Source organism: Mycobacterium sp. E1214 (assembly GCF_001666755.1).
Lineage (GTDB): Bacteria > Actinomycetota > Actinomycetes > Mycobacteriales > Mycobacteriaceae > Mycobacterium.
The window spans coordinates 1-53,116 of sequence record NZ_LZJC01000070.1; the positions used below are offsets into that span (position 1 = coordinate 1).

Annotated in this window: 47 protein-coding genes and 1 other RNA gene; 19 read left to right on the plus strand and 29 right to left on the minus strand. The window is 68.2% G+C overall.

Translation table 11 applies throughout. From position 1 onward, the window contains the following. The 19 genes from A5700_RS07730 to hisN form a co-directional block, all read right to left on the minus strand. A partial coding sequence (locus A5700_RS07730; RefSeq protein ID WP_068070382.1) for an NADH-quinone oxidoreductase subunit G occupies positions 1 to 1,666 on the minus strand: 1,666 nt, incomplete at its 3' end. Beyond that, complete coding sequence (nuoF, locus tag A5700_RS07735) at positions 1,663 to 3,003, minus strand: NADH-quinone oxidoreductase subunit NuoF (protein ID WP_068070383.1); 1,341 nt, start codon at positions 3,001 to 3,003, stop codon at positions 1,663 to 1,665. The genes A5700_RS07730 and nuoF, both read right to left, overlap by 4 nt. Continuing rightward, positions 3,003 to 3,782 (minus strand): NADH-quinone oxidoreductase subunit NuoE, encoded by a 780-nt coding sequence (gene nuoE / locus A5700_RS07740; RefSeq protein WP_068070384.1) that lies wholly within the window; start codon positions 3,780 to 3,782, stop codon positions 3,003 to 3,005. The genes nuoF and nuoE overlap by 1 nt, the downstream gene beginning before the upstream one ends. Next, on the minus strand, positions 3,779 to 5,110 hold the full coding sequence (gene nuoD, locus A5700_RS07745; protein WP_068070385.1) for an NADH dehydrogenase (quinone) subunit D: 1,332 nt from the start codon (positions 5,108 to 5,110) through the stop codon (positions 3,779 to 3,781). Before nuoD ends, nuoE begins: the two co-directional genes overlap by 4 nt. Further along, the gene (locus A5700_RS07750) at positions 5,110 to 5,817 is read right to left on the minus strand and encodes an NADH-quinone oxidoreductase subunit C (RefSeq protein ID WP_068070386.1); all 708 of its coding nucleotides are present in this window, start codon (positions 5,815 to 5,817) and stop codon (positions 5,110 to 5,112) included. The genes nuoD and A5700_RS07750 overlap by 1 nt, the downstream gene beginning before the upstream one ends. After that, positions 5,814 to 6,368 carry an NADH-quinone oxidoreductase subunit B family protein gene (locus tag A5700_RS07755; RefSeq protein ID WP_068070387.1) on the minus strand — a complete coding sequence of 185 codons (555 nt, stop codon included), beginning with the start codon at positions 6,366 to 6,368 and terminating at the stop codon, positions 5,814 to 5,816. Before A5700_RS07755 ends, A5700_RS07750 begins: the two co-directional genes overlap by 4 nt. 8 nt (positions 6,369 to 6,376) lie before the next feature. Next, complete coding sequence (locus tag A5700_RS07760) at positions 6,377 to 6,754, minus strand: NADH-quinone oxidoreductase subunit A (protein WP_068070388.1); 378 nt, start codon at positions 6,752 to 6,754, stop codon at positions 6,377 to 6,379. Positions 6,755 to 7,023: 269 nt separating this feature from the next. Further along, positions 7,024 to 7,437: a response regulator transcription factor gene (locus A5700_RS07765; RefSeq protein WP_068070389.1), complete on the minus strand. Its 414-nt coding sequence runs from the start codon at positions 7,435 to 7,437 to the stop codon at positions 7,024 to 7,026. Between the two features lie 31 nt (positions 7,438 to 7,468). Then, positions 7,469 to 8,005: a YceI family protein gene (locus A5700_RS07770; RefSeq protein ID WP_068070390.1), complete on the minus strand. Its 537-nt coding sequence runs from the start codon at positions 8,003 to 8,005 to the stop codon at positions 7,469 to 7,471. Between the two features lie 192 nt (positions 8,006 to 8,197). Then, positions 8,198 to 8,539 carry a DUF6285 domain-containing protein gene (locus tag A5700_RS07775; protein ID WP_068070391.1) on the minus strand — a complete coding sequence of 114 codons (342 nt, stop codon included), beginning with the start codon at positions 8,537 to 8,539 and terminating at the stop codon, positions 8,198 to 8,200. Continuing rightward, positions 8,536 to 9,543 (minus strand): phosphotransferase family protein, encoded by a 1,008-nt coding sequence (locus A5700_RS07780; RefSeq protein ID WP_068070392.1) that lies wholly within the window; start codon positions 9,541 to 9,543, stop codon positions 8,536 to 8,538. The genes A5700_RS07775 and A5700_RS07780 overlap by 4 nt, the downstream gene beginning before the upstream one ends. Beyond that, positions 9,540 to 10,778, minus strand: a complete 1,239-nt coding sequence (locus tag A5700_RS07785; protein ID WP_068070393.1) for an acyl-CoA dehydrogenase family protein — start codon at positions 10,776 to 10,778, stop codon at positions 9,540 to 9,542. The genes A5700_RS07780 and A5700_RS07785 overlap by 4 nt, the downstream gene beginning before the upstream one ends. A gap of 131 nt (positions 10,779 to 10,909) precedes the next feature. After that, positions 10,910 to 11,803, minus strand: a complete 894-nt coding sequence (locus A5700_RS07790) for a hydroxymethylglutaryl-CoA lyase (RefSeq protein ID WP_068070394.1) — start codon at positions 11,801 to 11,803, stop codon at positions 10,910 to 10,912. Beyond that, complete coding sequence (locus tag A5700_RS07795; RefSeq protein WP_068070395.1) at positions 11,800 to 13,014, minus strand: CaiB/BaiF CoA-transferase family protein; 1,215 nt, start codon at positions 13,012 to 13,014, stop codon at positions 11,800 to 11,802. The genes A5700_RS07790 and A5700_RS07795 overlap by 4 nt, the downstream gene beginning before the upstream one ends. 703 nt (positions 13,015 to 13,717) lie before the next feature. Beyond that, positions 13,718 to 14,689 (minus strand): NADPH:quinone oxidoreductase family protein, encoded by a 972-nt coding sequence (locus A5700_RS07800; RefSeq protein ID WP_068070396.1) that lies wholly within the window; start codon positions 14,687 to 14,689, stop codon positions 13,718 to 13,720. A gap of 47 nt (positions 14,690 to 14,736) precedes the next feature. Next, positions 14,737 to 15,735, minus strand: a complete 999-nt coding sequence (locus A5700_RS07805) for an acryloyl-CoA reductase (protein ID WP_068070397.1) — start codon at positions 15,733 to 15,735, stop codon at positions 14,737 to 14,739. Positions 15,736 to 15,846: 111 nt separating this feature from the next. Further along, complete coding sequence (locus tag A5700_RS07810; protein WP_068070398.1) at positions 15,847 to 17,052, minus strand: acyl-CoA dehydrogenase family protein; 1,206 nt, start codon at positions 17,050 to 17,052, stop codon at positions 15,847 to 15,849. A gap of 32 nt (positions 17,053 to 17,084) precedes the next feature. Then, positions 17,085 to 18,491 carry an acyl-CoA dehydrogenase family protein gene (locus A5700_RS07815; protein WP_068070399.1) on the minus strand — a complete coding sequence of 469 codons (1,407 nt, stop codon included), beginning with the start codon at positions 18,489 to 18,491 and terminating at the stop codon, positions 17,085 to 17,087. Between the two features lie 79 nt (positions 18,492 to 18,570). Further along, complete coding sequence (gene hisN, locus A5700_RS07820; RefSeq protein WP_068070400.1) at positions 18,571 to 19,356, minus strand: histidinol-phosphatase; 786 nt, start codon at positions 19,354 to 19,356, stop codon at positions 18,571 to 18,573. Positions 19,357 to 19,391: 35 nt separating this feature from the next. Here hisN and A5700_RS07825 point away from each other — a divergent pair, with 35 nt between their 5' ends. Further along, positions 19,392 to 19,787 carry a hypothetical protein gene (locus A5700_RS07825; RefSeq protein WP_068070434.1) on the plus strand — a complete coding sequence of 132 codons (396 nt, stop codon included), beginning with the start codon at positions 19,392 to 19,394 and terminating at the stop codon, positions 19,785 to 19,787. Positions 19,788 to 19,886: 99 nt separating this feature from the next. Beyond that, positions 19,887 to 20,681: a universal stress protein gene (locus A5700_RS07830; protein WP_068070401.1), complete on the plus strand. Its 795-nt coding sequence runs from the start codon at positions 19,887 to 19,889 to the stop codon at positions 20,679 to 20,681. 7 nt (positions 20,682 to 20,688) lie between these two features. Here A5700_RS07830 and A5700_RS07835 read toward each other — a convergent pair whose 3' ends face one another. Further along, on the minus strand, positions 20,689 to 22,056 hold the full coding sequence (locus A5700_RS07835) for an FAD-dependent oxidoreductase (protein WP_068070402.1): 1,368 nt from the start codon (positions 22,054 to 22,056) through the stop codon (positions 20,689 to 20,691). 155 nt (positions 22,057 to 22,211) lie between these two features. Between A5700_RS07835 and prfB the strand changes: the two genes are divergently transcribed. From prfB to A5700_RS07895, 12 genes are all read left to right on the plus strand, one after another. Further along, positions 22,212 to 23,324, plus strand: a complete 1,113-nt coding sequence (gene prfB, locus A5700_RS07840) for a peptide chain release factor 2 (protein ID WP_068070403.1) — start codon at positions 22,212 to 22,214, stop codon at positions 23,322 to 23,324. Then, positions 23,314 to 24,321 carry a mechanosensitive ion channel family protein gene (locus tag A5700_RS07845; protein ID WP_068070404.1) on the plus strand — a complete coding sequence of 336 codons (1,008 nt, stop codon included), beginning with the start codon at positions 23,314 to 23,316 and terminating at the stop codon, positions 24,319 to 24,321. The genes prfB and A5700_RS07845 overlap by 11 nt, the downstream gene beginning before the upstream one ends. After that, positions 24,318 to 24,815, plus strand: a complete 498-nt coding sequence (locus tag A5700_RS07850; protein ID WP_068070405.1) for a hypothetical protein — start codon at positions 24,318 to 24,320, stop codon at positions 24,813 to 24,815. The genes A5700_RS07845 and A5700_RS07850 overlap by 4 nt, the downstream gene beginning before the upstream one ends. Positions 24,816 to 24,858: 43 nt before the next feature. After that, positions 24,859 to 25,548 (plus strand): cell division ATP-binding protein FtsE, encoded by a 690-nt coding sequence (ftsE, locus tag A5700_RS07855; RefSeq protein ID WP_068070406.1) that lies wholly within the window; start codon positions 24,859 to 24,861, stop codon positions 25,546 to 25,548. After that, entirely contained in the window at positions 25,549 to 26,442 is an 894-nt protein-coding gene (gene ftsX / locus A5700_RS07860) for a permease-like cell division protein FtsX (protein WP_068070407.1), read from the plus strand. It begins immediately after the preceding gene. A 2-nt stretch (positions 26,443 to 26,444) separates the two neighbouring features. After that, positions 26,445 to 26,954, plus strand: coding sequence for an SsrA-binding protein SmpB (gene smpB, locus A5700_RS07865; protein ID WP_068070408.1), 510 nt, complete (start codon positions 26,445 to 26,447; stop codon positions 26,952 to 26,954). After that, on the plus strand, positions 26,951 to 27,796 hold the full coding sequence (locus A5700_RS07870; RefSeq protein WP_156671129.1) for an EamA family transporter: 846 nt from the start codon (positions 26,951 to 26,953) through the stop codon (positions 27,794 to 27,796). Before smpB ends, A5700_RS07870 begins: the two co-directional genes overlap by 4 nt. 54 nt (positions 27,797 to 27,850) lie before the next feature. Continuing rightward, positions 27,851 to 29,089, plus strand: coding sequence for a 26S protease regulatory subunit (locus A5700_RS07875; RefSeq protein WP_068070410.1), 1,239 nt, complete (start codon positions 27,851 to 27,853; stop codon positions 29,087 to 29,089). A gap of 6 nt (positions 29,090 to 29,095) precedes the next feature. Next, complete coding sequence (locus A5700_RS07880; protein ID WP_068070412.1) at positions 29,096 to 30,133, plus strand: tetratricopeptide repeat protein; 1,038 nt, start codon at positions 29,096 to 29,098, stop codon at positions 30,131 to 30,133. 18 nt (positions 30,134 to 30,151) lie between these two features. Next, positions 30,152 to 30,997, plus strand: coding sequence for a maleylpyruvate isomerase family mycothiol-dependent enzyme (locus A5700_RS07885; RefSeq protein WP_068070415.1), 846 nt, complete (start codon positions 30,152 to 30,154; stop codon positions 30,995 to 30,997). An 89-nt stretch (positions 30,998 to 31,086) separates the two neighbouring features. Further along, positions 31,087 to 31,454: a transfer-messenger RNA gene (gene ssrA / locus A5700_RS07890) on the plus strand. Between the two features lie 209 nt (positions 31,455 to 31,663). Next, positions 31,664 to 38,005, plus strand: coding sequence for a type I polyketide synthase (locus A5700_RS07895; protein ID WP_082960503.1), 6,342 nt, complete (start codon positions 31,664 to 31,666; stop codon positions 38,003 to 38,005). A 357-nt stretch (positions 38,006 to 38,362) separates the two neighbouring features. Here the strand turns inward: A5700_RS07895 and A5700_RS26010 are convergent, their stop codons facing one another. Beyond that, on the minus strand, positions 38,363 to 38,635 hold the full coding sequence (locus A5700_RS26010) for a hypothetical protein (protein ID WP_156671130.1): 273 nt from the start codon (positions 38,633 to 38,635) through the stop codon (positions 38,363 to 38,365). A 35-nt stretch (positions 38,636 to 38,670) separates the two neighbouring features. Here A5700_RS26010 and A5700_RS07905 point away from each other — a divergent pair, with 35 nt between their 5' ends. Further along, on the plus strand, positions 38,671 to 40,164 hold the full coding sequence (locus tag A5700_RS07905) for a serine hydrolase (protein WP_082960504.1): 1,494 nt from the start codon (positions 38,671 to 38,673) through the stop codon (positions 40,162 to 40,164). Between the two features lie 18 nt (positions 40,165 to 40,182). On the opposite strand, the gene A5700_RS07910 is transcribed toward A5700_RS07905, so the two are convergent. Next, a complete protein-coding gene (locus A5700_RS07910) occupies positions 40,183 to 40,830 on the minus strand; it encodes an NUDIX hydrolase N-terminal domain-containing protein (RefSeq protein ID WP_068070422.1) in 648 nt (215 codons plus the stop codon). A 383-nt stretch (positions 40,831 to 41,213) separates the two neighbouring features. Between A5700_RS07910 and A5700_RS07915 the strand changes: the two genes are divergently transcribed. Then, positions 41,214 to 41,957 carry a class I SAM-dependent methyltransferase gene (locus A5700_RS07915; RefSeq protein WP_068070425.1) on the plus strand — a complete coding sequence of 248 codons (744 nt, stop codon included), beginning with the start codon at positions 41,214 to 41,216 and terminating at the stop codon, positions 41,955 to 41,957. Position 41,958: 1 nt separating this feature from the next. Here A5700_RS07915 and A5700_RS07920 read toward each other — a convergent pair whose 3' ends face one another. Both A5700_RS07920 and A5700_RS07925 read right to left on the minus strand, forming a co-directional pair. Then, positions 41,959 to 43,188 (minus strand): glycosyltransferase, encoded by a 1,230-nt coding sequence (locus tag A5700_RS07920; protein ID WP_082960505.1) that lies wholly within the window; start codon positions 43,186 to 43,188, stop codon positions 41,959 to 41,961. Between the two features lie 46 nt (positions 43,189 to 43,234). Further along, complete coding sequence (locus A5700_RS07925; RefSeq protein ID WP_068070426.1) at positions 43,235 to 44,188, minus strand: UDP-glucuronic acid decarboxylase family protein; 954 nt, start codon at positions 44,186 to 44,188, stop codon at positions 43,235 to 43,237. A gap of 208 nt (positions 44,189 to 44,396) precedes the next feature. Here A5700_RS07925 and A5700_RS07935 point away from each other — a divergent pair, with 208 nt between their 5' ends. Then, complete coding sequence (locus A5700_RS07935; RefSeq protein WP_231973803.1) at positions 44,397 to 45,641, plus strand: NAD(P)-dependent alcohol dehydrogenase; 1,245 nt, start codon at positions 44,397 to 44,399, stop codon at positions 45,639 to 45,641. Between the two features lie 41 nt (positions 45,642 to 45,682). Here A5700_RS07935 and A5700_RS26905 read toward each other — a convergent pair whose 3' ends face one another. From A5700_RS26905 to A5700_RS07945, 3 genes are read right to left on the minus strand one after another with little or no spacing between them, the layout of a single operon-like run. After that, entirely contained in the window at positions 45,683 to 46,285 is a 603-nt protein-coding gene (locus tag A5700_RS26905) for a hypothetical protein (protein ID WP_231973804.1), read from the minus strand. Then, complete coding sequence (locus A5700_RS26910) at positions 46,282 to 47,178, minus strand: NAD(P)/FAD-dependent oxidoreductase (protein ID WP_231973805.1); 897 nt, start codon at positions 47,176 to 47,178, stop codon at positions 46,282 to 46,284. Before A5700_RS26910 ends, A5700_RS26905 begins: the two co-directional genes overlap by 4 nt. 49 nt (positions 47,179 to 47,227) lie before the next feature. Further along, positions 47,228 to 49,006, minus strand: a complete 1,779-nt coding sequence (locus tag A5700_RS07945; RefSeq protein WP_068070429.1) for an NAD-binding protein — start codon at positions 49,004 to 49,006, stop codon at positions 47,228 to 47,230. A 397-nt stretch (positions 49,007 to 49,403) separates the two neighbouring features. Here A5700_RS07945 and glnA point away from each other — a divergent pair, with 397 nt between their 5' ends. After that, the gene (glnA, locus tag A5700_RS07950) at positions 49,404 to 50,840 is read left to right on the plus strand and encodes a type I glutamate--ammonia ligase (protein WP_068070430.1); all 1,437 of its coding nucleotides are present in this window, start codon (positions 49,404 to 49,406) and stop codon (positions 50,838 to 50,840) included. A 9-nt stretch (positions 50,841 to 50,849) separates the two neighbouring features. Here glnA and A5700_RS07955 read toward each other — a convergent pair whose 3' ends face one another. Further along, positions 50,850 to 51,407 (minus strand): TetR/AcrR family transcriptional regulator, encoded by a 558-nt coding sequence (locus A5700_RS07955; RefSeq protein ID WP_068070432.1) that lies wholly within the window; start codon positions 51,405 to 51,407, stop codon positions 50,850 to 50,852. 183 nt (positions 51,408 to 51,590) lie between these two features. Between A5700_RS07955 and A5700_RS07960 the strand changes: the two genes are divergently transcribed. Further along, the gene (locus tag A5700_RS07960; RefSeq protein ID WP_369828246.1) at positions 51,591 to 52,469 is read left to right on the plus strand and encodes an alpha/beta hydrolase; all 879 of its coding nucleotides are present in this window, start codon (positions 51,591 to 51,593) and stop codon (positions 52,467 to 52,469) included. Between the two features lie 43 nt (positions 52,470 to 52,512). Here A5700_RS07960 and A5700_RS07965 read toward each other — a convergent pair whose 3' ends face one another. Further along, positions 52,513 to 53,022, minus strand: coding sequence for a DUF2505 domain-containing protein (locus A5700_RS07965; protein WP_068070443.1), 510 nt, complete (start codon positions 53,020 to 53,022; stop codon positions 52,513 to 52,515). Between the last annotated feature and the right edge of the window lie 94 nt (positions 53,023 to 53,116).

The window sequence follows — 53,116 nt, forward strand, 5'->3', positions numbered from 1 at the left end:
CCAGGATTGCCGAGGCGTCACGCCCTGCGGCCGTGGGCAATTCGGACACGTGCCAGGCGCCGGCCACCTGCGCGCGGGCTGCCTCGTCGCCGTGGGGGCGCCCGCCGGGCAGCAGGCCCGGCAGCGCGCCGGCTTCCAGCGCCCCGCGTTCGCCGGCCCGCCGCGGCACCCAGGCCAGCCGCGCGCCGGTGGCGTCGGCCAGCCGCGCCGCGGCGGACAGCGCGCCGGGCGTCGCCGCGAGGCGCTCGCCGACCATGATGACGGCGCCGGGGCCGGCCAGCAGGTCGCCGACCTCGCCGGTGCTCAGCCCGTCCAACGCCGAAGCCTCGGCGCCGGGCGTGGTTTGCAGCAACGTGCCCGACATCTTCGTCAGCCCGCGCGTTGCGAACGGGGCGACCGCGAAGACCCGCAGCCCGCGTTTGCGGGCCGCCTTGCGCAGCCGCAGGAACACGATGGGCGCTTCTTCTTCGGGCTCCAGGCCGACCAGCAGCACGACGGGGGCGGATTCCAGGTCGGCGTAGCTGACCTCGAGCGGCTTGCCCGCCACGCGGGCGGCCAGGAAGTCGGCCTCCTCACCGGAGTGGGGCCGGGCCCGGAAGTCGATGTCGTTGCTGTCCAACACGATACGGGCGAATTTCGAGTAGGCGTAGGCGTCCTCGAGGGTGACCCGGCCACCGACCAACACCCCGGCGCGTCCCCGCGCCGCGTCCAGTCCCCGGGCCGCCGTCGCCATCGCGTGCGACCACGACGCCGGTTGCAGGGAGCCGTCGGCGTCCCGGATCAGCGGGGTGGTGATGACGTCGGGTTCGGTGGCGTAGCGGAAGGCCCACCGGCCCTTGTCGCAGTTCCACTCCTCGTTGACCTCGGGGTCGTCGCCAGCCAAGCGGCGCAACACCTTTCCACGCCGGTGGTCGGTGCGCTCGGCGCAGCCGCCCGCGCAGTGCTCGCAGACGCTCGGGCTGGAGACCAGGTCGAACGGGCGGGCGCGGAACCGGTAGGCCGTTCCGGTCAGGGCCCCGACGGGGCAGATCTGCACGGTGTTGCCCGAGAAGTACGACTCGAACGGCTCGTTGGCGTAGATGCCGACCTGCTGCAGCGCGCCGCGCTCCTGCATGTCGATGAAGGGGTCACCGGCGATCTGCTCGGAGAACCGGGTGCACCGGGCGCACAGGATGCAGCGCTCGCGGTCCAGCAGCACCTGGGCGGAGATGTTGATCGGTTTGGCGAAGGTGCGCTTGACGTCGGTGAAGCGAGAGTCGGCGCGCCCGTTCGACATTGCCTGGTTCTGCAGCGGGCATTCGCCACCCTTGTCGCACATCGGGCAGTCGAGCGGGTGGTTGATCAACAGCAATTCCATGACGCCGTGTTGCGCCTTGTCGGCGGCTTCCGAGGTCAGTTGGGTGCGCACCACCATGTCGTCGGTCGCGACCGTGGTGCACGACGCCATCGGCTTGCGCTGGCCCTCCACCTCGACCAGGCACTGCCGGCAGGCGCCGACGGGGTCCAGCAGCGGGTGGTCGCAGAACCGAGGGATCTGAATGCCCATCAGTTCGGCCGCGCGGATCACCAACGTGCCTTTCGGCACGCTGATCTCGTTACCGTCGATGGTCAGTGTCACCATCTCGGGCGCAGCGACGCGGTTTCCGGTATCGGCCGTCTGGGTCATGATCCCCCTTTGTCCGCCGTCAGCATGGAGTCTCGGGGGTCGAATGGGCAGCCGCCCCCTTCGACGTGGGCGACGTACTCGTCGCGGAAGTGTTTGATCGACGACATCACGGGGCTGGCCGCACCGTCGCCCAAGGCGCAGAACGACTTTCCGAGGATGGTGTCGGAGACGTCCAGCAACTTCTGGATGTCCTCGCCGGTGCCCTTGCCGGTCTCGAGGCGCTCGTAGATCTGGTCCAGCCAGAAGGTGCCCTCCCGGCACGGAGTGCATTTGCCGCAGGATTCGTGCTTGTAGAAATAGGTCCAGCGCCGCACCGCTCGCACCACGCAGGTGGTCTCGTCGAAGATCTCCAACGCCTTGGTGCCCAGCATCGAGCCGACCCCGCCGACGCCCTCGTAATCCAAAGGGACGTCCAGGTGTTCGTCGGTGAGCAGCGGGGTGGAGGAGCCACCCGGGGTCCAGAATTTGAGCCGGTGGCCTTCGCGCACGCCGCCGGCGTAGGCGAGCAACTCGCGCAACGTGATGCCCAGCGGCGCCTCGTACTGGCCCGGGCGGGTGACGTGTCCGGACAGCGAGTACAGCGTGAAGCCGGGCGATTTCTCGCTGCCCATGGACCGGAACCATTCGACGCCGTTGAGAACGATCGAGGGCACGCTGGCGATGGTCTCGACGTTGTTGATCACGGTGGGGCAGCCGTAGAGCCCGGCGACCGCGGGGAACGGGGGACGCAGTCGCGGCTGGCCGCGCCGGCCCTCCAGCGAGTCCAGCAGCGCGGTCTCCTCGCCGCAGATGTAGGCGCCGGCGCCCGCGTGCACCACCAATTCCAGGTCGAAGCCCGAACCGTTGATGTCGCGGCCCAGGTAGCCGGCGGCGTAGGCCTCGGCCACGGCGTTCTGCAGGCGGCGCAGCACGGGCAGCACCTCACCGCGCACGTAGATGAACGCGTGGCTGGCCCGGATCGCGTAGGCGGCGATGATGACGCCCTCGACGAGGACGTGCGGTGTCGCGAGCATCAGCGGAATGTCTTTGCAGGTACCGGGTTCCGACTCGTCGGCGTTGACCACCAGGTAATGCGGCTTGGCGGCCGCGCCGCTGTCGCCCTGCGGGATGAACGACCATTTCGTGCCGGTGGAGAAGCCCGCGCCGCCGCGCCCGCGCAGCCCGGAGTCCTTGACCAGGCCGATGACCGCGTCGGGCTCCATGGCCAGGGCCTTCTTCATCGCCTGGTAGCCGTCGTTGCGCTCGTAGGTCTGCAGCGTCCACGACTGCGGGTCGTCCCAGTACCGGCTGATCACCGGCGTCAGCGGCGTCGACTGGGGTGCGGTCGGGGCGGCCATCACTGTCCTTCCGCGGCGTGGTCCGGCGCGGGCGGTGCCTGCATCCGGAGTTCCTTGGCCACCTTCAGGCCGGCCAAGGTGGCCGGCCCGGCGCCGCCCTGCCCCTGGTCGGGCCGCTCGTCGGGCAGGCCGGCGAGGATGCGCGAGGTTTCCCGGAACGCGCACAGCGGCGCGCCCCGCGTCGGCGCCTCGGGCGTGCCGGCGCGCAGCGAATCCACCAGCCGGCGCGCCGATTCGGGCGTCTGGTTGTCGAAGAATTCCCAGTTGACCATGATCACCGGCGCGAAGTCGCACGCGGCGTTGCATTCGATGTGTTGCAGCGTGACCGAGCCGTCGGGCGTGGTCTCGTCGTTCCCGACGCCCAGGTGTTCCTTGAGGCTGTCGAAGATGGCGTCACCGCCCATGACCGCGCACAGCGTGTTGGTGCACACGCCCACCAGGTAGTCGCCCGTGGGACCGCGGCGGTACATCGTGTAGAAGCTCGCCACCGCCGAGACCTCGGCGCCGGTGAGTCCCAGCTGCTGCGCGCAGAATTCGAGGCCGGCGGGCGTCAGGTAGGAGTCCTCCGACTGCACCAGGTGCAGCAGCGGCAGCAGGGCCGAGCGCTTGTTGGGGTAGCGGCCGATGATCTCCTTGGCGTCGACCTCCAGGCGGGCCTGCACGTCGGACGAGTACGACTGCGGCGCGCCCTCGACGACGAACGCGTTGGGTTCGTCCGGCGGCGGCCCGAGGCGCAGAAAGACGCGCTCGCCGCTGCCGCTGACGTTGGGTTCGCTCATCGGTCCACCCCGCCCATGACCGGGTCGATGCTCGCGACGGCGGTGATCAGGTCCGCGACCATCCCGCCCTCGCACATCGCGGCGACCGACTGCAGATTGGTGAACGACGGGTCGCGGTAGTGCACCCGGTAGGGCCGGGTGCCGCCGTCGCTGACCATGTGCACGCCGAGTTCACCGCGCGGCGACTCCACCGCCGTATACACCTGCCCTGCAGGCACTCTGATGCCCTCGGTGACGAGCTTGAAGTGGTGGATCAACGCCTCCATCGAGCCGCCCATGATCTTCGCGATGTGCTCGGGGGAGTTGCCCATGCCGTCGGGGCCCACCTTGAGGTCGGCCGGCCAGGCGATCTTGCGATTCTCGATCATTGTCGGGCCGGGCTCGAGCTTGTCCAGACACTGCTCCACGATCTTGATCGACTCCCACATCTCCTTGACGCGAATGATGTAGCGCCCGTAAGCATCACACGTGTCGGCCGTGATCACGTCGAATTCGTAATTCTCATAGCCGCAGTAGGGTTCGCTCTTGCGCAGGTCGTGCGGCAAGCCGGTGGCCCGCAGAATCGGTCCGGTGATGCCCAGCGCGACGCAACCGGTGAGGTCCAGGTAACCGACGTCCTGCGTGCGGGCCTTCCAGATGGCGTTCTCGTTGAGCAGGTCGCCCATCTCGCGCAGCACCTGACGCAGCGGTTTGAGGGCGTCGGCGATTTCGGTGTGGGCGTTGGGCGGCAGGTCCTGCGCGACACCGCCGGGCCGGATGTAGGCACTGTTCATGCGGAGGCCGGTGATGGATTCGAACAGGGTCAGCACGATTTCGCGGCCGCGGAAGCCGACGAACATCGGGGTCATGGCGCCCAATTCCATGCCACCGGTGGCCAACGCGACGAGGTGCGAGGAGATCCGGTTGAGCTCCATCATCAGCACCCGGATGACGTTGACGCGTTCGGGGATCTCGTCGGTGATGCCGAGCAGTTTCTCCACGCCCAGGCAGTAGGCGGTTTCGTTGAAAAACGGCGACAGGTAGTCCATGCGGGTCACGAAGGTGACGCCCTGCGTCCAGTACCGGTATTCGAGGTTCTTCTCGATCCCGGTGTGCAGGTAGCCGATTCCGCACCGGGCGTCGGTCACCGTTTCGCCTTCGATCTCCAGGATCAGCCGCAGCACGCCGTGGGTGGACGGATGCTGGGGGCCCATGTTGACCACGATGCGTTCGCCGGGATCGGCCGCGCGGGCCGCCTCGACCACCTGGTCCCAGTCCTGCCCACCGGCGACGATGACCTTTTCGGGGCTGTCCGAGGCGCCGGGCGCCGAATCCGTGACGGTGCTCATCAGTTGTACGCCCTCCGCTCGTCGGGTGGGGGTATCCGGGCACCCTTGTATTCGACGGGGACCCCGCCGAGCGGGTAGTCCTTGCGTTGCGGGTGGCCGTGCCAGTCGTCGGGCATCTCGATGCGGGTGAGCGAGGGATGCCCGTCGAAGATGATGCCGAAGAAGTCGTAGGTCTCGCGCTCGTGCCAGTCGGTGGTCGGGTACACGCTGTACAGCGACGGGATGTGCGGATCCCCGTCCGGCGCCGCCACTTCCAGGCGAACTCGGCGATTGTGTGTGATCGACTGCAGCGGGTAGACGGCGTGCAGTTCCCGGTCCTTCTCGTGCGGGTAGTGCACGCCGCTGACGCCCAGGCACATCTCGAACCGCAGTGGCGGGTGGTCCCGCAGGCGTTGCGCGACCGCCGGCAGTTGTTCGCGGCGCACGTGCAACGTGAGCTCGTTGCGGTAGACCACGACTTTTTCTATCGCATCGGCGAATTCGACACCGCTGCTTTCCAAAGCCTGGGTGAGGTTGTCGACGACCTCGTCGAAGTAGCCGCCGTAGGGCCGCGGGCTGCTGCCCGGCAGCAGTACCTCGCGGACCAGCCGGCCGTACCCCGAGGTGTCACCCGACCCCTTGGCGCCGAACATGCCGCGTCGCACGTCGATCACTTCTTCGTCGTTGCGGCTGACCGCTTCTCCCGGGTCCTGATCCGGCGAGCTCATCGCAGCAGCCCACGCATCTCGATCGTGGGCCGGGCCGACAGCGCCGCCTGCTCCGCCTCGGCGATCGCGGTCTCCCGGTTGACGCCGAGCGGCATCTCCTGAATCTTGTCGTGCAGCTTGAGGATTGCGTAGAGCAACATCTCGGGGCGCGGCGGGCAGCCGGGCAGGTAGATGTCGACGGGCACCACGTGGTCGACGCCTTGGACCACCGCGTAGTTGTTGAACATGCCGCCCGACGACGCGCAGACACCCATGGCCAGCACCCATTTGGGTTCGGCCATCTGGTCGTAGATCTGCCGCAGCACGGGCGCCATCTTTTGGCTGACGCGGCCGGCGACGATCATCAGATCCGCCTGGCGCGGCGTCGCCGAGAACCGCTCCATGCCGAACCGCGCGATGTCGAATCTCGGCCCGGCCGTGGCCATCATCTCGATCGCGCAGCAGGCCAGCCCGAAGGTGGCGGGCCACAGCGAGTTCTTGCGGACGTAACCGGCGACCTTCTCCAGCGTCGACAGGAGGATGCCACCGGGCAGCTGTTCTTCCAGGCCCACGTCTTACCTCAATCCCACGTCAGGCCGCCGCGGCGCCACACGTAGGCGTACGCCACGAACACCGTCAGCATGAACACCACCATTTCGACCAGCGCGAACGTTCCCAACGCGTCGTAACTGACCGCCCAGGGATACAAGAACACGATTTCGATGTCGAAGACGATAAAAAGCATTGCGGTCAGGTAATACTTCACCGGGAACCGCTGGCCGGGGGTCGCTTGGGGGCCGCTGACCGACGTCTCGGTGGGCTCGATCCCGCATTCGTAGGCGGCGAGCTTGGATTTGTTGTAGCGCGACGGGCCGACGAGGCTCGCGATCGCTACCGAGCCGACCGCGAAGGCAAAGGCGATCGCGCCGAGCACCAGGATGGGTATGTAGACGTTCAATTCGCTCCAAGATCCGTCGTGCGGGCCCCCCGGAGGCGGCCAGGCGGTCACCGGGCTGCTGTGACGTACTGGGTCTGAAGCGCGCCACAGTGATCTTCAACATAGCGTTGCAGCGCGCGTCGCGCTTGCTCGGGGTGGGGCCTGCCGTCACCAAGTGGCGCCTGGGACGCCTGAGACGGGCGTGCGGCGAGGAATCGAGGTGGCCGTCGGCGACGGTGGCGAAGAGGGGCGACGGCCGGCTGCCGCGCCCGTTTACCGAGGTCGAAGGGCTAGCGGGTGGGGGTGCGCAGCAAGCCGATGACGGTGCGGCCCAGCACGATGGGGTCCAGCGGGTGCGGGACGGCGGCCTCGGCGCGCGACCAGCTGGCCAGCCACGCGTCGTCGGGCCGGCCGGTGAGGACGACGATCGGCGGGCAGGTCTCGAGTTCGTCCTTGAGCTGCTTGGCGATCCCCATGCCGCCGGTGGGGGTGGCCTCGCCGTCGAGGATCGCCAGGTCGATGCCGCCCTCGTCGAGCCGCCGCACCACCATGGGACCGGTCGCGACCTCGACGTAGGTCAGCTCGGGCAGGTCGGGGTGCAGGTGTTTGCCCAGCGCCCGGATCACCTGCTCGCGGGTCTTGGCGTTGTCGCTGTAAACCAGGACCCGCAGGGCCACGGTCGAGTCGGGGCTGGAGTCGGACACGGTGCAGATGGTACTGGTGTCGTCGCCGTTTTTATCGGGATGCCCGCACAAAGATGGCGTCGGCCGCCACGGTTGCTGTCGGGGCCATCATGCGGAGCCGGTTCCAGCCGAGCCCGACTTGCGCCCGATCGAGTTTGGTTTCGCCGGCGACGCGGATGGCGCCGTCGTCGAGCTCGGAGATGGTGACGGGCACAGCGAGCGAGGCGGTGTTGCCCTTGATCGTGAAGTTTGCCTGCAGGTCGGCGGCTTTGCCTGCGGTCGGGTGCACCGCGGTGACGACGACGGTGATCTCGCCGTAGCGCTCGACGTCGAAGAAGTCCGCCGAGCGCAGGTGCTCGTCGCGGCGGCCGATGCCGGTGTCCAGCGAGGCGGCCCGAATGTCGACGCGGCCGAAAACCGCTCCGGCGTCGGTCAATTGACCGTCACCGCTGAACTCGGTGAACCGGCCCTTCACGCGCATCAGGCCCCACATGTTCCGGATCGCGAACGTGATGGCCGTGCGGTCCGGCACCAAGGTCCACACGCCGGTCAGCTCGGGATCTTTCAGCAGTGACTCCAAGGTTGTCATCGGCTCCCCATCTGTCGCACCCGCGTCGTCGCGCAGAATCTAACCCCTCGGCGGGTGGCGGCGCGACGCCAGCGGGATCGCCGCGCCCGCCGGCCGCGTCGACCAGGCCGCCGCGGCCGGCCCCCATCTCCCTGCGCCCGCATCAAACGCATTGTCCGGCAACGTCGTTCGCGGTGGTGCGCGCCGGGGGGCTTAGCCCGACGACTCGTACCCCGGGTGCGCGACGGCCAGGCGATGTCGCACCACCGTGCGCAGGCACGCGACGACGTCGCCGGCGCGCCCGTCGAGCCGGCCGGCCCGGATGGCGGCGGCGAGCTCATCCTCGTCGGCGAACCCCAGGTCGGCCAGGGCGGCGCGGGCCTCGGCCTCGCCCTCGTCCAGGAGTTCGCGCTCGACGATGCGCAGCGCGTTGGCGGCCACCCGGGCGTGGAAATTGACCTGCCCCGTGGTGGCCTCCCGGACGTCGGTCTCCAGGAATTCGGCGACAGCGGCGACGAGTTCGGCCGCGAGCGGGCGGCCGTAGGCGCCGATCATCGGGGGGCCTCGTCGAGCAGTTCGAGCAGATCCCATTCGGTCTCGCAGACCCGGCGGCCGATGGTCGCGAGCTCGACCGAACGCAGTTCACCGCTGAGATGCCGTTCGGCCTGGAAGCGGCAGATGACGCCCCACCGCAGCGTGGCCAGCACCAGCCACCAGTGAAACGCCACCCGGTCGACGGTAGTCGCGCTGGCCTGTTCGTAGGCGCGCAGGAAGCTTTCGACGCTGCCGAGCCCCCCGGCGCCCTGCCCGGCCGGGGCGCCGAACCGCCAGGCGCGGATGCAGAACCAGGCAAGGTCTTCACACGCCTCGCCGAGGTGCACCAGCTCCCAATCCAACACGGCGGCGAGGTCGGCACCGTCGACGATCAGGTTGCCCATCCGATAGTCCCCGTGCACCAGCACCGTGGCGGTCGGGGCGGGCCGGTGCGCGGCCAGCCAGCGAAACGACCACTCGAAGGTGGCCGTCGTGTCGTCCATGGCGTCGAGCCGGTCGCGCCACTGGGCGAGCTGGTCCTCGTGGGTCAGCCGGGGCACGCGTGGGTCGGCGCGGTGGATCGCGGCCAGCGCCGTGGCGCACTGCCCGAGCAGCCGGGTGCGGGCCGCGTGCCCACCGGCGGCGTCGAGCTGGCGTTGGATGCGCCGGACGATGGTCTCGCCACGGACCTCGTCGCAGATGAGGTACGGGGTGCCCAGGGCGTCAAGGGAATCGGCGGCGATTAGGACGTGCGGGACGGGCGCGCCCGCCGCCGCGGCGGCGGCCTGGGCGCTGGCCTCGAGCTCCATGCCGGCGTGCACGGCCTCGGGCGGCCCGGTACGCAGGATGAGCGAGCGGCGTTGTCCGGCCAGGTCCGCGTCGAACGCCCAGGTGGTCCGGCTGGCGCCGCCGGTCAGGGCGCGCAGGTTCTCGATCGCGGGCTCACCGCCGAGCACCGGCGCCAGCACGCCGCGCAGCGCGAGCGCCAGGTCGACGGCGGTGGCCGCGCGGCCCGGGCCCGTCACTTTGCGCCGAACTTCAACAGGCGCTGGGCCACCCGGCGGATCTGAATCTCCTCTGCGCCCTCGGTGATGCGGTACCGCCGGTGATGGCGGTAGATGTGCTCGAACGGCTCGTGCCGGCTGTAGCCGAGGCCGCCGAAGATCTGCATGGCCCGGTCGGCGGCGTCGCACACCAGCCGGTTTGCGCGATAGTTGGCCATCGAAACCTTGTCCGACACTTCCATGTGGTGGTCGCGGTCCAGGTGCCAGGCCGCGTAGTGCACCAGCAGCCGGACCATCTGGGCTTCGGTCTGCAGCTCGGCCAGCGGCCACTGCACGGCCTGGTTGACCGACAGCGGCTTGCCGAAAACCAGGCGCGCTCCGGCGTATTCGGCGGCCCGGTCGATGCAGTACTGCGCCGCGCCCAGGCTGCTGGCCGCCTGCCGAATCCGGTTCTCGTGCAAGAAGGTCTGGGCGACCTCCAGCCCGCGGTCCACCTCGCCCAGCACGGCGTCGGCCGGCACCCGCACGTCGGTGAGCTCGACCTCGCCGTGGTCGGTGGGCATGTTGAAGGTCCACCAGTAGTACGGGACGGTGAAACCGGGCGCATCGGTGGGCGCCAGGAAGGCGGTGATGCCCAGGGCGGCGCCGGGCTCCCCGGACGTCCGCGCGAATACCAGGTCGTGGGTGGCCCGGTGCACTCCGGTGTTGAACCGTTTGGCGCCGTTGAGCACCCAGCCGTCGCCGTCGGCCTGCGCGCGGGTCTCTAGCCAGGTCGCGTCCGAGCCGTGTTGCGGTTCGGTCAGACCGAACGCCATCGAGCGCTCACCGGTGATCAGCGCCTCCGACCACACTCGGCGTTGTTCGTCGGTGCCGAAGCGCTCCATCATGATCACCTGCGGGAAGTTCCCGACGATCGACGATTCGTTCTGCAGATCGTTGTGCAGTCCCAGGCCGCGGTGCGCCAGGTGTTCGCGGATCACGGCCATGTCGAGGTTACTGCCGTCGCGGCCCCCCAACGACGCCGGCAGTCCGTAGCGCAGCCAGCCGGCTTGGTCGGCGCGCCTGCGCATTTCGGCAAGGAGGTTTTCCCACTCGTCGGTGGGGATGCCGTCGTTGTCCCAGTCGGTGCGGGCATGTTCGCGGCGCTTGTCGAAGTACTGGATGTTGTCGCGTTCCAGCGGCTTGATCTCGGCTTCGATGAACTCGTCCATCTCGGCGAGCACACCCGGAAGGTGTTCGGGCAAAGTGAAATCCACGCTATCTCCTCGGGTCCGCGCGGCCAGTGTTCGTCCCTACCGGCGAAGCCGCCGAGATAAAACCTCCCGCCGACGTTACCGGGCTGCGCCGGCCCTCGGCCGTCAGCGCCGGTGTTGCCCGGGGGCGGAGATCAGTCACGGATCCGGTCCCCGGCCCGCAGCAGCGCACTGGGAAGGTCATGGCCGACAACGGATTTCGCGACGCGGGCGGCGGCGATGGCCGCCTGCAGGTCGATATCGACCTCGATGCCGCTGTCGCGCAGCAGATAAACTAGATCCTCGGTGGCGATGTTGCCCGTGGCGCCGGGCGCGAAGGGGCAGCCGCCCAGGCCGCCCGCCGACGCGTCCAGGCGGGTGACTCCGCACTGCACGGCGGCGTAGGCGCTGGCCAGTCCCGAGCCGCGGGTGTTGTGGAAGTGCGCGCCCAGCGGCAGGTCGCCGATGACCGGGCGCAGTTGCGCGACAAGCGAATTCACCCGACCCGGTGTGACGGTGCCGATGGTGTCGGCGATGCAGAACCGGTCGGCCCCCGCGCCGCGGGCGGCGGTGGCGATCTCCAGCACCCGCTGCGGCGGGGTCGCGCCCTCGAAGGGGGAGTCCCAGGCCGTCGCGACGACGACTTCGACCGTGGCGCCGGAGTCGTGCGCGATGCCGACGATCTCGCCGATCTGCTCGGTGGCCTCGGCGCTGGTGCGTCCCACGTTGGCGTTGCTGAAGGTGTCGTCGGCGGCGACGACGTACTCGATCGAACGCAACCCGGCCGCGACGGCCCGCTTGGCGCCGCCCGCGCTCGCGACCAGCGCCGAGAATTCGATATCGGGATAGTCCCGCAAGTGGGCGGCGAGCTCGGCGGCGTCGGCCATCGACGGAACCTTGGACGGGGACACGAATGCGGTGGCCTCGACCTCGCGCACACCGGTCGCCGCCACGGCGGCCAGCAGTTCGAGCTTGGCCGACAACGGGATCGGCTTCTCGATCTGCAACCCGTCGCGCAGCGCCACCTCACGAATGTCGACCTTGGTCACAGCACCCCCTCGGTCCGCAGCTCGTCGAGTTCTTTTCGTGTCAGGCCCAGCAGCCCCAGGTAGACCTCGTCGTTGTGCTGCCCCGGTCGAGCGGGGCCGGCGCTGCGCACGGCGCCCGGCGACTCGGAGAGGACCGGCACCACGCCCGGCCCCAGCACGGTGCGCCCGACGCGCTCGTCGTAGTGCTCGACCAGCATGCCGCGGGCGCGCAGCTGCGGGTCCGCGACCACCTCGGCCACCGTGTTGATGGGTCCGGCGATCACACCGGCAGCGCTCAGCGTGTCGATGATGTCGGCGGGTTGCCGCGCTGCCGCCCATTCGCCGATGATCTCGTCGAGCTCGTCTTGGTTGCGGCCGCGGGCGACGTGGGTGTCGAACCGGTCGTCGGTGGCCAGCTCCGGGCGCCCCATCACCTTGCACAGGCGTGCGAATACCGTGTCCTGGTTTGCGGCGATCACCACCCAGGAGCCGTCGGCGGTGCGGTAGATGTTCGACGGCGCGATGCCCTCGAGTCGGGTGCCCGACGGTCCGCGCACCACGCCGCCGAGGTCGTAGTCGGGGATCGTGGATTCCTGTACAGCCAAACACGATTCGGTCAGCGCGACGTCCACCACCTGGCCGCGACCGGTGACGCTGCGGCGGTACAGCGCGGCCAGCGCGCCCTGGGCGCCGAACATGCCGGCGAGGCTGTCGCCGAGCGAGAGCGCCAGCCGCGGCGGCGGGCCGCCGGGGAAGCCGTTGAGGTGCCGCAATCCGCTAGCGGCCTCGGCGACCGAGGCGTACCCGGCCTTGCGCGCGTCCGGGCCGGTCTGGCCGTAACCGGAGACGCGGACCAGGATGACGCCGGGGTTGCGGTCGCGCAGCACCTCGTAGCCGAGGTCCCATTTCTCCAGCGTGCCGGGGCGGAAGTTCTCGACCACGATGTCCGACTCGGCGACGAGGTCGAGAAATAGCTCGCGGCCCCGCGGATGGCGCAGGTCCAGGGTGACGGCGCGCTTGTTGCGGGCGTGCACCGTCCAGAACACGTGGTGGCCGTCGAGTTCCGCCTGGCCCCAGGTTCGCAGCGGGTCCGGGGCCCCCGGCAGCTCCACCTTGATGACGTCGGCGCCCATGTCGCCCAGCAGCCGGCCGGTGAAGGGGCCGGCGATCAGGGTGCCCAGTTCGAGGGCCCGGATGCCGTCGAGGGGTCCCGCCGCGCCGGGTGACGTCATCGCGCACCCGCGAAGCGGTGCCCGGCTTGGCAATCGGTGACGACGGCGCCCCGCCTGTCGCGGTGGCCTTGGCCCGCGTAATGTCCTGTGGCGCAGCGAATGTCGTGCATATCCTCGTCCTGGTGCCCGTCGAGTGGCCAGCGGTTGTGGCTTGGCTCGTCGGCAACATTACTCATCGATGGCGCCGGAATGTCGGGGGACTACAGGCCAGCCGGTCACCACGGGCGTCGTCGCCGTTGCGGCGCGACAGCCAACCCCGCGGCGTGTTGGGGTCTGCCAAGGTGCCGTGCACGACGAACCAAACTCTCCTGACGGCGGGGGCGACGAGCGCAAAACTGGAAAGTGACGTTAGTTTTCGCTACTGCACCGCACAAGGGGCCGACGGGCGCGCGCGTGGGCTCAGGAGCCCCAGCAGTCCCAGTCCGGAGTCGACTGGTTTTGTGCCCACCTCATAGCGACAACTGAGGAACGCGTCGCGTAGCGTGCCGCTCGCTGGCCGCGGTGTCGCTGTGAGGCGGGCACTTCGCCTATTACCGCGGAGAGCGGCCGCCGCAAGCGCACCGGAAGCGCGCCGCCCTCGGCCGCGCACCAGCCGGCCTTCGCCCACCCCGCGTTGTCGCTGTGAGGCGGGCACTTCGCCTATTACCGCGGAGAGCGGCCGCCGGAAGCGCGGCGGAGAGCGGCCGCCGGAAGCGCGCCGCCCCTAGCCGCGCACCCGCAGAACGACCTTGCCCTTCGCGGTGCGGTTCTCCAGCGACGCGATGGCGGCGCCCGCCTCGTCCAGCGAGTAGACCGCGGGCTCGGGGGCGGCGAGCTCGCCAGACGTGAGCAGCCGTTCGAGGCCGGCCCACTGCTCGGCCAGCGCGCCGGGGTGTCGTCCCGTCCACGCGCCCCAACCCACGCCGACCACGTCAATGTTGTTGAGCAGCAACCGGTTTACCTTGACGGTCGGAATCTCGCCGCCGGTGAAGCCGACCACCAGGAGCCGCCCACCGGGGGCCAGGGAACGCAACGAATCGGTGAACCGATCGCCGCCGACGGGGTCGAGGACGATGTCGACCCCGCGGCCGTCGGTCAGTTCCTTGACCGCGTCCTTGAACCCGTCGGCCAGGACCACGTCCGTGGCACCGGCGGCGGTGGCGATGTCGGCCTTCTCCGGCGTGCTGACCACCGCGATGCTGCGCAAAGCCCCCAGCGCCGGCGCCAGCCGCAGCCCGGAGGTGCCGATGCCTCCGGCCGCTCCGTGCACCAGCACCGTCTCGCCCCGCTGCAGCCGCCCGCGCGTCGTCAGCGCGAAATACACGGTCAGGTCGTTGAACAACAACCCGGCGCCCGCCTCGAAGCTGACGTTGTCGGGCAGCTTGAACACGCGGTCGGGCGACAGCACGGCGACCTCGGCCATGCCGCCCGCGAGCATCGTCAGGCCGACCACCCGGTCCCCGGGCCGCACGTGGGCGTCGTCGGGCGCGGAGCGGACCACCCCGGCGATCTCGGCGCCCAGCACGAACGGCGGATCGGGGCGGTACTGGTAGAGGCCGCGGGTGAGCAGCGCGTCGGGAAACGCTACGCCGGCCGCGTGCACGTCGACCACCACGCCCTCGCCGGCCGGCTCGTCGATGTCGGCCAACTCGACCGCGTCAGGACCGTCCAGCCGGGTCACCCGTATCGCGCGCATGCCACCTCCGTCGTCAGCCGATCAGCGCCCGCCCAGCGTATGCCGACTCAAAAACCACCGGCGACCCGCACCACCGCGCGCCCGGAGAACTCACCGGCACGCACCCGGTCGATCACGCCCACCACGTCCTTGACGTCGACGTCGGTCACCAGCGAGTCCAGGTGACGGGGCCGCAACGTATCGCCCAGGCGGGCCCACAGCTCGCGGCGCCGCCCGATCGGCATCAGGACCGAATCCATGCCCAGCAGCGCGACGCCGCGCAGGATGAACGGCATCACCGTGGTGTTCAGCGCCGGGCCGCCGGTGAGCCCGCTGGCCGCGACCGCGCCGCCGTAGTCGACGGTGCTGAGCACGTCGGCGAGGGTCGCGCCGCCCACGCAGTCCACGGCGCCCGCCCAGCGCGCCTTGCCCAACGGTCGCGGCTTGGCGTCGGGGTCGGCGGGTAGCCGACCGATAACCTCCGCGGCACCAAGGCTTTTCAAGCGGTCGGCCGCGTCGGCCTTAACGGTCGACGCCACCACCTGATAACCGGCAGCCGCCAGCAGGTCCACGCTGACCGAGCCCACGCCGCCGGTGGCGCCCGTGACCACGATGGGGCCGGCGTCGGGCGCGATGCCCCATTCCAGGAGTGCCTGCACGCTCATCCCCGCGGTGAACCCGGCGGTGCCGATCGCGGCGCCCTCGTGCGGGCTGAGGGGGCCCAGCGGCACCACCTGGTCGGCGGGCAACCGCGCGTACTCGGCGTAGCCGCCGTGGTGGCCGGTGCCGATCGAGTACCCGTGAGCCAATACCTGGTCGCCGACGGCGAAGTCGGGCGATGCGGAGTCGACGACTTCGCCGGTCAGGTCGATGCCCGGCACCACCGGATAATTGCGCACCACCCCGCCGCCGGGCGTCAGCGCCAACGCGTCTTTGTAGTTGACGCTCGAGTACAGCACCCGGATTGTCACGTCACCGGGCGGCAGGTCGGAGTTGCCCAGCGTCTCGATCGAGGTTGTTATCCGGTCACCATCTTGGCGCGCAACGAGCGCTTGAAACGTGTCCATGCCTCGACGCTAGCCTCGTCCGACGAATTCGTTCCCACTCGGTCGGTGCTCTGTCTCGCGGACCGAACTCGACGACGCGGTGCGCCAACGGATGAACGCCGCCGGCTGACGCTATTTGAGCTCGGCCGACGACAGGCCCAGCAGGCGGCGGGCGACCACTAGCTGCTGAATCTGCTGGGTGCCCTCGAAGATGTCGAGGATCTTCGAGTCGCGTGCCCACTTCTCCAGCAGCGACTGTTCGGAATAGCCTGCCGTGCCGGCCAATTCGACGGACTTGAGGGTGACGTCACTGGCCATCCGCCCCGCCTTGGCCTTGCTCATCGAGGCCTCTTTGGAGTTCGGGATCTTGTTGTCCGCCTGCCACGCGGCGCGCAGCGCAAGCAGGTAGGCCGATTCCCAATCGGCCTCCATCCGCAGGAATTCCGACGCCGCGGCGCTCTGCACGTGCGACGGCTGGTCATAGGAGATTTCCACGCCGGCGTCGGTGAGGATCTTGCGGATCTCCTCCAACGCGGCGCGTCCGACGCCGATGGCCATGGCGGCCACGATCGGCCGGGTGTTGTCGAAGGTCTCCATTACCCCGGAGAAGCCCTTGCCGACCTCAATCTCGGGGTTGCCCAGCAGGTTCTCCTTGGGAATGCGGACGTTGTCGAACCGGATCGCCGCCGTGTCGGAGCCCTTGATGCCGAGCTTGCGTTCGAGGCGCTCGACGGTGACGCCGGGGTGCTCGCGTGGGACGATGAACGACTTGATCGCGGCGCGGCCCTTGGACTTGTCCAGGGTGGCCCACACCACGATGTGCGTGGCGCGCGAACCCGCTGTCACGTAGATCTTTTCACCGTTGATGACGTATTCGTCGCCGTCCAGCTTGGCCGTCGTCGAGACCGCCGCCGAGTCCGAGCCGAAGTCGGGTTCGGTGATGGCCATCGCCGCCCACACCTTGCCCAACCGCTCGAGCTGCTCGTCGGTCGCCACGGCGGAGATGGCCGCGTTGCCGAGGCCCTGATAGGGCACCGACAGCATCATCGCGACGTCCCCCCAGCTCGCCTCCAGCGTCTGCAGCAGCGCGGCCATGTTGGCGCCGTTGCGGTTCTGGTCGCCGGCCTGGCCTTCCGCGCGCAGGGAGTTGGCCCCCGCCATGTCGGTCGACGCGGACGCCCCTTCGAACATCTTGAACAGGGTGTCGAGTTCGACCGGGTAGGCGTGCTCGGCCAGGTCGTATTTGCGGCCGATCGGCCGCATCAGCTCGGCGGCACCCTGATGGGTGGTGACGGCCACCGTCTGCAACTTGCGAGGGAGCTCCAAATTGATTGCCATGATTGGACTTTCGGATCGAAGTTGAGGAGGTGCTAGATGACGACGACGCCCTCGGCGACGCCGATGGCCCGCAGATCGCGGTACCAGCGTTCGACCGGGTGTTCCTTCGTGAAGCCGTGACCGCCCAGCAGCTGAACGCCGTCCAGGCCGATCTGCATGCCCTTGTCGGCGCCGAGGCGCTTGGCCAGCGCCGCTTCGCGGATGAAGCTGAGACCCTGTTCGGCGCGGGCGGCGCCGCGCCAGGTGATCAGGCGCAGTCCGTCCAACTCGATGGCGATGTTGGCGCACATGAAGGCGACGGCCTGCCGGTGCGCGATGGGCTCACCGAAAGCTTCGCGCTCCTTGACGTAGGGCACGACGTAATCGAGCACGGCGTGCGAGGTGCCGACGGCCAGCGCCGCCCAGCCCAAGCGGGACAGCGCGAGCGCCTCGGAATAGTCACCGTCGGTCGCGTCGTCCTCGCCCACCCGGGCGCTCAGCGGGACCGTCACGCCGGACAGTTCAATCTGGCCGAGGGCCGCCGCGCGCAGACCCATGCTCGGATTAGGCTTGACGGCAACACCTTTCGTCGCCGCCTCGACGATGAACAGCGCCGGCTTGCCGTTGAGCTGCGCGCCGACGATGAACAGCTCGGCGTCGGCCGCGGCGGGGACGAGCGACTTGACGCCGTCGAGGCGGTAACCGCTCGGCGTCCGCACGGCGGTGGTCTTGAGTCGCGTCGGGTCGAACAGCGGTTGCGGCTCGGCGATCGCGACGCAGGCCTGCGGCACGTTGTCGCCGGCGAACTCCGGCAGATAGGTGGCCTGCTGATCGGCGCTGCCCCAATGGGTCAGCGCCGACGCGACACCGCCCGGGGCCAGGATTGGCAGGGCCAGACCCATGTCGCCGTAGGCCAGCGCCTCGGCGACCAGGACGTTGGTCACGCTGGAGCGGTGTTCGGCGATGCCGTCGAACTCCTCGGGAATGTTGACGGCGGTGATGCCGAGCTCGGCGGCCTTGGCGATCAGGTCGGCCGGATAGGTGGCCGCGTCGTCGGCGTCGGGCGCGGCGGGGCGCAGGATCTCCGCGGCGAACTCGTCGACGGTCTCGACGATCATCTTCTGGTCGTCGTCGGGCGTCAGGTCGAAATAATCCTTGCCGCTGGACTTCAGCCGGGTCGGGCCGCGGCCCACGCTTTGCACCCGCTTCCACTGTCGGGCCGCCGCGGCCGTCGTGGAGAAGATGGCCTTGGTGCCGTAGCGCAGGCCGTCGTTGAGGGGGTCGCGCAGGTGATAGCGGTCCAGGAATTCCTGGCCGACGAGCGGCGTGATCAGCGCGATGGCGACGTCGATGCCGGTGCGCTTGTGGGGCCGAAGCCCTACGCCGTTCTCGGGGCCGGGCCTGCGGCGGCGTCGGGGCGATGTGGACGTCTTGGGTGAACCGGAAACAGTGTCGGTCATGTCGGCAGCCTCGATCGTTGGGGCAATGCGGAACAAGGCTATCTTACTGCCGAGTAAGATAGAAGGACCAGGCTGTTAACTAATTCACAACTCCCAGCGCATCGAGGACGGGTCGGTGCAGCAGGCCGTTGGTCGCGACCGCGCTGCCGCCATGCGGCCCCGGCGCGCCATCGAGGTTCGTGAAGGTGCCGCCGGCTTCCCGCACCAAGATGTCGAGAGCCGCCAAATCCCATACCGACACCTCGGGTTCGGCGGCGATGTCGACGGCGCCCTCCGCGAGCAGGCAGTAGGAGAAGAAGTCGCCGAACGCCCGCACCCGCCAGACGGCGTCGGTGAGCGCGAGAAAGCGATCGCGAATCCCGAGTTCCGCCCATCCGGACAGGCTGGAAAACGACAGCGACGCCGAATCCAGTTGTGGCACAGCAGAAACGGAGAGGGGGCGCGGGTCGGAGTCGGCGACGGCGACGAACGCGCCGCGGCCGTGCGACGCCCACCACCGGCGTTGCAGCGCCGGTGCGCTGACCACCCCGACTATGGGAACCCCGTCGTCGAGCAGCGCGATCAGGCTCGCCCACACGGGCACACCGCGCACAAAGTTCTTGGTGCCATCGATCGGATCGATGATCCACTGACGTCCCGTGAATGAGGTGTCGCCGCCGAACTCCTCGCCGACAACGCTGTCCGCGGGGCGTTGGCGCCCCAACGCCTCGCGTAGCTCGCTTTCGACCGTGCGGTCGGCGTCCGTCACCGGTGTCAGGTCGGGTTTGGTGTCCACCCGCAGGTCGAGCGCGCCGAACCGCGCGGTGGTGAGCGCGTCGGCGCGGTCGGCCAGCAGCAGCGCCAACGCCAGATCGTCCTGACTCATGCCAGCAGTCCTATCACGGCCCTACCATGGGCCGGGTGTGGGAATTCGGTCTATTGCTGCTGCTGGTGGCCGTCCTGGGCGGGTTCCTGGCCCAACGGTTCATCCCACGCGGGCCCCGCGGCGAGCTGTTGAGCGGGACGTTGTTGGTCACCGGCGTCAGCCCGCGACCGGACGCCACCGGTGAGCAATACGCCACCATCGCCGGGGTGATCAACGGCCCCACCGTGGCCGAGCATGCGGTCTATCAGCGGATGGTGCTCAACGCCGATCCCGGGGCGGACCAATGGCCGACGATCGGCCAGCTGTTCCCGGTGCTGTACTCGTCGAAGAATCCCGACAATTGGCGGTTCGCGCCCACCGAGCCGCCGGCGCCGACGGAACCGCCCGTGCCGCCCGTGCCGCCGCAGCCGCCGGGCCCGCCGCCGCGATGACCAAAGACCCGCGGCCGGTGCCCCAAGGCCCCTAGGGCCGCCCGGCGACCGCGCGTAGCGTCGAATGTGCAGGCACTTTCATCGACGCAGGAGACCGCGATGCCGGAATCAACCCAGACTGTGGTCGTCGGAGTCGACGGGTCGCACGCGGCCACCGCCGCGGCGTGCTGGGCCGTCGACGAAGCGGTGAGCCGCGACGTGCCGCTGCGACTGGTCTACGTGATCGAAGAGGGGCCCGCCGCGCGGCCGGCGTCGCGCGGTGCCCGCGTCGCCGCCGCGCAGGCCGCGCTGTACGTCGCCCGTCGCGCCGTCGAGGGGAGCGGTAAGCCGGTGAAGATCGAGACGGAAGTCCTGCGCGGCAGGCCGCTCACCAGGCTGATCGAACAGTCGCGGTCCGCGGCGATGATCTGCGTGGGATCGGTCGGAGTGCGGCACGCCCGCGACGGCATCGGCTCCACCGCGGCCGCGCTGGCGGAGGCCGCGCTGTGTCCGGTGGCCGTGATCGGGCGACCGGCGGGCCGCCCAGACGCCCCGGCCACCCGCCGCGTGGTGGTGCGCGCGGAGAACGGCGTGGCGATGCACCACGCCTTCCAGGAGGCGCGGCTTCGCCACCTTCCGCTGCGGGCCTTCGCGACGACCACTTCCGGGGCCTCCAGCGGTGACGGCGCGACCCGGTCGGCGCACGCGCAATTGACCCGTCGCCTCGAGCAGTGGGCGCGGGTGTACCCCGACGTGACCGTCGAGCCGGCCGTCGTCGACGGCGACGTCGACCGGTACTTGGACGACGACGAGGCCGAACAGCTGTTCGTCACCGACACCCAGGTGCGCTTCGACGTGTGCGGCGCCCACCACGCCGGCCGCTCGGTGTTGGCGGTGCGGCCCCGCAACCTGTGACCCGCGGTCAGCCGTGGCTGACGTGCAGCAACTTGGCCAGGCTCGGCAGCTTGACGCGGGGACGTCCGTGCGGCTCGCCGGCCGCCCGCTCGTGGCGGTCGATGACGTCCCAGTGCTCGGAGGTGACCAGCTTCGGCTGGCGCTCGGCGAGCCATTTGGCCAACGCGTCGGCGTGGTCGTCGGCAAACTCCGGCCGTCCGGCGTCGCCGGCGCGGGCCAAGTCGGCCAACAGGGTGTCGACGGTGTCTTGCGAGTCCTTCTTATTGGTGCCGATGACACCGGTCGGGCCGCGCTTGATCCAGCCGACGACGTACTCGTTGCGGCTGCCCTCCACCCGCCCGGCGGCGTTGGGGATCGTCGCGGATGCGTCGTCGAACGGCAGGCCGGGCGTCGGCACCCCGCGGTAACCGACCGACCGCACCACCAACTGCACCGGCAGTTCCTCGCGCTCGCCGGTGTCGCGGGCCGTCACCCGCCCGTCCGGGGTGGTGCGGAGCTCGTTGCGGCCGAGCACAATGGCCTCCACTTTGCCGTCGCCCTTGATCTCTATCGGCGACGTCATGAAGCGCAGCACGATCCGCCGGTGCCCGGGGCGGGGCGCGCGGGCCGCGTAGTCGCGCAGCGCGGCGATGTTCTGCTTGGCCGTCTTCCCGGCCGCCGCCGCGTCCTCGTCGGTGATGCCGGCCAGCTGGGCGGGGTCGACGATCACGTCGACGTTCTCCAAGTCGCCAAGCTCCCGCAGCTCAAGCGTGGTAAACGCGGTCTGCAACGGTCCGCGCCGGCCGATCACCACCACTTCGGCCACCCCGCACGGCCGCAGCGACTCCAGGGCATGGTCGGCGATGTCGGTCTGTCCGAGCACCTCGGGGTCGGTGACCAGGATGCGCGCGACGTCCAGCGCGACGTTGCCGTTGCCGACGACCACCGCCCGCGCGCCGGAGAGGTCGGGCGTCGACGCCTCGAAACTCGGGTGCGCGTTGTACCAGCCGACGAAGTCGACGGCGGCGATGCTGCCGGGCAGGTCCTCGCCGGGGATGCCGAGCGCGCGGTCGGACTGCGCCCCCACGGCGTAGATGACGGCGTCGTAGCGCTCGGCGAGCTCGTGGGCGTGCAGGTGCTCCCCGACGACCACGTTGCCGAAGAAGCGGAACCGCGGGTCCTGCGCCGTCTTCTCGAATTGCTTGCTGATCGACTTGATCTTGGGGTGGTCCGGCGCGACGCCCGAGCGCACCAGGCCCCACGGTGTCGGCAGCATCTCCAACATGTCGACGGTCACGTCGATGTCGTCGGAGGCGTCGGCCGCCTTCAACAAAGATGCGGCGGCGAAGAAACCCGACGGCCCGGAGCCGACGATGGCAACGTGATAGGGGCGCATGCTCGACCTTCTGTTCGTGCACTGCGCGCAAGGGCTGGCGCACGCAGCGGGGCTGCACTTGATCGTGATTCGATGCTAAACGCTGGACCGCCGGCGGTGACGCGAACACTCGCCGTCGGCGGCCGCAGATCGGCGCCCCGGTAACGTGGTCGCCTGTGGAACCCGACCGGCAAGCCGACATCGCCGCCCTTGACTCGACCCTGACCACGGTGGAGCGGGTGCTCGATGTCGACGGTCTGCGGGCCCGGATCGAGACGTTGGAGCGGGAGGCCTCGGACCCGCAGCTCTGGGACGACCAGACCCGCGCCCAGAAGGTGACCAGCGAGCTGTCGCACGCGCAGGGCGAGCTGCGCCGGGTCGAAGAGCTGCGCAGCCGGCTCGACGACCTGCCGGTGCTCTACGAGCTGGCGGCCGAGGAGGGCGAGGGCGCCGCGGACGCGCTCGCCGAGGCCGACGCCGAACTCAAGGCGCTGCGCGCCGACATCGAGGCCACCGAGGTGCGGACCTTGCTGTCGGGGGAGTACGACGAACGCGAGGCGCTGGTCACCATCCGCTCCGGTGCCGGCGGGGTGGACGCGGCCGACTGGGCCGAGATGCTGATGCGCATGTACATCCGATGGGCCGAGCAGCACAAGTACCCCGTCGAGGTGTTCGACACCTCCTACGCCGAAGAGGCCGGCATCAAGAGCGCGACCTTCGCCGTGCACGCCCCGTTCGCCTACGGGACGCTCTCGGTCGAGCAGGGCACGCACCGGTTGGTCCGCATCAGCCCGTTTGACAATCAGAGCCGGCGTCAGACATCGTTTGCAGAAGTTGAGGTTCTCCCTGTCGTGGAGACCACCGACCACATCGACATCCCGGAAGGCGATGTGCGCGTGGACGTTTACCGCTCAAGTGGCCCCGGCGGCCAATCGGTGAACACCACCGACTCGGCGGTCCGTTTGACGCACATCCCGACGGGTATCGTCGTGACTTGCCAGAACGAAAAATCTCAACTGCAGAACAAGATCTCGGCCATGCGGGTGCTTCAGGCAAAGCTGTTGGAGCGCAAGCGTTCCGAAGAGCGCGCCGAGTTGGACGCGTTGAAGGGCGAGGGCGGAAGTTCGTGGGGCAACCAGATGCGCTCCTACGTCCTGCAGCCCTATCAGATGGTCAAAGATCTGCGAACCGACTACGAAGTCGGCAACCCGGCGGCCGTCCTGGACGGAGACATCGACGGGTTCCTGGAAGCGGGAATCCGGTGGCGCAACCGAAAAGATGACGAATAACACAACTATTCTTGCCGCATCCGTGATGCAACGCTGGCACGACTTCTGGCGGGGCGAGATCGGCGAATGGATCATCACGCGCGGCCTGCGGGTCGCCATGGTGGTGATCGCGGCGATACTGGCCGTCCGGTTCGTCACCTGGGTGGCCGACCAGGTCGCCCGTCAACTCGACGAAAAGTTCGCGGAGAGCGACGCCCTGGTGCGCTCGGAGTCGACCAAGCACCGCCAGGCCGTGGCGTCCGTCATCCAATGGGTGTCGATCGTGCTGATCGGCATCTGGGGTGTCGTGCAGATCGCCGAGGTGCTGCAGTTCTCGGTGAGCGGCCTGGTCGCGCCGGCGACCGTGGTCGGCGCCGCGCTCGGCTTCGGCGCGCAGCAGGTGGTCAGGGACCTGCTGTCGGGCTTTTTCATCATCGCCGAAAAGCAATACGGCTTCGGTGACCTGGTGACGCTGACCATCGTCTCGACGGCCGAGGCCAGCGGCACCGTCGAGAACGTGACGTTGCGGGTGACCCGGCTGCGCTCCCCGAACGGCGAGGTGCTGACCATCCCCAATGGCCAGATCATCAAGGCCGTCAACCAGTCGAAGGACTGGGCCCGCGCCGTCGTGGACATTCCCGTGTCCACCAGCGCCGACCTGAACCGGGTCAACGAGGTGTTGCACCAGGAGTGCGAGCGGGCGCTGGACAACCCGCTGCTCGGCGAGCTGCTGCTCGACGCGCCCACGGTGATGGGCGTCGAAAGCATCGAGGTGGACACCGTGACCCTGCGGATGGTGGCCCGCACGCTGCCCGGCAAGCAGTTCGAGGCCGGTCGCCAGCTGCGCGTGCTGGTCATCCGGGCGCTGGCGCGGGCGGGGATCGTCACGGCGGCCGACGCGAGGGTGGGCCTCGTCGACGACGCGGCCGTTCCCGCGTCCCAGATCGCCCAGACGGCCGAGCTCGCCGAGTCCGCGCGGGCGTCGAACCCGGCGACTCACGAGTCGGTGCAGCAGTGAAATTCACGCTGAGTGTCCTCGAGAAACACCCGGAGGGGTCGGAGAAGAGCTGGCCCGCCTACATGCTGGGCGGCCGCATCCGCACGTCGACCCTGGTCTTGGTCATCGCGTTCCTGGCCGTGTGGTGGACCTACGACCACTACCGACCGGAAGTGGAACCCAAGCCGCCGGCCCCGCAGGTGGTGCCCCCGGGCTTCGTCCCCGACCCCAACTACACCTGGGTGCCGCGCACCAGGGTGCAGCCACCGCAGCCCAGCGTGACTTACACACCCAGGCCGACGCCCACCAGCACCGTGCCGCCGCCACCGCCGACCTCGAGCGTTCCGGCGCCGACACCGACGACGACCACCACGGCGCCGTTCCAGCTCCCGCAGCTGCCGTGCCTGCTGCCGGCGCCGTTCTGCCCGCCCAGTCCGTCGCCCTCGGCACCCCCGCCGCAGGCGCCGCAGCCGGGTCCCGGCCCGGTGCCGAGTTCGCGGCTACCGGCCAGTTGACTTCCTTCGCCAGCGAAATTCACCGCTACACTGGCGTGCCGTGATGATCACCCTCGACAATGTCAGCAAGAAGTACAAGACGTCGGCCCGCCCGGCGTTGGAAGACGTCAGCGTCAAGATCGACAAGGGTGAATTCGTCTTCCTGATCGGCCCGTCGGGGTCCGGCAAGTCGACGTTCATGCGGCTGCTGCTCGGCGAGGAGTCGCCGAACACCGGCGATATCCGGGTCTCGAAGTTCCACGTGAACAAGCTGCGCGGACGCCACATCCCACGGTTGCGGCAGGTGATCGGCTGCGTGTTCCAGGACTTCCGGTTGCTGCAGCAGAAGACGGTGTATGAGAACGTCGCGTTCGCGCTGGAGGTGATCGGGCGGCGCACCGACGCCATCAACCGAACCGTGCCCGAGGTGCTCGAGACCGTCGGCCTGTCCGGCAAGGCGAACCGGTTGCCGCACGAGTTGTCCGGTGGCGAGCAGCAGCGGGTGGCGATCGCCCGCGCGTTCGTCAACCGGCCCCTGGTGCTCCTGGCGGACGAGCCGACTGGCAACCTCGACCCAGACACCAGTAAGGACATCATGGATTTGTTGGAGCGGATCAACCGCACCGGGACGACGGTATTGATGGCGACGCACGACCACCACATCGTCGACTCGATGCGTCAGCGCGTCGTCGAGCTGTCCCTGGGCCGGCTCGTGCGCGACGAGCAGCGCGGCATCTACGGGATGGACCGCTAAGTGCGCTTTGGTTTCCTCCTCAATGAGGTTCTGACCGGGTTCCGTCGCAACGTCACCATGACGGCCGCGATGATCCTGACGACCGCCATCTCGATCGCCCTGTTCGGCGGCGGTCTGCTGGTGGTCCGGCTGGCCGACAACTCCCGCGAGATCTACCTCGACCGGGTCGAGACGCAGCTGTTCCTCACCGACGACATCTCGGCCAACGACGCGACCTGCACCACGGATCCGTGCAAGGCGCTGCGCGAGAAGATCGACGCGCGCCAGGACGTCAAGTCCGTGCGGTTCGTCAACCGGCAGGACGCCTACACCGACGCCATCAAGAAGTTCCCCGAGTTCAAAGACGTCGCCGGCAAGGAGTCGTTCCCGGCGTCGTTCATCGTCAAGCTCAACAATCCCGAGCAGCATGCGGAGTTCGACGCCGCGATGCAGGGCCAGCCCGGCGTGCGCAGCATCCTCAACGAGAAGGACCTGATCGATCGGCTGTTCGCCGTCCTCGACGGCCTGCGCGACGCCGCGTTCGCCGTCGCGTTGGTGCAGGCGGTCGGCGCCGTGCTGCTGATCGCCAACATGGTGCAGGTGGCGGCGTACACCCGCCGCACCGAGATCCAGATCATGCGGCTGGTCGGCGCCAGCCGCTGGTACACCCAGCTGCCGTTCTTGGTGGAGGCGACGCTGGCCGCGGGGATCGGTGTGGCGATCGCGATCGTCGGGTTGATCCTGGTGCGGGCGCTGTTCCTGGACAACGCGCTGAGCCAGTTCTACCAAGCCCATCTGATCGCGAAGGTCGACTACGCCGACATCCTCTACATCTCGCCGTGGCTGATTCTGCTCGGCGTGAGCATGGCGGGATTGACGGCGTACGCGACGCTGCGCCTCTACATCAGGCGGTAGCTATGGCGAAATCACCCGGCCGGTCCAAGGCGGCGAGTGGCAAGGGTGGCGGCAAACAGATTGTCGCCACCAATCGCAAGGCACGGCACGACTATTCGGTGCTCGAGACCATCGAGGCCGGAGTCGCTTTGCAGGGCACCGAGGTGAAAAGCCTACGGGCGGGCCAAGCTTCGTTGGCCGATGCGTTCGCAACCATCGACGACGGCGAAGTGTGGCTGCGCAACCTGTACATCGGCGAGTATCAGCACGGTAGCTGGACCAACCATGATCCGCGTCGAAACCGAAAGTTGTTGTTACATAGGCAACAAATTGACAGGCTGGTCGGCAAGATACGTGATGGTAACCTCACCTTGATGCCGCTGTCATTGTATTTCTCGGAGGGCAAGGTGAAGGTCGAGCTCGCCCTGGCCCGCGGCAAGCGCGCTTACGACAAACGCCAGGACATGGCCCGCCGCGACGCCCAGCGTGAGGTGGTCCGTGTCCTTGGGCGCCAAGCCAAGGGCATGTCCTGATCGGGGCCGCTTACGCCCAGCTGTCGGCCGTGACGTACGGCGTCAGCGACTTCGTGGGCGGGGTCGCAGCGCGGCGGGTTGCCGCGCTGCGCGTGATGCTGGTCGCATACCCCATCGAGACCGTCCTGCTGGGCGTGATGGCGCTCTTCGTCGGCGGACCCATCCACGCCGGTGCGATCGTCTGGGGCTCCTTGTACGGCGTCGGGATGGCGTTCGGCATGTGGGCGTTCTTCGCGGCGCTGGGCTCGGGGCCGATTTCGGTGGTGTCGCCGTTGGCGGCGGTGCTCAACGCGGCCGTGCCCGTGGCGGTGGGGATGACGTTGGGGGAGCGGCCCGGTCCCGCGGCCCTGGTGGGCGTGGTGCTGGCCCTGGTCGCGGTGATGCTGGTCAGCCGTGAGGCGCCCGTCGAGGGCCCGACGCCGTACCGATTCACCCCAAAAGTGGCGTGGCTCACCATCGTCGCCGGCGCCGCCATGGGCCTCAACATCGTCTTCCTGCACCAGGCCCCGCACGTCTGCAAGCTGTGGCCGCTGGTGTTCGCGCGGGTGGCCGCCAGTGCGGTGGTCTTCGCGATGGCCGGCTCCAGCAACAACCTCAAGCTGCCCGCGGGCAAGCCGTTGCGGTTGGCGGTGGCCGTCGCGCTGCTGGACATCTTCGCCAACATCACCATGCTGGCGGCGTTGCACACCTGGCTGCTGTCGTTGGCCAGCATCCTGATCTCGCTGTATCCGGCCGCGACGGTCGTGCTGGCGATGGTGGTCTTGCGCGAGCGCGTGACCCGCTGGCAGGGCGTCGGCATGGCGCTGGCCATGGGTTCCGTGGTGATGATCGCCGGAAGCTGACCCGGTGGCGCGGCCTACTATTGGGCCGTCGGCACGAATCACCGGGAGTAGCAGTTGGGCGCGTTCGATACCGAAGACCCCGTCATCCGCGAGCTGAGCGGAGCGGTGGAACGCAGCCCTGACGTCCTCGAACTGCGCCTGCATCTGGCCGGTCTGCTGGCGGACAGAGGCCGCCACGCCGAGGCGCTGACCCACTGCAGCACCGCGTTGACCCAGGATCCGGGCAATCAGCAGGCGCTGAGCCTGTTGCAGCGGTGCAGCGCGGCGCTGGCCGGCGCGCCGTCGGCGCCGGCCGAGCCGCAGTCCGCCCCGCGGGACGGCTTCGACTGGTCGAGCGCCGAAAAGGAGGTCGCCGACATCATCGAGCCGGCGTTCGTCGAACAGCCTCCCGACGCCGTGAACGAGGACGACTTCGACGCCGTCCAGCGCGTGCGCGTCCGGCTCGACGACGTCGCGGGGATGGAGGAGGTCAAGCGCCAACTGGAGTTGTCGTTGCTCGGGCCCATCCGCAACCCCGAGCTGATGAAGGCGTTCAAGGTGTCCGCGCGCGGCGGCCTGCTGCTGTACGGGCCCCCGGGCTGCGGCAAGACCTTCATCGCCAAAGCGGTTGCCGGTGAGCTGGGCGCCAACTTCTATCAAGTCGGGATCGCCGACGTGCTGCACCACTATCTCGGCGACAGCGAGCGCAGCATCCGTTCCATCTTCGACACCGCCCGGCGCAACGCGCCCTGCGTGTTGTTCTTCGACGAGGTGGACGCGTTGGGTCACCGGCGCTCGGCGTTGAGCGGCAACTCCGGGCTGCGGTCCGTGGTCAACACCTTGCTGGAGGAGATGGACACGGCCACCTCCGTGAACGACGGTGTCTACGTGCTGGGCGCCACCAACGCGCCGTGGGACGTCGATGTCGCACTGCGGCGGCCCGGGCGGTTCGACCGGATGATCTTCGTCGGGCTGCCCGACACCGGGGCCCGGGCGGGCATCGTGCGCTCGCACTTGCAGGACCGGCCCGTCGCCGGCATCGACCTCAAGTCCATCGCCAGCCGCACCGACGGCTTCTCGGGTGCCGACCTGGCCTACGTCTGCGAGACCGCGACTCAGCTGGCCATGGCGGACTCGCTGCGCAGCGGTCAGGTCCGCCCGGTCACCATGGCCGACATCGACGCCGCCGCGGGCCAGATCCGGCCGAGCACGGGGCCGTGGTTCGACACCGCGCGCAACGTCGTCGAATTCGCCAACGGCGACGGCACCTACGACGAACTGGCGAAGTACATGCGGCGCAAGAAGTTTCGGTAAACCCCGATGACGTCGCAGCCTCGCATCGAGGGGATCGACGAGGCCATCCGGGTCGCCGACGCCTACGTCGACGCCAATAACTACGAACACGCACGCGACATCCTTCGCCGGTCCCTGTCGCAAAACCCGAACGACCCTTCCTTGCTGGCCTCGTACGCGCGCGTGGAGATCGTGCTCGGCAACAACTGGCAAGCGGCGCACAGCGCTTACGCGTCCCTGGCCGGCGCGCCCAACTACGAGTTCGCGATGCGGATCTACGCCTTGGCGCTGTACAACCTGGGCCGCCAGCACGACGGGCTGTTGATGGCCTGGCGGGCGGTCACGTCGCACCCGAATCAGGCTGCACCGCTTCGGCTTTACGCGCAGTTGTTGCACGGCACGTGGCAGTTGCCCTCGGCGCTCATCGTCATCGACAACGCGCTCTACCTCGACCCGCACGACGTGGACGCCCTCATCCGGCGTGGCGCCATCCTGCACGACATGGGCCGCAGCGATGAATCCGACGCGGCATATCAGGCGGCGCTGGCGCTCGATCCGGCCAATGCGCAAGCTCTCAACGATCTTGCCGTTCACCGCTTGCGGCGCTTCAAGCTCGGGCCGGCCCTGCGAGGGTTCCTGGGTGCCGCGGGCAGCGATCCCGAGTACGGCAACCTCAGCCGCTGGAACATCGGCGTGGCTCTGCAAAGGGTGCTGATGTTCGTGACCATCGGCGCCGGCGTGCTCAGCGGGCTGCTCGCTTGCGCGGCCGGACTCCACTCGGAAGGCCATCCGACCGCGACGCTACGCGTATTCACGGGGCTGCTGACCGTCGCCTTGATCGTCGTGTTGGGCTGGTTGTTCCGGCAGATACCGCGGAACATCATGGTCTCGGTGCTCAAGGAACAACCCTTCACCGCGTTGCGTATCGGCCATGCCCTGGCCGCCGTGGTGGCGGGGGCGTGGGTCACCGCAATCCCGTGGCCGGTCGGCTTCATCGCCGTCGGCGGGATGCTGACCTTGCTCGCCCTGGTGATCGTCCGCGTCGGCTTCTTCATCGGAAAGTGACCGGCCTACCATCCGAGGATGGCCCAACGTCTCGTCACCACGCTCGACAAGCCCCTCGTCCTCGCCGCCCTGTTCGGGGTGTGGGACGACGTCGACGCGCTCCTGGACGGCCTTCCCGAGGCGCAATGGCAGGCGGCGAGCCCACTGCCGGGTTGGGACGTCAAGGCCCTCGTGTCGCACATGATCGGCACCGAATCGTCGCTGGCCGGTGTCGCGGCGCCCGAGCCCCACGCCGACGTGTCGGCGCTCGCGCACGTCCGCAATGACGTCGGCGCGCTCAACGAGCGCTGGGTCCGCCACTTCGCCCCGCAGCCGGGCACCGCGGTGCTGGAGCACTTCCGGGCGATCACCGGCGAACGGCGCAGGGCCCTGAGGGAGCTGCCGGAGGATGAATGGAACGCCGTGACGACGACGCCGTCGGGGCCGGACAGCTACGGGCGCTTCATGAGGATTCGGGTGTTCGACTGCTGGATGCACGAGCAGGACATCCGCATCGCGCTCAACCGGCCCTCATCCGACGACGAATTGGATGGCCCCGCGGCACGGCTCTCGCTCGACGAGATCGCGGCCACCATGGGGTTTGTGGTCGGCAAACTGGCCAAGGCGCCCGACGGTTCCCGCGTCGAGGTAGACCTGACCGGGCCGCTCGCCCGAGCGATCCGCGTCAACGTCGACGGCCGCGCGCAGGTGGTCGACGACTTCGGCGCGCAGGCACCGACGGCGACGATCCGGCTGGACGCGCTTCAGTTCACCAGGCTCGCCGGCGGCCGCCCGCTGTGCCCGGCGCGCAGCCGCGACGTCGAACTCGGCGGTGACGAGGGCGTCGCCGCCCAGGTGGTCGAGCGGCTCAACTTCGTGATCTGACCGTCGCCGAGCCCGGGAAGATATTTCCGTTGCCGCTGGTTCCTCTATAGGTACTATTGATTGTCCTGCCGAAAGTCGGCGGGGTGCGAGGGGCTGAACGGTTTCGACTTCGCGCATCGAATCAAGGGAAGCGTGCCGGTGCAGGCAACTGACCACCGTAAGCGTCGTTGCAACCATATAAGCGCCGATTCACATCAGCGCGACTACGCTCTCGCTGCCTAAGCGACAGCTAGTCCGTCAGACCGGGAACGCCCTCGACCCGGAGCCTGGCGTCAGCTAGAGGGATCAACCGTTGAGTCCGGTCGCGGGACTCAACGGGACACCAACAGCGACTGGGATCGTCATCCTGGCTTGTTCGCGTGACCAGGAGATCCGAGTAGAGGCATAGCGAACTGCGCACGGAGAAGTCTTGAGGGAATGCCGTAGGACCCGGGTTCGATTCCCGGCAGCTCCACCCATGAAGTGCTGTTGATATCGGCGACTTTGGCGAAAGTTGGCCTCCGCGTCAATAAGGGCGGTTACTGTTCGAGTGGATGGTCTCGACTCGCGTCCCCCTGTGAATTCACGATCGGTCTCGCACTGCGGGAACTGAGTTCGAAGCCCATTGCGTCAGTGGTGCCGCCCGGGGGTGTACGCATGGCGGCATCCCACTGACCTAATCGAAAAATGCCGGGCTTCTCCCACCCTGATCGGGTGAAGTCTCTATTCCGAACGGCGATGAGGCGCCGTGCGCCGGTGAACTGCTGCCAAATATTGGGACCACCGCGGCGCGGGGGGTCACAAGTCGAACGGAGCCACATGTCAGACCACCGCCTCAACGATGCGCGCGAGCGCGGCGCCGAACCGATCGCGATTCTCGGGATGGGCTGTCGGTTCCCGGGCGGCATCACCTCGCCCGACGATCTGTGGCAGCTTCTCATCGAGGAGCGCGACGCCAACTCGGAGTTCCCGGTCGATCGCGGATGGGATCTCAACGCGCTGTTCGGGCCGGACCCCGAGGCGCCACGGGCCACCTATGTCCGCGCGGCCTCCTTCGTGACACATGCCGCTGATTTCGACCCGGCGTTTTTCGGCATCAGTCCCCGCGAAGCCGAAGCCACCGATCCCCAGCAGCGGCTACTGCTCGAGGCGGCCTGGGAGGCGCTCGAGCGGTCGAGAATCGACCCGAATTCACTGCACGGCAGCGACACTGGGGTTTTCTTCGGTGTGGGCGCACAGGAGTACGGCCCGCGGATCTGTGACGAAACCGAGGGATTCGCCGGCCATCTATCGACAGGCACCACGACGGGCGTGGCATCGGGCCGGGTGTCCTACACGCTTGGACTCGAGGGCCCGGCGCTGACGGTCGACACCTCCTGCTCGTCGTCTCTGGTGGCGGTGCACCTCGCGATCCAGTCGTTGCGTTCGGGTGAATGTGGCTTGGCAGTCGCGGGTGGCGCGACCGTGGTGTGCTCGCCGAGCATCTTCGTCGGGCTCGGCCGGCTTGGCGCGCTGAGCCAAGATGGTCGGTGCAAGCCATTCGCCGCGGCGGCGGACGGCTTCGGCGTCGCCGAGGGTGCTGGAGTGCTGGTGTTGGCCACGCTGTCGCGTGCGCGCAGCCTCGGTTATCCAGTGCTGGCGCTCATCCGGGGCAGCGCAGTCGGGCAGGACGGCGCCTCCGACGGGCTGTCGGCCCCGAGCGGTGCGGCGCAGGAAAAGGTGATCCGGCGCGCGCTGGCAAACGCGGGCCTGAGCGCCGAAGACGTGGCCGTCGTCGAGGCGCATGGCACCGGGACCATGGTGGGCGACCCCATCGAAGCCAGGGCGCTGCAAGCGACATACGGCGAGGCGCACTCGACGGCGTCGCCACTGCTGATCGGCTCGATCAAATCGAACATCGGCCATTCACAGCAGGCATCGGGGATCGCCGGGATGATCAAGACCATCCAGTCGATTCGGCACGGGGTGCTGCCCGCGACGCTGAATCTGGACGCTCCTACGCCGCACGTGGATTGGTCGTCCGGAACGATGGAGGTGGTCGGGAGTACCCGCGCCTGGCCCGACCAGCCGCATCAGCCCCGGCGCGCAGGCGTGTCGTCCTACGGCATCAGCGGAACCAATGCTCACGTGATCCTCGAGCAGGCGCCGGCCGAGTCTGCCGCCGAGGAGCCGGCTGACGAGCGGCCGCTCATCGTCCCGTGGATACTGTCCGCAAAGTCGGCGCCCGCGTTGGCTGGCCAAGCAGCTCGGTTACGGTCTTTCCTCGACCAGCACCCCGACCTCGATCCGGTCGATGTGGCGTACTCGCTGAGCACCACCCGGGCGCTATTCGACCACCGCGCGGTCGCATTCGGAGCTGACCGTGACGAGATGCTGAGCGGGTTGGAGGCGATCGCCGGCAGTGAGCCCGCACCCAACGTGGTAGTCGGACAAGCTACTGCGGCGGGACGGACCGTCTTCGTCTTCCCCGGCCAGGGATCGCAATGGACGGGGATGGCGGTCGAACTGCTGGACTCCGCGCCGGCTTTCGGTGACCAAATGCGGCTCTGCGACAAGGCTTTCGCCGAATTCGTTGACTGGTCACTGCTCGACGTCGTGCGCAACGGCGCCGGCGCGCCCGACCTGAACCGGGTCGACGTGGTGCAGCCGGTCTTGTTTGCCGTGATGGTGTCGTTGGCCGCCCAATGGCGGGCGCAGGGCATCGAGCCCGACGCCGTGCTCGGCCACTCCCAGGGCGAGATCGCGGCGGCCTACGTCGCGGGCGCCCTCTCGTTGCGAGACGCGGCGCGGGTAGTCACCTTAAGAAGCAAGGCGCTCACCGCAATCGCGGGAACCGGCGGCATGGTATCGATCGCTCGACCGATCGGACGGGTCCGCACACTCATCGAACCCTGGGCGGGATCGCTGTCCGTCGCCGCGCACAATGGCTCGTCGTCGACGGTCGTCACCGGCGATGCCGCCGCCTGCGACGAACTCCTTGTCGCCTGCGAGCGAGAAGACGTGCAAGCCAAGCGAATCCCCGTCGATTACGCCTCGCATTGCGCTCACGTCGATCAGCTGCGGGAAACGCTGAGCGCGGCGCTTTCCGGGCTGCGGCCGCGAACCGGCGACGTCGTATTCATCTCCGCCGTCACCGGTACCGAAATGGACACGGCGAACCTCGATGGCGAGTACTGGTTCACGAATCTGCGGCAGCCGGTGTTGTTCCACCAGGCGGTCCAATGGGCACACGAGAACGGATTCGACACCTTCATCGAGTCCAGTCCGCATCCCGTGCTGACCATCGGGCTCCAGGAATCATTGGAGAACGTCGGGGACGACTACGCCGTCGTCGGGACCCTTCGGCGCGGTGACGGAGGTTTGAGGGGGGTTATGCTTGCCGCCGCCGACGCGCACGTCAACGGGAAATCACCCGATTGGACGGAATTCTTCCGAGGCACCGGTGCGCGTCACGTCGACTTGCCGACTTACGCGTTCGAACACAAGCGTTACTGGATGGACGCCGGGACGGGAGCCATTGACGCGAGTGGTCTCGGGATCAGCGCCGCGGAGCATCCGCTGCTCGGCGCGATTGTGCCGCAAGCGGATTCGGACGAGGTCATCCTCACCGGTCGGCTATCGCTCGCGTCCCACCCGTGGCTCGACGACCACAAGGTGTTCGGGACGGTGATCGTGCCGGGTGCGGCCATGGTGGAGATGGCTCTGCGCGCGGGCGAATGCGCGGGCACCCCGCGGGTGGACGAGCTGATTTTGCTGGCTCCGTTGATCATCGACGAACACCGCGGTGTAGCAGTGCAATTAGTCGTCGGTCAATGGACCGAGTCGGGCGAGCGTCCGGTTCGGCTCTACTCGCGAATCGACGATGGTGTGGACCGGCGGTGGACACGCCATGCAGAGGGTGTGCTCGGTCCGGACGTCGCGGCCACCGACCAGGCCGAGATCGAACAATGGCCGCCCGCGGGCGCGGAGCCCATCGACGTCACCGAGCTATATCAAGCGCTGGCCGCCCGTGGGTACGAATACGGCCCGACATTCCGCGGCTTGCGGGCGGCATGGCGTCATGGCGGCGAGGTATTCGTCGAGGCCACATTGCCGGAGCAGGCGCACCAGAAAGCCGACCCGAGCCGGTTCGGTTTGCATCCGGTGCTGCTGGATTCGGTCCTGCAGGGGGCGGCGTTCGGCGGCGTCGTCACGACATCGGACGTCACCCGGCTGCCCTTCGAATGGCAGGGCGTCTCGCTCGACGTGGTCGGAGCAACGCAGGTGCGGGCACGGATTGCGTTCGACTACAACGACCGGATTTCCGTGTTTGTGATGGACGACCGCGGGGCCGCGATCGGCCGGATCGATTCGCTGGCCCTGCAAAGCGTTTCCCCGAGTCAGCTGCGGGTGAGCACCGCCGCCGATGACGAGGTGTATGCACTTGACTGGCTCGAGCTCGCGGCGCCCGCGGGCGGCAGGGACGAGGTCGCGACCGATCACGTGACCGTCTTGCGGTTCCTCACAACGGCGTCCACCGGTGCCGCGCTTGCCGATGGGGCGCGACAGACGCTGACGCATGCGCTGCACCGGGTGAAGAATTGGCTGTTGAGCGCAAGCCGCAGCGACGACGCGCGATTGGTGGCGCTCACCTGCGGCGCGATCGCGATCGACTCCTCCGAGGATGTGGCCGATCTCGGCCAGGCCGCCGTGTGGGGACTGCTGCGTACGGCGCAGGCCGAGAATCCCGGGCAGATATCGTTGGTCGATATCGACGACTGGTCCCGCGCCGATTTCGCGGTCGCCGAAGCCGTTCGGCGGGATGAGTCGCAACTCGCGCTCCGCGATGGCGTGTTCTACGCGCCGCGACTGTCGCGGGCCACCGGCGAGCGCGTCGGGAGCCCGCAACTCGTGGAGGCGGAAGCTAGTTGGCGGCTGAGTACCCTGGGCAACGGAACGCTGGACTCCCGCAACGTCTTCCTTCGGCCGTGGCCTGAGTCCGACCGGCGTTTGGAGTCCGGCGAAGTGCGCATCGGCCTGCGGTGCGCCGGAATCAACTTCCGCGACGTCCTGACTGCGCTGGGTATGTACCCGGACCCCGACGCCGATGTGGGCGGTGAAGGTTCCGGCGTCGTGCTCGAGGTCGCCGAGGATGTCGTCCGCTTCGCCCCGGGTGACCGGGTGATGGGGATGTTCTTCGGCGCCGGATCCGTTGTCGTCGCAGATCATCGGATGCTCGCGCCGATCCCGTCGGGGTGGTCCTACGCACAGGCTGCGGCGGTGCCCGCGGTGTTCCTCACCGCCTTCTACGGGTTGGCGGACCTCGCGCATGCCAGGGCGGGCGAGCGAGTGTTGGTGCACGCCGCGACTGGCGGCGTTGGCATGGCGGCCGTGCAACTTGCCCGGCTTTGGGGTCTTGAGGTGTATGCGACGGCAAGCCCGGGCAAGTGGGACACCCTGCGCGACATGGGTTTCGACGAGGACCACATCGCCAACTCGCGCACGCTCGACTTCGAGCGGAAGTTCTCTGAGGCGACCGGCGGCGCGGGCTTTGACATCGTACTCAACTCGCTGACAGGGGATTTCATCGACGCGGGGCTGCGCCTGCTGCAGCGCGGCGGTCGATTCATCGAAATGGGCAAGGCCGACCTCCGGGCATCCGGTGAGATCGCGGAACGGCATCCCGGTGTTCAGTATCGGGCCTTCGATGTCTTCGAGGCCGGCCCCGACCGCGCCCAGGAGATCTTCGGCGAGCTCGTCGAGCTTTTCGAAAACGGTGAGCTGCACCCGCTTCCGGCGCGTTCCTGGGACATCAGACACGCGTTGGACGCGTATCGATTCCTGAGTCGGGCGCGGCACGTCGGCAAGCTGGTTCTCAGTGTGCCCACGCCGATGAAACCCGAAGGCACCGTGCTGATTACCGGCGGTACAGGTTTGCTTGGGGCGCTGCTGGCGCGGCATTTGGTGACTCACCACGGTGTGCGCAACCTGTTGCTCATCAGCCGGAGGGGCCGCGCGGCCGACGGTGCCGCCACCATCGAATCCGAGCTGACCGAACTCGGCGCGTCGGTGCGGATCGCGGCGTGCGACGCGGCGGACCGGGGCGCGTTGCAGACGCTCCTGGCCGAGGTGCCCACGGAACACCCGTTGACCGCGGTGATTCACGCCGCCGGGGTGCTCAATGACGCGGTGTTCGCGGCTCAGACGTCACGCCACCTGGACGAGGTGCTGCGGCCGAAGGTCGATGCCGCGTGGAACCTACACGAACTCACCGCCGACGCGGACCTGTCGGCCTTCATCTTGTTCTCGTCGGTTGCAAGTCTGTTCGGTTCACTCGGCCAAGCCAACTACGCCGCCGCGAACGCCTTCCTCGATGGGCTCGCGCAGCATCGTCGACACCGCGGCTTGCCCGGTTTGTCGCTGGCCTGGGGGTGGTGGGCACAAGCCAGCGGCATGACAGGGCACCTCTACGAGCGTGATCACGCCCGGCTGTCCCGCATGGGATTCATCCCGATGACCACCGAGGACGGCCTCGCGCTGTTCGATGCGGCGCTCTGGCAGGCGCGCTCGTTCGCGATGCCGGCACAGATCAGCCGCACCGCCATCCGGTTCGACCCGTCGGGCACGGGACTGCCGTCGATGTTCCGGGGTCTGATCCGCACGGCACGCCGCACTGCCGCCCCCGTCGAATCCGGGTCTCATCTGCGGCAGCGGCTCGCGTCGATGAGCGCCCCCGAGAAGGAAAGCGAACTGCTCGACATCGTGCGTTCGCACGCGGCCGCGGTGCTGGGACACAACTCCGCGGACGCGGTCGGCGCCGACCAGGAGTTCAAGGATTTGGGCTTCGATTCCCTGGGGGCCGTCGAATTCCGGAACCGCCTCAAATCAGTCACCGGCCTCAAGCTGCCGAGCACCGCGGTCTTCGATCATCCGACGCCAACCGCGTTGGCGCGATACCTGATTGGCGCGTTCGAATCCGATGAGGCTTCCGCGGACCAGGACAGCGGCGCAGCCGATTCGGGGGAGATGGTCTATGAAGTCGTCGTCTGATCCTCCGGCTCGGTGATTCGGGCGAATCCGGGCTAACGAAGCGCGCGGTTCAGGTGCCTGACAGCTTGCCCCAGCTCCGCTGACGAGGCGCCGGTCGACGGGGGAATGGGGACGGGCGGGACCCCACCAGCGACCCACGGGTTGGATTTTGCGTGCGGTTAGCGGCTTCAATGGTCACGGGTAGCACGTCGTACGCGCCCTGATACTGCACACGAGACGCTGAAGAGGAGCTCTCATGACCTATCGCCGTCTTGCTTGGGCGCTCGGCGTGGCGGTGGCCGCGGCCGTCGTCCCAGTCCAAGCCCACGGCGAGCCGCCGACGAAGTGTCTCACCAACACCCCCAAGGGCAAGCAGGTCTACGTGCCCTGCGACCTGCTCAACGCGGGTGCGAACTTTCCGCCGGGGCAGCGGTGCCCTCCGCCGCTGGAGCAGTACTCCAAAGATGTCGCGGAATGGTGCGGTGACGGGCCCGGCCTGGCGAGCACGACGCCCACGACGCCCACGACTCCGACGACGCCCACGACACCCACGACTCCGACAACTCCCACGACGCCGACCAGCCCCACCCGCCCCACAAGCTCCACGAGCTCCACGAGCCCGAGCTCCCCGACCCCGACCAGTCCTGCCACCACCACGAGCCTTCCGACCCCGGCAGCTCCGGCGAATGCGCAGTGAGGGCGTCGCGCTCCGCAAGGGCATCGCCGTCGGGACTGCCCTGCTGACGGTCGTTGCCGCCTGCTCCCGCGGGGGCGCAGCACACCACCCGTCCAGCGGTACAGCACAGGCAACGCAGCCGTCCGTTGCCGTCGCCGCGCCCGATTTCGCGAACGTCTCCGCACTGATCACCGACGCGATCGCGGCGAACAAACTGCCCGGCGCGGTGGTGGTGATCGGGCACGGCGGGGAGGTGGTCTTCCATCGGGCTTACGGCTCGCGCAAGCTTGCGGGCGAACCCGGATTAGAGGGAATACCCGCGCCCGCCGAGCCGATGACCGAGGACACCATCTTCGACCTGGCGTCGCTGACCAAGAGCCTCGCCACGGCGACGGCCGTCATGCAGCTCGCCGAGCGCGGCTCAGTCTCGATCGACGAGCCCGTGCAGCGCTACCTGCCCGGCTTCAATACCGCGGGCGATCCTCGCCGTGCGCAGGTCACCGTCCGCATGTTGCTGACGCACACCTCGGGGTTGCCGGGCGACGTGAACCTCGGGGACCCGTGGGGGCTGGACGGGCCGGACAAGGCGGAAGGTATCCGTCGAGCGCTCACGACCCCGCTGGAGTCGGGCCCCGGCGGCGGCTACAGCTACTCCGATATCAACTTCATCGTGCTCGGCGCCTTGGTCGAAAAGCTCAGTGAGACGGCGTTAGACGGCTACGCGCAACAACACGTCTTCGACCCCCTCCGCATGACGGACACCCGCTACCTTCCGCTGGCCAAGGCGTGCGGGCCGCACAGCACGATCGGTTCGGCCATCGCCTGGACGTCCGCGCCCGGCGACGGGCGGCCATGCCCTGCCGGCACTTTCGACGTCGGCATCCTGCCGCGGGTCGCACCGACCGCGCGCGACGAAGAGAGCAGGGGCGACCCGGGCGCGAATCCCGACCTGGACCGCCTGCTGCGGGGCACCGTGCAGGACACCACCGCCCGGCGCATGGGAGGAGTCGCCGGTCACGCCGGCGTGTTCTCGACGGCTCACGACGTCAGCCTTTTCGCGCAAGCGCTGCTCGACCGGCTCGCGGGCCGCCCCAGCGAGTTTCCGTTGACACAAGCAACTCTGGAGCTGATGACCAGTCCGCAGCAGCCGGGACACAACGCCCACCAACTCGACGCCGCCAATGCGGCCAGTCGAGCGGCCGTCAGCGGCGGCCCGGACGCGAAGGACCCGTTGCTCGCTCCGCACTACCCCGCGATCGCGGGTGCGGATGTGCGCGGGCTCGGCTGGGACATCGACACCGCCGACTCGCTGGCGCGGGGAGCCGTCTTTCCGATAGGCAGCTTCGGCCACACGGGCTTCACCGGAACCTCACTGTGGATGGACCCGGGCTCGGACACGTACATCGTTCTGCTCTCGAACTCGATCCAGGTGCGCGGCAGCCCGCCGATGTCGAGATTACGCGGTGAGGTCGCGACGGTAGCGGCGCGCGCGCTGCATCTGTGAGCAAGTGGGCGCCCATGCTCAATCGAAAACCGTTGCCAGATCTGGATTCCGCCAATGGGTCCGCATGAGCTGCAGCTGGTCCTCGACGACCGATGCCGACAACGGGGGCAACGCGTCGACGTCGAACCAGTCGATCGCCGACGTTTCGGTGTCCTCGGGTGCCACACGACCCCGCTCGCGGCACAGGAAGAACAGCTTGTAGACGTGGAAGAGGGGCAGCCGCCCAGACCCTCGGCCCTGCTTGTCCTGGTCGACTACGGCGACGAGCTTGTCGACATCGACGACCAAACCGGCCTCTTCGCGCACCTCTTTGGCGACCGCCTCCGCCGGGCTTTCCAGTACGTCGCACCAGCCCCCCGGCAGGGTCCAACAGCCGTCGGCGCGCTCTTGCACCAGCAAGACCCGCTCGCTCGAGTCGAAGATCGCACCACGCACCGACACCTTGGGAGTCATGTACCCGCTGTCCATGGCGACCGCGGCTCGTAACCGCTCGGGCCCGCCCTCGCTGATCAGCCCCAGCAGTTCCTCGCCGCACCGACGTACCTGTTCGTAGCGTTTGCGGTCGAAAGGATCCTCGGTGAAGCTCAGACCGTTCTGCGCGACGGCGAGCAGAGTCAGTGCTTGGTGGCGGATCAGTGCGGCGGCCTCAGGCGCTGGCGAACACATGGCCTCCAGTGTGCCCGCCGGGGTTCGCCTCGCCTCGCGCCCCGTCGCTCCGCCCCCGTCACGCGGATGGTGATCGCGTGCATGCGTAGCGAGCGTCACGGCATCCAGTTCGGTGCTCGTTCGATCCCAACACGTTCCAAAGGTGCTGCTTCACAACGGCTTCGGCCGGCCCTCAGCCTCGCGAAAACGACTCTGGCGGCCAGCCGGATCGGCCCGGCGCCCCGAGGCTCGATTGCGCCGGAGCGCGGAGTTGATACGCTTCGACGTGGCCCGGTGGTCAGGCGTGAGGCCGGGCCTTGCGCTTCTGGACAAGCCAACGCCGGCCGTGAACGGGTGACCGGCCCACCGACCGCCTTGGAGGATTTCATGCGCAGGTGCGCGTCATGACCGATGCCGCTTGGGTTCTCTATACCGAGCAGATGGATAAGGTCGACGGCTGGTTCTTCGAGGCGGACGTCGAGATGTTCAGCAAGCTGCTCGCCAGCCAAACGGCGGAGGGCGTCACGGGCGACATCCTGGAGATTGGTGCGTATCAGGGCAAGTCCGCCATCCTCATGGGCTACAGCCTCCGCGATGACGAAGAGCTGGTCATCTGCGACCTCTTCAGCGACGTGATGCACCACGCTGACATCTCGGCGAGGCCGCGCCAGCAGTACGCGGGTCTAGAGCAACAACAATTCCTGGCCAATTGGGATCGCTTTCACACGCGTCGACCCACACTCGCGGTGTGTGAGTCGACGCAGCTGGATCTGGGGGATCGGGCGCTGCGCTTCGCGCACATCGACGGATGCCACAGTTACCGGTGCGTCGCCAGCGACATCCGCCTCGCGCTCTCGCACATGGCCTCACGGGGCGTGATCGCGCTCGATGACTATCGCGGCGTCGAGACGCCCGGCGTGGCCGCGGCCATCTGGCAAGCGGTCGGCAACGGCGTCCTCTTCCCCTTCGCCGCCACGTACATGAAGCTTTATGCCTGCGCGTCCGCCGCCGATCAGAGCTATTGGGCGAAGCGGGTGCGGGATCGCGGCGATATCTGCGTGCTGCCGGACTTCGATCTGCCCACCTATCAGGAAGTTTCGGCCGCCCAGCTCGACAGCTCGACCGGGCACGACGTGGCCGAATCCTGACTTAACCCGGCGGCCGCTCGGACGGCACCGACCCGTCCTCGGTCGGCAGCCGCGGCGAGGCTGAAGTTCCTTGCCGGACAGCCTCTTCCAGCAGGTCGGCGGCGGCCGCGGCGCTCTGCGCAGGAGGACTCAGGTGCGCGGCCACCTCGCGGGTTCGAGCGACACACTGTGGTGTGAGGATGGACCGCAGGTCCGAAACCAGGGTGTCCGGCGTCATCTCGGAGAAGTGGCGCCCGATGCCGACGCCGAGCTGATTGACCGCAGCCGCCCACATCGGTTGGTCGACCGACACCGCGAGGGCCAGGGTCGGAACGCCGGCCCTGATACCGGCGAACGTGGTGCCCGGTCCCGCGTGATGAACGACCGCGCGGCAGGCGGGGAACACCGCCGCGTGGTTCGACGATCCCACGATCTTCACGTGGTCGGCGGCGGCCAGATGCGTGAAATCGCTGATGCCGCTGGAGATCAACGCCCGCTCACCGAGCTGCGCGCACGCATCGCTGATCGTGGTGAGCAGGTCCTCGGGGAAGGCGACGCGTGCGCTGCTGCCGAACCCGAAGTAAATCGGCGGGGTCCCCGCGTCGATCCACGAAGCGACCTCCGCATCCAGCTCCGTCGACAACTCGAGCGTCAGACCCCCGACGAAAGGCCGCCGGACGTCGAACTTCGCCCATTCGGCACCCAGGCCGGGAAAGAACAGTTCGTCGTAGGCCTGCAGTTCCAGCGGTATCTGTGCACCGGCTCCCGGGCGTTCCGGCAGACCGAGGGTGCGGCGTTGGGCCACCTCGGCCTCCTTGGTGATCTGCGAGCCCGGATCGTTCGGCGGAAGCGGATAGATGTGCAGCGCCGCCTGCGCGATGCCATGGTACTCGGCGACGTTGGCGGCCAGGCCCTGCTCGCTCGCGTCCGTAAGGATCAGGTCGGCGCCCTCGGACAGCGACACGAGCGCCGCACCTAGCGACGGCCAGAGTTCATTGAAGTCCCGCAGTATCTCCCATGCCATGAGCACGGGGTTGGGCGTATCACCCCATTTACGAGCAATATTGGCGTTCTGCTCCGTCTGGTCGCGGCCGTGCGGAACGGCGGTGAGGCCCGCGGAAGCGACGAAGTCGAGATAGTTCGGCGGGGCCGCCATTCGCACCTCGTGGCCGCGGCGGTGCAACTCCCGCGCGACGGTGGCGCACGGCTCGACGTCGCCGCGAGTTCCCAAGGTTGCCAGGGCGAACTTCATGGCCACAGCCTCACTCTCGGGGATGTGCCGGTGGCGACAGCGCCGCCTAGGTCTGACATTTCAGAGCCTCTCGAAAGTAAGCGATGGTCCGCTCGGCGCCCTGGTCGAACGACACCTGGGGGCGCCAGCCGAGGCGGGACTCGGCGAGACTGATGTCAGGCTTGCGCTTGCGCGGGTCGTCGGGGGGAAGTGGCTCGAAGACGGTGACCGAAGGCGACCGGGTCATCTCCGTGATGATCCTTGCGGTCTCCAGAACCGTCAATTCCGTCGGGCTGCCGAGGTTGACCGGTCCTGTGAACGAGGGCTCGCTCCTCGCCATGATCATGAGGCCCCGCACCAGATCGTCGACGTAGCAAAACGATCGCGTCTGGCTACCGTCACCGAATACCGTGATTGGATTGCCTTGCAGCGCTTGGACGATGAAGGAGGAGATGATCCTTCCGTCTTCGATGTCCATTCTCGGGCCGTAGGTGTTGAAAATCCGGACGACCTTGATCGCAACGCCGTACAGGCGGGCATACTCGAGCATCAGCGTCTCGGCGACGCGCTTGCCTTCCTCGTAGCAGCCCCGAGTGCCGAAGCAGTTGACATTTCCCCAGTAGCTTTCGGACTGCGGGTGGACGGCCGGGTCACCGTAGACCTCGCTGGTCGACGCCTGCAGCATGGTTGCGCCGCTCTCTCGCGCCAGTTCCAACAGGTTCTTCGTCCCGACGTAGTTGGTCTCGAGGGTGAACAGCGGGTCCCGTTGGTAGGCGCGCGGCGACGCGGGGCACGCCAGGTTGAAGACGGTGTCGACCGGGCCCGTCAGCGCCGCGGTCAACGGTTGGGTGATGTCGTGCTCGAGGAAGCCGAAGCCCGGGTCCGAATCCAGATGTGCGATGTTCTCGCGCCTGCCGGTGCAGAAATTGTCCACGCCGAGCACCTCGACGCCCTCGCGGCGGAGACGATCGCACAGATGGGACCCCAGGAACCCGGCGGCGCCCGCGACCAGGGCTCTCATCTTGCGTTCTCCTTCGCTTCGGCACACGCCGTGGCGCTCGGGCGCGGGCGCTTCGGATCATAGATCTTCACGTCTCCGCCCACCGTTGCGGAACCGGCGGGGGAGCGCCGCGGTCCAAGCGCCGGCGGGATATGCAGGTAGGGCTCCGCTCAGCGTGGTTCGACCAGCGTGAGCCAGATCTCCGCGGCCGTCACTGCAGCGTGAGTTTGTGGACGCGTTCATCGTAGGGGACGAGTTCGCGGGCGCGCCCGGCGCGGATCTTGGCGACGAAATCAGGATTGGCCAGGGCGGCGCGCCCCACGGCGGCGATGTCGAATTCGCCGCGTTCGAGAACGAGCGTTCGCGTTTGTCGGCGATATGGCGTCGCCACCCGGGCATACGGACCGGGGTCGGTTCCGTTAGCACGAAGGTGCAGAACGACCGAACTGAGGGGAGTGCCATGCGCGCATACCGTTTCCGGGGCAGCGCCGGACTGGACGGCTTGGAATTGCATGACGAACCCGTCCCGTCGCCGCAGCGTGGGGAACTTCTGCTGCGCGTGACGGCTGTATCGCTGAACTACCGCGACGTAGCGATCCCGCTGGGCCGCTACGTCCGCGACAGCAAGCCGGGGCTGATTCCGTGCAGCGACGCTGCCGCCGAAGTCGTCGCGGTGGGTCCGGGCGTGACCGATTACCGGCCGGGCGACCGCGTCGTGAGCGCGTTCCACTCTCGCTGGTTCGGCGGTCCGCTACCAGCCACGGCGAATTCCGATAGCTATGGCAGCGGACAGGATGGCTGGCTCACCGAGTACAAGGTGGTTTCGCGCGAGGCCGTCCTTCCTATTCCCCAGGAGATGCCGGACGAACACGCCGCCACGCTGCCCTGCGCCGGCGTCACGGCCTGGAATGCGCTCAATGGCCCGACGCCAGTCCGGGCCGGACAAACCGTGCTGACGCTCGGCACCGGTGGCGTCTCGATCTTCGCCCTGCAACTCGCGAAAATCCTCGGTGGTCGTGTCGTCGCGACGACCTCCAGCGCTGAAAAGGCCGCGCGGCTGCGGGAATTGGGCGCTGACGACGTCGTCAACTACCGCAGCCATCCCGAGTGGGGGACGCAGGTACGCGAGCTGACCGGCGGCCGTGGGGTGGACCGCGTGATCGAAGTGGGAGGACCGGCCACCATCAACCAGTCGCTGCGGGCGATCGCCACGGGAGGGGAGGTCACTCTCATCGGGTTCCTCAGTGAGGACAACCCGGGCATCGACTACTTCGCGCTTCGGGGAGCTGGCGCCATCACACGGTCCATCACGGTCGGTGACCGCACCCAATTGCACGAGCTCATTCGCGCTGCCGCCGTCACCGGCCTCACGCCCGTGATCGACGACGTCATCGAATTCGCGGACGCTAAAACCGCTTTCGAGCGGCTACGCGACGGCAAGCACATCGGCAAACTCGTCATCCGAGTCGGTTGAACACTCGGTAGCGCGCGAGCAGTGACCGACGTCGGCCCGGATCAGCCGCATCCGTCGCGCCCGTCGGCGACGAGTGCCCAATACCGGCGTTCGCGCTCGGTCAGCTCGTTGCTGGTAATCGCGTCGAAGGCCGCGGCGTCGCGCTCGAGCCGCGCCGCCGCGTCGGGCAGCGCATCGGGACCCTCGAGCCGGAAGCAACTGGGCGCGAGCGGACCGAACAGCAAGGCACGCCGCAACTGCGGCCAGTTGCCCAGGTGCGGCTCGACCCCGGCGGCTCGGGCGAAGGCGAGGGCGACCAGATTCATGCGGGTTTTCTGCGGAGCGGCACGCCGGGCCCGGTAGGCCTGGATGGCGGAGCGCTGCTCGGCGTCCGAAGGCGGTGCTATCGCGCCGCCCCAGGTGTAGGCGATCCACCGCGCCTGAAGTTCAAGCGGCACAAAGTATCCGCCGGACTGGTCCCACATGCCGACGAATGCCAGTCCGGGCAGGTCGGGATGGAAGGTGTAGCGGTCCGTATCGAGGTGCACCGTGTCGAGGTCGACGGCGGCCCGGATGTCGTCACTCAGGAACGGCAGGTGCAGATTGAATCCGGTGCCGAACACGAGACCGTCGAAATCCTCGGAGCGGCCGTCGCCGAACGTCACGGTGGTGCCCGCGATGCTGGTGATCCACGCCGCACCGCGATCCGACCCTCGGCCACCAATGGCAGGTAGTGCTGGCACAGCGTGACACCCGCGGCGAACAATGACGGCTCCGGGGCCGGTGGGCCGTACTGCTGCGGGCTGCCCCCCGCCTCGAGGACCATCTCCTTCAGTTGCCGGTCCACCTCGGGGGACGGCAGGCGCTCATTCGCCAGCGCGCCGTAGCGGGTGAACATCTTGTGATCGGACGGGATTCCCCCGGCGAATTTCGGCAGGATGTACCGCTGCCGGCGCTGAGTGACGACGACACGCGCCGCGCCCAATTGCGCTAGCTCCGAGGCGATCTCGAGTGCGCTGATCGCGCAGCCCGCCACCAGCACTTTCTTGCCGAGGTAGGGGGACGGCCCACGATAGGCGTAGGTGGAGATCGCGGCGGCCGAACCGCTGAACGTGTCGAGGCCTGGGATCGAGGGGATGGCGGGGGAGTGGAACCTTCCGGTTGACACCACCACTCGGTCGAACCTTTCGGTACCACCGGTGTGTTCGACGAGCCATCCGTCACCGTCGGGCGCGATCCGGTCGATCCTTCTGCCGAACCGGATGCGCGGTGTCACCCCGAACGTGTCGGCGTAGCGGTGCAGGTAGTCCAGGATCTCTCGATTGGGCAGAAAGACGGCCTTGCTGCGGTGCTCGAGGTCGCTGAACGCGGTCATGATCCGACTGGTGTTGGTGTACATCGTGGGCCAGACGCCGCTTCGGCCGACCATGCCCGCCCACTGCCCACCCAGCGTCGTGCTCTGCTCGAACAGTGTCGGTTGCAGGTGCTGCGCGAGCAGCCAACGCGCCGCGACCAGCCCGCCGGGTCCCGCTCCGATCACCGCGACGGTTGCTGCCACCGCTGAACTGTCGCACGCGCGAGCGTGGGAGTGCGAGCGCCCGCGGTGCTCACACCTGCGTCTCGGGTGCCCACTTCGGGAGTCGCGCCTCGGCGCGGTGTGTCGATCGCGCCGCCGCCAGCGTCACCGCGCGCTCCCCGTTGATCGCGGTCAGCGGCGGCGGCTGCCCCTTGCGCAGCGTGGCGATCAGCTCCCGATAGGGCCCGATGAGGTAGACGGTGTCACCGGCTTGCAGTCGAGCGTTGCGTCGCGGGCGCAGGCTCACCGGCCCGTCCGGCCGGGTGATCGCGATGACGCGCGTCTGAGTGGACAGGTCCACCATGCGCAACCCGTCGAGTTCGCTGCCGGCCGCCACCAGCATGCCGCCGACCATGAACGAGCGCTGTCCCACCCAGAACGTGCCCAGCACCTGCAGCCCCATCGCCGCGCCGATGAACCACGGCGCCGCCAGATCGACGAGCGAGCGCACGTTCTCGAACCCGAACTGCCGGTTCACCGCGGTGCCCAGCGCGCGGCCCTGCACCCGCATCACGATCGGGACCTGCGTGTCGGAGCCCAGAATTTCCAACAGCACGATGCCGGTGCGGATGTTCGCCATGTCGTCCTGGGTGACCACAGCCACCCCGCGGGCGCGGTCAACCCGCGCCGACTCGAGCGTCTGATGCATGGTCGAGTCGCCGAAGATGACCGGCACGTCGAGGTCCGCCGCGATCTTCAAGAAGCGGTTGGTCTCGTCCTGTTCGATCACCACCACGTCGTACCCGGCGGTGTGCAGGTCGGTGACGACGCGGATGCCGATCGACCCCAGCCCCACCACCACGATGTGCCCGCGCATGTGCCGCGCCCGTCGTACTCCGGCGTTCTGGCCGAGGCGTCGGGACAGCAACACGTCGGCCAGCGACGCGACCACCACGGCGGTCACGATCACGCCGCCGAACATGAGCGCGATGGCGAACAGCCGCAGGAAGGTCGACTGCTGGGCGAAGCTGAAGTCGCCGAAGCCGACACTGGTGATCGTCTCCGAGGTGAAGTACACCGCGTCGAGCCACGACATCCTCGGGTGCTGATAGGTGTAGCGCACGACGGCGGCCGAACCCATCATGAGCAGAAGCGTCAGCACAAGCGACGGCAGGAGCATCGGGCTGACGTCGTCGCGGATGGCGCGCGCGGCGTCCACCGCGCGCCGGACCCGGGAATTGCTGGAACGCGACGCCGTGGGAGGAGCCACCCGAATGCCACGGGCCGCCATCTCGTCGCGGACCCCGATCATCGAGGTCCAGTCGCCGGCGTAGACCGCCAGGTCGCGCCCCGGGCAGGGCACCACCTCCCCGGGCACGGGCGAGTTCTTCCCGTGCACGACCGCCACCGGCGCGAGGTCGCCGTAGATCTCCCGCAGGGTGCCCTGCTGCCGCGCCTCGGATCCCCAAACGACGAAGTCGATGCCGTCGGTGTCGAATTCGTGGGTGTTGCGCGACAGGACGGCCTCCACGACGGAAGGGGCGGCCAATTCGGCGACGTCCAAGATGGCGCCCGGGCCGTTGACGACAGACACCTTGGCGCGCAACACGTTGTCCGCCAGGCGCGCGACCACACGCACATTGGGGCTGTATTGGCGTGCCAGCAAGGCGATTTCGAGATTGACCGCGTCGTCGGGCCCGGCGCAGACCACGGCGCGCGCCCGATGCACCCCGGCTCCGAGAAGGTCGGCGGCGGTGTTGATCTTGATGATCCGCGCGCCAGCACCCCGCAACTCCTCCGCGATCGTCCGGGACAGCGGGTCGTCGCCGCTGACGATGATCTCTCGGTGGAACTGGAAGACCTCACCCATGTGGCCGGCCCCGCTCGGTCCTCGATCGCTGCCGCGGTTACCGCTGCGCGAGGACGGACTGCCGCACCGGGAGAGGTTGCTCGCCGTCTGGGCGGGGCTTGTTGTAGCGCGGCATCGACACTCCCAAAGTTCACTGGTGCCTATGACTATCGGGCACGGTGCGCGAAACTGCCACCGGAACGGCCGGGCGCGACAGCGCCAACTTTCCTCACGCCGCGCCGCAACAGGTTCGACCCCAGCTTGTCATGTCCAGGAAATAGTCGAGGCGTAGAACAAGCTCCGCGCTTGAAGTGCGTTCCGCGGGAGAAGAGTTGGCGCTCGACGCCGGCCTGCGGCAGGCACGAGCGGGGGAACGCCGCGTTCACCAGCAGCCCGCGCACCGAGCAAGGAGCAGCGAGTGTCCGAGACGACCCCCGACGATATCTTCAGGCTCGCGCGGGACGAGAAGATCGAATACGTCGACGTCCGCTTCTGCGACCTGCCGGGGACCATGCAGCACTTCACGATTCCCAGCTACGTCTTCGACGAGAACGTGTTCGAGGAGGGGTTGGCGTTCGACGGCTCGTCCATCCGCGGCTTCCAATCGATCCACGAGTCCGACATGTTGCTGCTTCCCGATCCCGAAACGGCGACCATCGATCCGTTCCGCTCGGCCAAGACGCTGATCGTGAACTTCTTCGTGCACGACCCCTTCACGCTGGAGCTGTATTCGCGCGATCCACGCAACGTCGCCCGCAAGGCGGAGAACTACCTGATCAGCTCGGGCATCGCCGACACCGCCTACTTCGGTCCGGAAGCCGAGTTCTACATCTTCGACTCGGTCAGCTTCGACTCGCGCACCGACACCTCGTTCTACAAGGTGGACGCCACCTCGGGTTGGTGGAATACCGGGGCGGAGGCCGAACCCGACGGCAGCCCGAACCTCGGCTACAAAGTCCGGCCCAAGGGCGGCTACTTCCCGGTGGCGCCCACCGACCACTACGTCGACCTGCGCGACGTCATGCTCACCCACCTCACCAACGCCGGCTTCTCGTTGGAGAAGGGGCACCACGAGGTGGGCAGCGGCGGCCAGGCCGAGATCAACTACAAGTTCAATACGCTGCTGCACGCGGCCGACGACCACCAGATGTTCAAGTACATCGTCAAGCAGACCGCGTGGCAGGCCGGCAAGACCGTGACCTTCATGCCCAAGCCGCTGTTCGGTGACAACGGCTCGGGCATGCACTGCCACCAGTCGCTGTGGAAGGACGGCGTGCCGTTGATGTATGACGACATGGGGTACGCGGGGCTCTCCGATACTGCCCGCCATTACATCGGCGGCCTGCTCTATCACGCGCCGTCGCTGTTGGCCTTCACCAACCCGACCGTCAATTCCTACAAGCGGCTAGTTCCGGGTTACGAGGCGCCGATCAACCTGGTGTACAGCCAGCGCAATCGCTCGGCGTGCGTGCGGATCCCGATCACCGGCAACAATCCCAAGGCCAAGCGGCTCGAGTTCCGTTGCCCGGACTCCTCGGGCAACCCGTATTTGGCGTTCTCGGCCATGCTGATGGCCGGCCTCGACGGCATCAAGAACAAGATCGAGCCGCCGCCCCCGATCGATAAGGACCTCTACGAGCTCCCGCCGGAGGAAGCCGCCGAGATCTCACAGGCGCCCACCCAGCTATCGGCGGTGATCGACCGACTGGAAGAGGACAGCGAATACCTCACCGAGGGCAGCGTATTCACCCCCGACCTGATCGAAACCTGGATCAATTTCAAGCGCAATTACGAGATCGCGCCCTACAACCTGCGGCCGACGCCCTACGAGTTCGCGCTGTATTACGACGTTTAGGGCCTGCGGTCAACGGCCCGGGCCCGGCTTCGCGGGGTTGTCCGTGACGACTTTGACGAGAGCCTCTCTCGCCACTCCGTCGAGGTGGTGAGTCAGCAACCCCTCCACGGCGAATACGCCGAGCGCAGTCCTCGGAGCGACCTCCGATTCGGGAAAACCGGCCTCGCGCAGGCCGTGCGCCAGCATGCCCTCGACAAGTGTGTGAAACCCTGTGTGCCACAGATCGATTCGTTGAGACACGACGGTTCTCGCATGGACGGCCGTCACCAGTCGGTGGTAACGCTCCAGGCGCGCGACGACCCACAGCACCCGTTCGCTGAGTTCGGTCTCGGCGAGCTCGCCGATTTGCATCGCGGCGTCGGTCACGATGCGTTCCAGAACGCCGACCAGCAGCGCGTCTTTGTCCTCGAAGTACCAGTAGATGGTCGTCGGGGTGACCCCGGCGGCTGCAGCGAGCTGCGCCATCGAGGTGTGGTCGTAGCCGACGTCGGTGAACAGTCGCTCGGCGACGGCGAGGATCTCGGCGCGCTTCTCCTCCGGGGCTTGCGGTCGTCTGTTGCGCGGCACAGGATCAGCCTATCTTGACCGCCATACAAGAAGCTGTTAGCTTTCTTGAATTGCATACAAGAAAGCGTCGGCGGGATATGCGGCGGGCCGACCGCCGACCCGACGAGCAGTGACGGAGTGAAGGTGACAGCGACACCAGAATTGCGCTTCTCCCACAGCGAGGAGTCTTTTATTTCCAGCGGTGTGCGCTGCGCCGCGCGGGTCTATCGGCCCGCGGGACCGGGGGCGGGGCACCGAGCAGTCATTGTGATGGCGCATGGCTTCGGAGGCGTGCGCGCCTTGCGCCTCTACGCCTACGCCGAACGATTCGCCGCCGCCGGCTACATCGTTGTCGTCTTCGACTACCGGGGCTTCGGTGACAGCGAGGGGTGGCCGCGTCAGCTTCTCAGCATCAAGGCGCAGCATGCCGACTGGAGAGCGGCCCTGAAATTCGCGCGTGCAGTCGCGGGGTCGGACCCGGACCGCGTGATCGCTTGGGGGACGTCGTTCGCCGGAGGCCATGTCATCACTCTTGCCGGCGCGGGCGAACCGTTGGCCGCGATCATCGCTCAGGTGCCGCACATCAGCGGTCCCGCCGCCGTCCGCGCCACCGGCGTCCGCGCCGGTCTTCGGCTCGCGCCGTACGGCCTACGAGACCAGCTTCGGGCGTGGTTACGTCGACCACCGGTGTACGTGAATTCCGCTGGCGCGGTCGGGGAGCCGGCGGTGATGACGTCGCCGGACGCCTTGCCCGGCATGGAGCAGCTGATCACCGACTCGGCGCTCGCTGCCGACGCCTACCCGACGACCGTCGCCGCCCGCATCGTGCTGCGTATCGTCGCCTACTCACCGGGGCGGCATGCCGGTTCCATCACGTGCCCCGCCCTCGTCCAAATCGCCGAGCACGACGCCGTGACTCCGGCGCGCGTCGCCCTACGAGCCGCGGGCAAGATGACGGCGGCGACGGTGCACACCTACGATTGCGGCCACTTCGATCCCTACGTGGAACCGCTATTCTCGACGGTCGTCGCCGACCAACTCGCGTTTCTCGCCCAGCACGTGCCCGCGCAGGGCGAATCATAGCGGATGCGGGTGCCTCGGTTCGTGCCCGCTGATGCGTTGCATGTCAAGGGTTTTCGCTGATCCACTCGGTGGTGAACCGCACGATCTCCGGCACGCTCTTGGCCAGATCCGACCCGATCGACTTTTCCAACTTGCCGCCCACGAGCGGGATCTTGACCTCCACGCGCACCTCCGAACGCAGTTGCGAACCCTGACCCGACGGTGCCAGCCACATGTCCGCACGGCCCGATCCCAGGCCCGCGGAGGCCGAGACGTTGATCTGGCCGCGCACCTGCCGCTCGCCGTCGGGCCGCCACGTCTCGCTGTGCACCAGCCTCACCTCGCCTGGGACCACCTTGGCGATCAGCCCCGGCAGCAGCTGGCGCCCCAGGTGCTGGACGACGCGGACCGACACCGCGCCGCTGGCGTCGATGTCCAGGGCGTCCAGCGTGGTCACCGCCTCGGCGCCGCCGGCGGCGATGCGGGCTCGCCAATACGCCTCACGCGCGAACGCCGCATGGATCTGCTCGACGCTGGCGGGCGATTCCGCAACGACATCGAAGGAGCGCGCCATGCCCGACATTGTCCCAAAACGTCGATCGGATGCCGCCGTCCGCCCGCCGGTCGCGTGCAGGTCACGCCGGGGACACACCTCGGCGAATAACCGC

What these genes read in the sequence shown, in the direction of transcription:
- A5700_RS07965 (WP_068070443.1), bottom strand. Translation starts at nt 53,022, where the DNA reads ATGGCGCGCTCCTTCGATGTCGTTGCGGAATCGCCCGCCAGCGTCGAG.
- A5700_RS07925 (WP_068070426.1), bottom strand. Translation starts at nt 44,188, where the DNA reads ATGAGAGCCCTGGTCGCGGGCGCCGCCGGGTTCCTGGGGTCCCATCTG.
- ftsE (WP_068070406.1), top strand. Translation starts at nt 24,859, where the DNA reads ATGATCACCCTCGACAATGTCAGCAAGAAGTACAAGACGTCGGCCCGC.
- hisN (WP_068070400.1), bottom strand. Translation starts at nt 19,356, where the DNA reads ATGAGTCAGGACGATCTGGCGTTGGCGCTGCTGCTGGCCGACCGCGCC.
- A5700_RS07750 (WP_068070386.1), bottom strand. Translation starts at nt 5,817, where the DNA reads ATGAGCTCGCCGGATCAGGACCCGGGAGAAGCGGTCAGCCGCAACGAC.
- A5700_RS07770 (WP_068070390.1), bottom strand. Translation starts at nt 8,005, where the DNA reads ATGACAACCTTGGAGTCACTGCTGAAAGATCCCGAGCTGACCGGCGTG.
- A5700_RS07945 (WP_068070429.1), bottom strand. Translation starts at nt 49,006, where the DNA reads ATGGGTGAGGTCTTCCAGTTCCACCGAGAGATCATCGTCAGCGGCGAC.
- A5700_RS07805 (WP_068070397.1), bottom strand. Translation starts at nt 15,735, where the DNA reads ATGGACACGTTTCAAGCGCTCGTTGCGCGCCAAGATGGTGACCGGATA.
- nuoF (WP_068070383.1), bottom strand. Translation starts at nt 3,003, where the DNA reads ATGGCCGCCCCGACCGCACCCCAGTCGACGCCGCTGACGCCGGTGATC.
- A5700_RS07905 (WP_082960504.1), top strand. Translation starts at nt 38,671, where the DNA reads ATGCGCAGTGAGGGCGTCGCGCTCCGCAAGGGCATCGCCGTCGGGACT.
- A5700_RS07775 (WP_068070391.1), bottom strand. Translation starts at nt 8,539, where the DNA reads ATGATCGGCGCCTACGGCCGCCCGCTCGCGGCCGAACTCGTCGCCGCT.
- A5700_RS07880 (WP_068070412.1), top strand. Translation starts at nt 29,096, where the DNA reads ATGACGTCGCAGCCTCGCATCGAGGGGATCGACGAGGCCATCCGGGTC.
- nuoD (WP_068070385.1), bottom strand. Translation starts at nt 5,110, where the DNA reads ATGAGCACCGTCACGGATTCGGCGCCCGGCGCCTCGGACAGCCCCGAA.
- A5700_RS07885 (WP_068070415.1), top strand. Translation starts at nt 30,152, where the DNA reads ATGGCCCAACGTCTCGTCACCACGCTCGACAAGCCCCTCGTCCTCGCC.
- A5700_RS07835 (WP_068070402.1), bottom strand. Translation starts at nt 22,056, where the DNA reads ATGCGCCCCTATCACGTTGCCATCGTCGGCTCCGGGCCGTCGGGTTTC.
- A5700_RS07845 (WP_068070404.1), top strand. Translation starts at nt 23,314, where the DNA reads ATGACGAATAACACAACTATTCTTGCCGCATCCGTGATGCAACGCTGG.
- A5700_RS07910 (WP_068070422.1), bottom strand. Translation starts at nt 40,830, where the DNA reads ATGTGTTCGCCAGCGCCTGAGGCCGCCGCACTGATCCGCCACCAAGCA.
- A5700_RS07830 (WP_068070401.1), top strand. Translation starts at nt 19,887, where the DNA reads ATGCCGGAATCAACCCAGACTGTGGTCGTCGGAGTCGACGGGTCGCAC.
- A5700_RS07795 (WP_068070395.1), bottom strand. Translation starts at nt 13,014, where the DNA reads ATGACGTCACCCGGCGCGGCGGGACCCCTCGACGGCATCCGGGCCCTC.
- A5700_RS07895 (WP_082960503.1), top strand. Translation starts at nt 31,664, where the DNA reads ATGCCGGGCTTCTCCCACCCTGATCGGGTGAAGTCTCTATTCCGAACG.
- A5700_RS07920 (WP_082960505.1), bottom strand. Translation starts at nt 43,188, where the DNA reads ATGAAGTTCGCCCTGGCAACCTTGGGAACTCGCGGCGACGTCGAGCCG.
- A5700_RS07810 (WP_068070398.1), bottom strand. Translation starts at nt 17,052, where the DNA reads ATGGCAATCAATTTGGAGCTCCCTCGCAAGTTGCAGACGGTGGCCGTC.
- A5700_RS07800 (WP_068070396.1), bottom strand. Translation starts at nt 14,689, where the DNA reads ATGCGCGCGATACGGGTGACCCGGCTGGACGGTCCTGACGCGGTCGAG.
- nuoE (WP_068070384.1), bottom strand. Translation starts at nt 3,782, where the DNA reads ATGAGCGAACCCAACGTCAGCGGCAGCGGCGAGCGCGTCTTTCTGCGC.
- smpB (WP_068070408.1), top strand. Translation starts at nt 26,445, where the DNA reads ATGGCGAAATCACCCGGCCGGTCCAAGGCGGCGAGTGGCAAGGGTGGC.
- A5700_RS07815 (WP_068070399.1), bottom strand. Translation starts at nt 18,491, where the DNA reads ATGACCGACACTGTTTCCGGTTCACCCAAGACGTCCACATCGCCCCGA.
- A5700_RS07915 (WP_068070425.1), top strand. Translation starts at nt 41,214, where the DNA reads ATGACCGATGCCGCTTGGGTTCTCTATACCGAGCAGATGGATAAGGTC.